The organism is Flavobacterium tegetincola DSM 22377 (assembly GCF_000425485.1).
Classification (GTDB): domain Bacteria; phylum Bacteroidota; class Bacteroidia; order Flavobacteriales; family Flavobacteriaceae; genus Flavobacterium; species Flavobacterium tegetincola.
This window is the reverse complement of sequence record NZ_KE384387.1, coordinates 157,075-206,853: the sequence shown is the minus strand read 5'-3', so window position 1 is coordinate 206,853 and position 49,779 is coordinate 157,075. Positions and strand designations below refer to the sequence as shown.

The window sequence follows — 49,779 nt, the reverse complement described above, 5'->3', positions numbered from 1 at the left end:
AGAATTATCGGATAATTCTAAAACAATCCGATTAGTAGAAATACAAGCAATTAATAAGGAGCGATTTAAGTTTCCAAATCATGATAATTGTACGAAAGTTTTTACATCGGAATTAGCTTTAGAGCAATTTATAGCGAATGAAAGGAATAATTAACTTTTTAGACCTTTCAGAATAATAGTATGCCAAGATCGCTCTTACTTATCCTCTTGCTTTCCTGCTCTGCTTTTTCCCAGTAAACAATATCTGGAGTGTATTCTGCTTACTCATAGCAACCCCTAAAATCTGCAAATAGTATTACAAAACCATTATTATTAGAAAAAGCTAAAAACACCAAGATTATAATGAAATTAATGAACCATTTAAAATACTTTTCTACCTTTAAAAACGTTCAAAATAAAAACAGTATCTTGCGGTTGCAGAATTACTTTTAAGTTAATATTATGTTAATCACTATTAAAATCTTGCAATTAGATTTTTTTTTTTTTCTACTTTTGGTTTGTTAGTCAATAAAGACTAACGTAACTTTAAATTTTAAGACGATGAAAAAATTTATTTTTAGTGCTGTCGCAATGATAGCGTTTGTGGGAAGTAGTGTGGCGAATAACATTGCTGAAGTTCGATCGAGTGTGGAGTATTCAAAAGGTGAAACTTCAAGTGAAAATCAAAATACTCAGATGCTTTTGAGGATGACAAAGTGCGATATTATATGGTTTACAACTTATGTAAATGCTATGGAGCAATTTAATAACAATAAGGACATCGCAACAAGTATTGCACTTGGAGCCTTTCAAGCATGTGTAGAAGTAACAGAAGGTGATGGAGGTAATCAACCTGCGCAACCACCTGTTCAAAGTGAAATAAAGCCGTAAATTCTGCAAAATTAAAGGCGGTTTATATATTTTAGACCGCCAATTTTTAAATAAATTTGTCCACAAATGAAATTATTGAGCACCCTTTTCATGATTTTTTCTCTTTGTAATAGTTTTGCACAAGCAGATAGAAAAGTAGCAATAACGTATACAGTATTCTTCGCTGAAGATGATTTACCACCAAATGTTTATTCCCATAGCATTAATCAGAAAAATGGCGAAATCAAATTTAAATTATTTATCAACGATTCAATTTCATTTTTTTTAGAAGATAATGGGTTGTCTAGTTCAGACTTAATCACAAAAATTGTTTTGGCGAAAGCTAAATACAGTAATCCAATTTACTGTTCAAACAATGAATTTTTATTTAATAATAATGAGAACTTTATATTCTTTAAGAAAAATGAGTATTTAATCTCAAAGAAGAGTATTGATAACTGGAAAATCACTGATGAAAGTAAAATAATAGATGGCCAATTATGCTATAAAGCTACTGCTACAGACCATCAATATACCGTAGAAGGAAAGGCCGCCTTTCCGATAGAAGCATGGTTTTGTCCAAGTTTGCCGTATAATTTTGGACCACTATATTACAATAACTTACCTGGTTTGATAATGGAAATTAGTTATTTAAGTAATAAGTTACTTGCGACCAAAATTGAATATGGGTTTGATGAAAAAAAAATTGTTATACCTAAAGGCGAAAAATCAATACTATTTGACGACTATAATCTTAAAGAAGAGCAAGTATTGAGTGAGGTGGAAAAAGAGTATAATAGAAGATAATAAGTTTGAACAAAAACAAATGTTGTATATTGTTTTAAGTTTAACTTTTTTAGTGGTAACTTTAATTTATTATGAAAATTATTTTTCTTCTTCTGACCGTTTTTACGTTACTTTCATCAAATGCTCAAAATATTGTTTCTGGCAAGGTCACATATGAGATTGAGGAAGTTCACCTTGAACATAATGGAAAAAACACCGAAATAATTACAATGCTAGAAATGGCAAAAAGACAACAATATCAATTAGTTTTCAATAAAAATTATACTAGCTTTTTAATGTTAGGAGTAATGGATAGTGAAGTTTACAATGATTTTTATAACAATTTGGCTAAAAATTTTGTTTCTTATTCAGACTTATATTACGATTATAAAAATAATAAAATAATAGAAAAAGTTTTTGATGGTACGCTTTTACAGCAGAAGATTCCTGATCTTTTATGGCAAATATCATCTGAAAGTAAAATGATTGATAAATATAAATGTTATAAAGCTACATATAGCTTTGATTATCAAGATAGATCAAAAAAAACAAAAAGTAGAACTGTTACAGCATGGTTCGCACCAAGTCTACCTTACTCGTTTGGACCAAAACAATTTCAGGGATTACCGGGGCTAATTTTACAGTTAAGTGATCATACGGTTACATTTTTAGCCACAAAAATAGAACTGCTTGAAAGTGATACAAAGATTAATATTCCTGTTGGGAAATTAATTGAAAAGACAGAATTTGAAAGAGCGGTATTAGGAAAATAAATCTATCAATGTACAAGTTTTTAATCTTTTTATTGCTTTCCCTCTCCGCCTTTTCCCAAAAAACAATCACGGGCGTCGTTTCTGATTCCTTAAACCAACCTTTAGAATCTGCAAATTTAATTGCAAAACCATTGCAAGAAAAAGCAAAAGCAAAAAAGACAGAACAAAAAATGAATCATGATAAAAAATACTTTTCTACCTTTAAAAACGTTCAAAATAAAAACAGTATCTTGCCATTGCAGAATTTTTTTAAGTTAATATTATGTTAATCACTATTAAAATTTTGCAATAAGCATTTTTTTTTTTTTTCTATTTTTGAGTTGTTAGTCAATAACGACTGGCGTAACTTAAAATTTTGAGACGATGAAAAAATTTATTTTTAGTGCTGTTGCAATGATGGCTTTTGTAGGAAGTAGTATGGCGAATACGTCAGATATTAAAAAAATTTTAACCGATGATCCTAAATTTTTTGAATGTTTTGATAAAGCAATCGCCTATGCGGATCAAAATGACCCAGAAGGACTTTGGTCAGATGCAGTAGCAAATGCTGTTCATCAACAATTCATGTCTGACTGCTTAAAAGAAGTAGAAAAACCAAAAACGAAACAGTTGATGCAAGTTAGTCAGTAATCAGAAAATTATAATTAATGTCATTAAGTGCTGCGATTTAAAGTTTTTTAAATCGCAGTTTTAATTTATAAATAAGATAATGAATAAATATTTTACTTTACTTTTGTTACTGAGTTTCCTTAATATATTCGGTCAAAAAGCGAGCGGTGAAATTACCTATAAAGTGACGCGTACCTTCGTAGACATGGGCTTAAATGCAGATGTTACCGCAACAAATCAAAAGATTAATCAACAATTATTTAAAATATTTTTTAATAAAAGTTATTCAAATTTTACAATTGTTGAACAAATGGCTGATGAAAATGTAGATGGATTTTATAATATTTTAGCGAAAATTATTGTTTCAAATTACGATTATTATTATGATTATAGCAATAATAAATTACTTGAATTAGATAGAGATGGAACTTTGCTAGAGCAAGAGCTTCAAATATTGCCATGGCTTATTACAACAGACACTAAAATAATTGATAAATATCAATGTTATAAAGCAACATATACTTTTGAATATCTTGCGCGAGACCAAAAAATAAAAGAACGAACAGCTACAGCTTGGTTTGCGCCAAGTTTACCTTATCCTTATGGTCCAAAAAATTACTTTGGTCTGCCTGGTCTAATTTTAGAATTAAATGAAAATGATATCACATTTTTAGTTTCAAAAATTGAATTTTCTGATGTAGAAATTGAAATTAAACTTCCAAAACAAAAACGTATTGAAAAAGCTTCTTTTGAAAAAAAATTAAAAAATCGATAATTTCATAAACCTTAAATCCCTTTATCTTCTTTCAGTATTATGGTTTTCAAACTCTTCCCTCTTTCCCTCTTTCTATCTTTAAGTCTAATTCTCCTGTCCCTCTCCGCTTTTTCCCAAAAAACAATAACCGGAGTAGTTTCTGATTCTTTAAATCAACCACTTGAATCGGCTAATTTAATTGCAAAACCACTCCAAGAAAAAGCAGGAATCAAGTTTGCTATGGCAGATAACAAAGGTCGTTTTCGGCTGGAATTGGATGCAGCTGTAAAATACGAAATTGTGGTTTCCTACATTGGCTATAGCCAAGAAGTATTAATCATTGAACCCAATTCAACCATTACCACGCACAATTTTCGGCTCAAAGCCACAGGCGAGAATTTAAAAGAAATCATCATCAAGCACGAGTTCAAACCCATTGTGATTAAAAAAGACACAATGACGTATGATGTAGGTAGCTTTGCCAACGGAAACGAACGCAAAATGAAAGAAGTGTTGGAAAAACTTCCCGGTGTGGAAGTGGATAAAAATGGAGGCGTTACCGTTCAAGGAAAAAAAGTAACCCAACTGTTAGTGGAAGGCAAACCCTTTTTTGGCGGCGGTACAAAACTTGCCGTGGAAAACATTCCTGCCGATGCGTTGGATAAAATTGAAGTGATTGATAATTTTAACCAAGTTGGTTTTATGAAAGAAGTGTCGGATTCCGAGGATCTGGCAATGAACGTAAAACTCAAAGCCGATAAAAAGCAATTTATATTTGGCGATGTAGAAGCCGGAGCCGAAGTAGGTGATGGCGATAACGGCTTCTACCTCGGTCATGCCGCCTTGTTTTATTACAGTCCCAAAGGCAATGTGAGTTTCATTGGCGACAGTAATAATATTGGCAAAAGTACTTTTACCTATCAAGATTTAATGCGTTTTGACTCTGGCGCCAGTAGTTTTTTAACCGGCAGAAAATCATTATCCAACCTATATTCGTTTACCAACGATAATACCGATGTGGTGGAAAACAAGTCGCATTTTGGGGCATTGAATTTCAGTTACACAGCTTCGCCAAAATTAGAAGTATCCGGTTTTGCGCTTTTTAGCAAAGTGATTATGGATCAAAAATTAGAGTCCAATATTGAATATTTGCAAAACGAAGCATTGACGTTTGAAAACAAAACGCAAGACGTAGAAAACAAAACATTTTTAGGTATTGGAAATGTAAAACTGGATTACTCGCCTTCCAAAAAAGAGAAATTGTATTACAATGCACAATATCAATCCAGTAACAACGACGGTATTAATCTGCTTCAATCCACAACCAATCTCAATACAAGCACGTTTGAAACCCTACAAACTGCCGATAATACTTCGGTAAAACAATACATTGAATGGCACAAAAGTATCAACCCAAAACATACCGCCACGTTTGTAATCAACCAAGCTTTTGAGCAAGAAACACCCGAGAATACATGGTTTACAGATCAGCCATTTTTGGCGGGATTAATTCCGTTACAAGACGATTCCAGTTACACCATCAATCAGATCATCCAAACTAAAAATAACAGTATTGATGCAATGTTTAAGCATTATTGGATCATCAACAACTTCAATCATCTCTACACCAATGTGGGAACCAATTACGGAAAATCAAATTTTAGCACGGCAGAAAAACAACTTTTAACCAACGGAACAGTTAATGATTTTGCAACAGCAGGATTTGGGAATGACGTGGATTACCAACTCAACGACGCTTATATTGGCATGGAATACAAGTTTAAAATCGGAATTTGGACCAATAAACCGGGACTGTATTTCCATTGGTACGATTTAAAAACACAACAATTGGATGCCAATTATTCATTGTCCAAAACCTTGTTTCAACCGCAATTTACCAGCGAGCTGGAGTTTAACAAGTCGGAAACATTGGAATTTAATTACAAATTAGAAAATGATTTTCCAGATGCTAATTTGTTGGCCAATCGCTTTCGTTTGCAAAGTTACAATTCCGTTTACCGTGGAAATGCGTTGCTTAGAAACGAACGCTTTCATACCGCACGTTTGAGCTATAGAAAAAACAACATGTACCGCGGCATCAATTGGTACGCCAATGCCAATTATAATAAAAAAGTGAGAACCATCCGAAACGATGTGGTTTTGAGCGGCATCAATCAGTTCAGTACTCCAGTAATTACAGATAATCCAGAAACCAATTATTATTTTTACGGTTCTTTTGAAAAAAAAATTTACCGTTTTCGAGTAGGAATCAATACCAATTTCAGTTGGTTTAATTATACCCAAACCTTAAACGATGTGACGACCAAAAATGATAGAAACAGTCAAAATATCGGCTTAACTTTACGAACAGCAAAACGCGATTGGCCCACGATTGAAGTGGGTTATAAAAAAGGATTCAGTCAGTTTAATGGTTTGACGCAAGTCAATTATAAAACGGACGCATTCAACACGAGCGGTTCTATCGAATTTTTGAAGTATTTTGTGTACAAATTCAGTTACGAAAACCTCAAAAACACCAACGACGCCAATCAAAGTAATTTCTTTGAAGTGGCCAATACTTCGCTTCGGTACCAGAAGAAAGACAGTCCGTTCGGGTTTGAGCTTTCGGCAAATAATCTTTTTGACAACCGCGTTAAAAACGACTTCTCTTTCTCTGATTATTCAATTTCAAGTTATTCAAGGTACATTATGCCAAGAGCACTTTTATTTTCTGTTAGCTATAAGTTGTAACTAATTGGTGCGTTTGAATTTTAAATTGAGATTACTAATGAACTTGTATTGAAGAAGAGAAAGCAGGTATTTTAATTAAGAAAAAGGCTTTATTGCTGTTTAAAATACTATTGCATTCACTTTGAAAGTAGTACTTTTACGTTTTCAAAATGTGAATTTATGCAAAACCTACTTCATAATTTTAAGATTACCATTACAGATAAACTTTACCTGAAAGACCCTGAAACTTCGGCTTTAGGGAAAAAGATTATTAAAAATAGCATTATCTTAATTGACGAAATTGGATTTGAAGCTTTTACTTTTAAAAAGCTAGGTGCCTTAATTAATTCTAACGAAAGTTCCCTATACAGGTATTTTGAAAACAAGCATAAATTACTGGTCTATCTTTCCAATTATTACTGGTCTTGGACGGAATATAACTTAGTTATTGCTACAACAAATGTGGAAGATCCGATGGAAAAATTAACGCGAGGAATCAATAGGGTGACGCAAGTTATTCAAGACGATCCACAAACGCCACACATTGATGAATCAATTTTGAGTCGCATTATTATTTCAGAATTCAACAAGACGCTTTTTACCAAAGAAGTTGATCAGGAAAATAAAGAAGGCTATTTTGTGGTGTACAAACGAATCATTCATCGCGTCATTGCAATGATTGAAGCGGTAAATCCCACTTATCCGTATGCTAAAACATTAGCGTCCTCTATCATCGACGGAAATTTGCATCAAAATTATTTAAAAGACCATTTTAAAACCATTACCAACCTGTCCAACAGCGAATCAATTAATGATTTTTATACGGATATTATTAAAAAGGTATTGGCTTAAAATATCTTATCTTTTCAATTTATTCTCATTAACCTTTCCTTTAAATAGATAAAAAAAGCCTCAATTTCTTGAGACTTTCATTTTGCTATTTTTTATTCTTGATCCACAAATCAATCTTTTCTTCCAAAATCTTCAGCGGGACACAACCGGTTTCCAATACTTGGTTGTGAAATTCTTTAATGTCAAATTTCTGTGCCATTTGTTTTTCGGCTTTACTTCGCAGCTCCCGAATTTTCAGTTGACCAATTTTATAGGAAACCGCTTGGCCCGGAATAGCCATGTAACGTTCAATTTCGGCAATAATACTTTGCAACGGTTCGGCTTCATTGTCCAAAGAATATTGAATGGCTTGTTCTCGCGTCCAACCTTTGGTGTGCATTCCTGTATCCACCACAAGGCGAACGGCACGAAGCATTTCGGAACTCAACATCCCAAAATATTGATATGGATCTTGGTACAATCCCAGCTCTTTTCCCAGCGATTCAGTGTACAAAGCCCAGCCTTCGCCATAAGCGGTAAACCAAATTGTCTTTCTAAATGATGGCAAACTCGTGTCTTCTTGTTGCAACGAAATTTGGTAATGATGCCCCGGAATGGCTTCGTGCAAAAATAAATCTTCATCCGCATACACATTATATTTGGTTACATCAGGAATCGGAACATAAAAAACACCTGGTCGCGTCCCGTCAATTGATCCTTGATTGTATTCAGCACTTGCCGAAGCTTCTCTAAACTTTTCAGTTTGTTTAACTTCAAAAGCAGTTTTGGGTTTCAGGTCAAAAAGTTGGTCCAAATGGCGTTGCATCTTAATATAAATCGCATTAAAATTATCTATTACTTGTTGTGGATCAGTAAACGGCATCAATTCTTTTCGGTCGCGAACGTGGTTGAAAAATGCTTTAATGTCGCCTTCAAAACCAACCTGGGTTTTTACTTTTTCCATTTCAGCTAAAATTCGAGCCACTTCTTTCAATCCAATCTGATGAATTTCATCTGCCGTTAAATCTGTGGTGGTGTACTTCCGAATTAAATAATTATAGTATTTATCGCCGTCCGTGATGCCATTGATTCCTGTAGATTTTCGGCTTGCCGTCAAATAATCGCTGCTGATGTAATGGTGCAAACTGGTCAAAGACGGAAGTAGTTTTTCAACAATCATTTTAGAATAATCATCCGTTAGTTTTTTCTTGTCTGCATCAGAAAATGTGGCTGGAAATTGCCTCAATGGACTGTAAAATAAATTACTTTTTAAGTCGGCATTCGCCAAATCTTTAATTTGTGGAATCACACGAAGGGTTAATGCTTCGGGCAAAACATAGCCCAACGCTACACCTTCTTTCATTCTGGCTTCGGCAGAAATAATCCAATCATTAAAACCATTCAGTCGTTGCAACCAATTATTGTAATCTTTGACCGTTTTAAAAGGTTGAGCACTTGATCCACTCGCCAATTGTCCCATCATTAAAGGCACGGATTGAAATTGATTGATCGGCATCAACTCTTCCCGAAATTGAAAACCTTCTAATGTAATGTTGCATTCCCACTCCAATATTGATTTGCTCAATTGGTCGCTTCCAGATAATTTTGCAGTATCAAATTGGGTCATCGCTTTCTTGTATTTTTCAAAAAACGCTTTGTTTTTTGCCAAATAGTCGTCGCTTAATGTATTTGGAAATAAATTATTGAATTTAGTTTCTCCTGCAAATGTGGCTTCAATTGGATTTAGCGCTAATCGCTCTTGGTAGTATTGTTCAAAAACTTTATGGAGTGCTTCATTTTTATTATGAGTAACGCCTTTAGTATTGGTTTGCTTACAAGATTGTAACGTGAAGGTGAAAAGGCAAATGGCAAGAATTATTTTTTTCATGAAAACAGGATTACGTTTTTTTTGCAGTAAAGATACGATGGAAAACGAGATTTGAGTAACCTAGTATACGACATGAAATTTCAAATTGGTCGATTTAAGTAATCCGTCCCCAGAAAAATCCCTGGAAATGCTGCATAAAAGCCAAAAATAAATTGGGAACCTTTGCATAAGTAAATTTTGTCAGGAAACAAGTTGGTCAAATTTGTAACTAGATTAAACTAAAATCTTAACAAAAACTAATTCCTTAAAAATTTCTTATTTTCAAGTAGTCTTTTACCTTTGTAAGTCGGAATAAAAATAAAAGATCCATTTGGATTAAAATTTAAAGTCCGACAAATAATTTAGCTATACATGAAAAGAAATATTAAGAGAAGAGAAGCTTTACTTTATCACGCAAAACCTACACCGGGAAAAATACAAGTAGTACCCACTAAAAAATATGCAACTCAACGGGATTTATCTCTGGCGTATTCGCCTGGAGTTGCAGAACCTTGTTTAGAAATTGCAAAAGATGTAAACAATGTTTATAAATATACGGCAAAGGGAAATTTAGTTGCCGTAATTACCAATGGAACCGCAGTTTTAGGATTGGGAGACATTGGTCCTGAAGCTTCAAAACCTGTAATGGAAGGAAAAGCATTATTGTTTAAAATTTTTGCTGATATCGATGTTTTTGACATTGAAATTGATTGTCGCGACATTGATAAATTTATTGAAACGGTAAAAAACATATCGCCAACTTTTGGTGGAATCAATTTAGAAGACATAAAAGCACCGGAATCATTTGAAATTGAACGCCGATTGGTGGAAGAATTGAACATTCCTGTGATGCACGATGACCAACATGGAACTGCAATTATCTCGTCTGCAGCTTTGCTAAACGCGTTGGAACTAGCAGAAAAAACAATCGAAAACGTAAAAGTGGTTATTTCAGGAGCAGGTTCAGCAGCGTTGGCGTGTGCCAATTTGTATGTGCTTTTGGGTGTTCAGATTGAAAATATTGTTATGTTTGATAAAGACGGTCTTTTACACAAAGAGCGAACAGATTTATCACTTCTGCAACAACGCTACACATCAGAAATTAAATATGAAAACCTGCACGAGGCCTTGAAAAATGCCGATGTATTTTTGGGACTTTCGGCCGGAAATATTCTAACGCCAGCCATGTTAATAGAAATGGCAAGTGATCCGATAGTTTTTGCTATGGCAAATCCAGTTCCAGAAATTGATTATGATCTAGCAATTGCAACTCGTAAAGACATCATTATGGCTACGGGACGTTCCGATCATCCGAATCAAGTGAACAACGTACTTGGTTTTCCTTATATTTTTAGAGGTGCTTTGGACGTTCGGGCAACAAAAATTAACGAAGCAATGAAGATGGCTGCCGTTAGAGCTTTGGCTTTATTAGCTAAAGAATCGGTGCCGGAACAAGTAAATATCGCTTACGGCGAAACCAAATTGAACTTTGGACGGGATTATATTATTCCAAAACCATTTGATCCAAGATTAATTACTGTGGTTGCTCCAGCTGTGGCAAAAGCAGCTATGGATTCAGGTGTAGCAACGCATCCCATAACGGATTGGATCAAATATGAAAATGAATTATTGGACCGTTTGGGTTCTGATAATAAAATGGTTCGAATGTTAACCAACCGCGCCAAAAGTGATCCAAAAAGAATCGTTTTTGCAGAAGCCGATCATTTGGATGTTTTAAAAGCAGCTCAAATTGTGATGGAGGAAGGCATCGGTCATCCAATTTTATTGGGTGATAAAGAAGTGATTTTGGAACTGATGGAAGAGCTTGGTTTTGATGCAGATGTGCCTATTTTTGATCCTAAAAAACCTGAAGAAGACGCCCGAAGATTAGAATATGCTGATATCTATTGGAAAACTAGAAAACGCCGCGGCACCTCATTATTGGATGCGCAAAAATGGATGCGGGAACGTAATTATTTTGCAGCAATGATGGTCAATCACGGGGATGCAGACGGTTTGGTTACCGGATATTCCAGAAGTTATCCTTCTGTTATAAAACCAATGATGCAATTGATCGAAAAAGCACCTGGAATTTCACTTATTGCTACGGCAAATATGATGATGACCAACAGAGGACCTATGTTTTTATCGGATACGGCGATCAATCCAAATCCGTCAGCAGATGATTTGGCGAAAATTGCATTAATGACAGCAAAAACAGTCCGAATGTTCGGAATGGAGCCCGTTATGGCAATGGTTTCCTATTCTAATTTCGGTTCATCCGACAGTCCGAATGTGCATAAAGTGCGCGATGCAGTAGCTTATTTGCACAAATATTATCCGGATTTAATTGTAGATGGAGAAATTCAAGCCGATTTTGCATTAAATCCCGAATTGATTCAAAATAAATTTCCGTTCTCTAAAATTGCAGGTAAGAAGGTAAATACTTTAATTTTCCCAAATTTAGAATCGGCAAATATTACGTATAAATTGTTGAAAGAGTTGTACCAAACGGATTCCATCGGACCGATTATTTTGGGTATGGATAAGCCAGTACATATTTTTCAACTTGGAGCAAGTGTCGAGGAAATGGTCAACATGGCTGCCGTTGCAGTTGTGGATGCGCAAGAGAAACAAAAGCGTACAAATGCATTGCGAAGTTTGAGCTAATATTTAATTGTTTAAATTTCAAGTTCTTTAGTTCAGGATTTTTGTTACATTTGGCAATAACTTAACACTTATGATTGCACACATTCAGGGAAAATTAGTGGAAAAAACACCTACCGAAGTCGTTATTGATTGTGGTGGCGTGGGATATCACATAAATATTTCATTGCATACGTATTCCTTACTTCCAACAACTGATTTTATAAAACTGTTTACACATGTGCAAATCAAGGAAGATGCACATACTTTATTCGGTTTTGTAGAGAAAACAGAAAGGGAGATTTTCAAAATGATGATCACCGTTTCCGGAATTGGAGCAAGTATAGCACGCACGATGCTTTCCTCTTTGGAACCAAAGCAAATTATCCAAGCTATTGCCGTGGGTGATTTTGCAACCATTCAATCCATCAAGGGAATTGGAGCTAAAACGGCCCAACGTGTAATTATCGAATTGAAAGATAAGGTGTTAAAGTTGTATGATTTGGACGAAGTTTCATTAGTACAAAACAATACAAATAAAGATGAAGCGTTATCTGCACTAGAAGTCTTAGGTTTTATGCGTAAAGCAGCGGAGAAAGTGGTAGAGAAAATAGCGAGAGAAAATCCGGACGCCACGGTTGAATTTATTATCAAACAAGCTTTAAAAAATTTATAGTTTTTGAAAACATTTTTTATTAAAAGAAACAAAGCGGTGCTAAAAATTAGTGGATTTCTACTGATTTTCTTGTTCGCTTTTGACGTTAATGCGCAAGTAGATCCAGAAGAAAGCGATCCGGTAACCGATACAATCAAAGGATACAATAGAGGAAAGATTGAAATTCAAAATCCGCCTTCCATTGTTTCGGCATACACCTATGATCCAATAACCGATCGCTATATTTACAACTCCAAAGTAGGTGAATTCAATATCACTTATCCCGCTATTTTGACTCCAAAAGAGTACGAAGCTTTGGTGCTTAAAGAGTCCATGCGGAAATATTTTCAGGAAAAGGCAAATGCCATTGATGGCAAAAGAGCCGGTTCAGAAGATGCTAAAAAAGATTTATTACCTCGATACTACGTCAACAACAGTTTTTTTGAAACGGTTTTTGGAAGCAATACCATCGATGTAAAACCAACCGGTTCGGCAGAATTGGATTTGGGATTACGCTATACCAAACAAGATAATCCGTCATTTTCTCCGCGAAATCGTGCGGTAACTACATTTGATTTTGACCAAAGAATCAGTTTAAGTTTACTCGGAAAAGTGGGTACTCGATTAAATGTAAACGTTAATTACGACACCGAATCTACCTTTGCCTTCCAGAATTTAATTAAACTGGAATATACGCCTACGGAAGATGATATCTTGCAAAAAATTGAAGTAGGTAATGTGAGTTTACCATTAAATAGTTCGCTCATTCGAGGTGCTCAAAGTTTATTTGGGGTCAAAACTCAACTGCAATTTGGAAAAACCACGGTAACAGCTATATTCTCAGAACAGAAATCACAAACTAAATCTGTAACAGCACAAGGAGGTGGAACGGTTCAAGAATTTGATTTATTTGCATTGGATTATGATGCAGACCGACACTTTTTCTTGTCGCAATACTTCAGAAATTTGTACGATCGATCGCTGAAAAATTATCCAGTTATTGACAGTCGTGTTCAAATTACTCGGATGGAGGTTTGGGTAACCAACCGTCAAAATAGAGTTAGCACTACTGATAACAACTTGCGAAACATTGTAGCCTTACAAGATTTAGGTGAAGCGCGAATTACAGGTTTAGAAGATTTTCAAGTAGTAAATTTAGGTCCAACGCTTCCGGGAAACTTTTTTGTCAATCCAACCAATTCGCCTGTAGATAATAAAAATAACAGATTTGATCCTGCATTAATTGCTACTGGAGGAGGATTTTTAAATCAATCCATCAGACAAATAGAAACTACCAGTAAAGCATCCTTTAATGTAGGTGCTGCAGTTGTTTTTGAAGGTCAAGATTTTGCAAAATTAGAAAACGCACGAAAATTGTCGTCAAACGAGTACAGCTTTCATCCGCAATTGGGTTACATCTCTTTGCAGCAACGATTGGCCAATGATGAAGTTTTGGCGGTTGCTTACCAATACACCATTGGAAGTGAAGTGTATCAAGTTGGTGAATTTGCTAACGGAGGTCCAGAGTCCACAACTGTAGTTGGGAATGAACCGGAAACGCAAGTGATTCAAACCAACAGTTTGATTTTAAAAATGCTTAAAAGTAGTTTAACTACGGTGCAAAGTACAGTGGGTGGCGTAACAATAACACGCCCAATTTGGAATTTGATGATGAAAAATATTTATCAAATTTCACCAGGAGGACAATTGGAGCAAGAAGATTTTCAATTCAATATTTTATACAGCGATCCTTCGCCGTTAAATTACATCACACAAGCAACGGGTTCTATAATTCAACCTCCGTTACCGCTTCCTGCCGATGTAGCTGAAACGCCGCTTTTAAAAGTATTTAATCTGGATGCATTAAACTATACAAACGATCCTGAAAATAACCGAAAAGGAGATGGATTCTTTGATTTTATTCCCGGCTTAACTGTAGATACGCAAAACGGCCGGATCATTTTTACAACGGTAGAGCCTTTTGGTTCGCACTTGTTTAAGAAATTAGCAAAAGAAAATGCTCCTTTTGAAGATTACGATGATCCTCTAACGTATAATGCTAATCAGGCAAAATACGTATTTAGAACATTGTACACCAACTCCCAAGCAAAGGCATTGCAAGACAGTGAAAAAAACAAATTTCAATTGCGTGGAAAATATAAGTCTACCGGAGCTGATGGTATTTCGCTGAATGCTTTTAACGTACCGCAAGGTTCGGTTACGGTAACTGCTGGAGGTCGAATTTTAGTAGAAGGAATTGACTACATCGTAAATTACCAACGTGGAACGGTTCAGATATTAGATCCAGCTTTACAAGCGTCTAATACTCCGATTGAAGTTTCATTAGAAAACAATTCGGTTTTTGGTCAGCAAACACGTCGCTTTTTTGGTGTAAACGTGGAGCACAAATTCTCAGAGAAATTTTTCTTAGGAGGAACAATTTTGAGAATGTCGGAACAACCTTTTACACAGAAATCAAGTTTTGGTCAAGAATCAGTGAACAACACTATTTTTGGATTGAATACCAATTATTCTACTGAAGTGCCATTCTTAACACGAATGGTGAATAAATTACCGAACTTAGATACAGATGTTCCGTCCAATTTATCGGTTCGTGGTGAAGTTGCTTTTTTGAAGCCAGATGCGCCAAAAGCGGACCAGTTTAATGGAGAATCTACAATTTACGTAGATGATTTTGAAGGTTCACAAACCTCAATAGACATGCGAGCGGCTTCGGCTTGGAGTTTGTCTTCTGTGCCATCACGAAAAGGAAATTCAAATCCTGAATTTTTTGGTGATTATTTAGGTACAATTGGCGGGGCAGAACCTTTAAAATATGGATATAGAAGAGCAAAAATGTCGTGGTACACGGTAGATCCTATTTTCTATACTGGTCAGCGTCCTGATGGAATTACTGATGCCGACATGTCATTTAATAAAACGCGTCGTATTTATTTAGACGAATTGTTTCCCGTTACCGATGTACCAGACGGACAATCTACGGTAATAAATACATTGGATTTGTCCTATTATCCAACCGAACGTGGACCTTATAATTTTAACCCAACGGCAAACGGAAATACGTTGGCCAATCCAGAAGAAAATTTTGGAGGAATTATGCGTTCCATTTCTTCAACTAACTTTGAACAAGGAAACGTAGAATACATTCAATTTTGGATGTTAAATCCGTATGAAAATAATGAAACTCCCATTTCAAATGGCGGAAAATTATTCTTCAATTTGGGTGAGATTTCAGAAGATATTTTGAAAGACGGTAAAAAGCAATATGAAAATGGATTGCCAGAAGCCGGATCACTTCAAAATACGTCTCCTTCCATTTGGGGTAGAATACCTTCTTCTCAGTCGTTGATTTATGCCTTTGATACCAATAACGCGAACCGTGCTGTGCAAGATGTAGGATTGGACGGAATTGATGATGCTGCCGAAGCACTTTTGCCTGGAGCAGAAAACTTTGCGGGACTATCAGATCCTGCCGCGGATAATTACGAATTTTATTTGGATGCTACCGGTAACCTTTTGGATCGCTATAAAAACTACAATGGGTTGGAAAAAAACTCCCCTGTTGAGGTGACTAATAATACCCGTGGAAATTCAAGTTTGCCCGATGTCGAAGATTTAAACCGCGATAATACCATGAATACGATTGATGCGTATTACCAATACAGTATTGATGTATCGCCGGGAGCTTTATTAACGGTGGGACAAAATTACATTACAGACATTAGAGATACAGATGGTCGAGTTCCTGGTGGAGCAGGTGCTTCTATCGATGCAAAATGGATTCAGTTTAAAATTCCAATTCAGGATGTAAATGATTCAAATACCATCGGACCTTTGGAAGATTTTAAATCCATTCGTTTCATGCGAATGTTTATGACAGGCTTCTCAAGCGAGATTACGTTACGTTTTGCAACGCTAGATCTTGTGCGAGGTGAATGGCGTCGTTATACCAATTCGCCTGAAACTGGAATTCCGTTGCCGTCTCCAGACCCTACTTCTTTGGACGTGCTAGCGGTTAATATTCAAGAGAATTCAGATCGAGTGCCCATTCAGTATGTTACACCTCCTGGCGTAAATCGGGAACAGTTGTACAATAACAATACAGTAATCAATCAAAATGAACAATCTTTAGCGCTTCGAGTGGCTGGAGCACAAGGTTTGGGTCCAGATGAATCACGTGCAATTTTTAAAAATATTAGCATTGACATGCGTCAATATAAAAGTTTGAAAATGTTTATGCATGCGGAATCATTTGTCAATGAATTAGTAAATCCAGAGGAAGCATTGAACGATGATGAAATGGCTGCTTTTTTCCGATTTGGAAATGACTTTACACAGAACTATTACGAAGTAGAATTGCCTTTAAAAGTAACCAAACAAAATGATGCTTCGACTGCAGAGAAAATTTGGCCTGCCGAAAACAACCTTGATTTACCTTTGGATTTATTGACCGAGATGAAAATTCTTGCTATGAATGCAGGTGCTGAAGAATTTAATAACGAAGGTGTTTTTACAAAATTTGATTATCAAATTGACCCCAATATTGATGCAGCAAACAGTAGATTAAAAATCAGTATTAAAGGAAATCCCAATTTTGGTCAGGTAAGAACGTTAATGGTTGGAGTTCGAAATAATACTGGAAAAGTACCTCAAGAATTGCCAAGAAAATCTTTAAAAGGAGAAGTGTGGTTCAATGAACTTCGCTTGGCGGGAATGGATAATGAAGGTGGAATGGCTGCGATTTTAAGTCTGGATACTAATTTCGCTGATTTTGCTACAATTTCGGCCACTGGTAGAATGAGTACTATTGGTTTTGGAGCTTTGGAAGACGGTCCAAACGAACGAAGTAGGGAAGACATGCAGCAATATAATATTGTAACCAATTTGAATTTAGGAAAATTACTTCCTAAGAAATGGGGTATTAATGTGCCATTTAACTTTTCTACGGGTGAGGAAATTATCACGCCAGAATACGATCCGTTCAATCAAGACATTAAATTGCAACAACTTATTGATGTAACAAACGATCAAGCAAAAAAAGACAATATTAAAGACCGTGCAATCGAATATACAAAAACCAAAAGTATCAACTTTATTGGTGTTCGTAAAGACAGAGGTGCTGAGCAAAAACCGCACGTTTACGATCCTGAAAATTTCACGTTCAATTACTCGTTTAACGAAATCAAAAGACACGATTACGAAATTGAAGATTACGTGGATCAACAAGTTCGGTCAGGTGTAGATTACAATTATACGTTCCAATCCAAATTGGTGGAGCCGTTAAAAGAGACGGCTTTCATGAAAAAAAGTAATTATTGGAAGCTGTTGAGCGATTTTAATTTTAATTATTTGCCTTCCAATATTAACTTTAGTACTAACATTTTGCGACAATATAACCGTCAGCAATTTAGACAAGTGGAAGTGGAAGGAATTCCTTTAGACGCATTGTACAGAAGAAATTATTTGTTCAATTACCAATACGGCTTTAACTATAATTTGACCAAGTCATTAAAGTTGAATTATACGGCTGCTACAAGTAACATTGTCCGAAATTATTTAGACGATGATGGCAATACGCTAGACAATTTTAACATTTGGCAAGATTACTGGAATTTTGGTGAAGCAAATACCCACAACCAGCAATTAGTGGTTAATTACGAATTGCCTTTGAGTAAGGTCCCTTTCTTAAGTTTTGTAAAAGCAACGTATACGTATACTGGCGATTTCAATTGGCAACGTGCTTCCCTAGCCGAATCTAGATTTGAATTTGAAAATCCAGACGGTTCATTTCAGTTTTACAACCTTGGAAATACCATTCAGAATAACGGAGCACACCGATTGAATACGGCTCTAAATATGGATTTACTTTACAAGTATGTAGGTTTAACCAAAAGCAGTGCTAGAAAACCAGCAGTGCGTTCTGGTGCTCAAGCGCCTCCAAAACCGGGAGAGCGAATCAATAACAGACGAGAAGCAGCTACTGGCGGAGGCAATGTGTTTTTAGACGGATTGATTGGAGTAGTAACAAGTATCAAGAACATTCAAATCAATTATGCCGAAACAGGCGGAACAGTTTTACCAGGTTATATACCAGGAATAGGAGTTTTTGGAACTACGAAACCAGGATTAGGCTTTGTTTTTGGAGATCAAAGTGACATTCGTTATGATATGGCACAAAGCGGTTATTTAACCAATTTTCCAAATTTCAATCAGAATTATACTGAAGTTGTAACTCGTAATTTAGACCTTACGGCAAATGTAGATTTGTTTCCTGATTTCAAAATTGACTTGGTAGCCAACAGAAGTTACATTGATAATTTCTCAGAACAATTTGATGTGATGGACGGACAATACATGTCTCGTTCGCCTTACAACTCTGGAAATTTTGCAATATCAACATTGATGATTGGAACTGCATTTGGGAAAAGCGACGAAAATGGGTCGGCAGCATTTAATGATTTTAGAGGAAACCGACTTATTGTAGCAGACCGATTGGCGGCTAATTATTATGGTGGTGCTACTTTTACTAGAGATGCAGAAGGTTATCCTACCGGTTTTGGAAAGAACAGTCAGGCAGTTTTATTGCCATCATTTTTGGCAGCATACACAGGAACAGATGCTGGTGGAGTTTCATTAAGCGCTTTTAGAAATATTCCTATTCCAAACTGGACCATTCAATATACAGGATTAATGCGTTACGCATTTTTCAAGGAAAATTTCAAGCGTTTCTCGGTGCGTCATGCTTATAAAGCATCGTACACGGTTAACTCATTCCGATCAAACTTTGACTATGATATTGATCCAAATCTACCCGATCAGGCTGGTAATTTGCCGAACAAATTATTGATTTCCAATGTCAATTTAGTAGAGCAATTTAATCCATTAATTAAATTTGAAATGGAAATGAAGAACTCTGTAAAAGTGGTTGCAGAGTTGAAAAAAGACCGTGCATTATCAATGAGTTTTGACAATAACTTATTGACAGAAGTACAAGGTTTGGATTATGTTTTAGGGTTAGGATATCGTATTAAAGACGTGGTGTTCAATTCTGCTTTGGCGGATAATCCAACAGGTGTTATAAAAAGTGACATCAATATAAAAGCAGATTTCTCGTTCCGTCAAAGTCAAACTATCGTGAGGTATTTGGATTATGACAACAATCAATTGGCCGGTGGACAGAACCTATGGTCGGTAAAATTGACAGCAGATTATTCGTTCAGCAAAAACTTAACGGCAATTTTCTTCTACGATCATGCATTTTCAAAAGCGGTAATTTCAACTGCTTTTCCGATTACAACCATTAGAACAGGATTTACAATGCGTTACAATTTTGGAAATTAATCGGAAATAGGCATCAAAACATTTTATAAATATAATAGGATATAATACATTTGCTAAAGCAATTTAAAACAAACAACATTATGAATATTCCAGCTGAATTAAAATACACAAAAGACCACGAATGGATTAGCTTGGACGGTGATGTCGCTACTGTAGGTATCACTGATTTTGCGCAAAGCGAATTGGGAGACATCGTTTATGTAGAGGTTGAAACTTTAGACCAAACCTTAGAGCAAGACGAAGTTTTTGGAACAGTTGAAGCCGTTAAAACAGTATCGGATTTATTCTTACCACTTGCAGGAGAAATCATTGAATTTAACGATTCTCTAGAAAGCGATCCTGAAAAAGTGAACTCTGATCCGTACGGCGAAGGTTGGATGATCAAGATCAAAGTTTCCAATGTAGCTGATTTTAATGAATTACTTTCTAGTGAAGCTTATAAAGAACTTATTGGAGCATAAACGGCTCATTCAAGTGCTAACCGTTTTTTGGACGGGTTTAGTTACTTATTTGTGTCTGGCAAGTTCAAAAGGTTTACCGAGTGTTTCTATTTTTAAATACGATAAAATAGGACACCTGACTTTTCATTTTGGAATCACGGTCATGTGGTTTCTGTTCTGGAAAAGTACTTTTAAAAATGAAAACAAGAATGCACTTTTAAAAGCGTTCTTGTTTTCGTTTTTTTTTGGCATTACCATTGAAATTTGCCAAGGCTTATTTACCGAAACCAGAGCTGCTGAAGTAGCCGATGTTATTGCCAATTGTTGTGGGGCATTGATTGCTGTGGTTTTTATCTATTTCTGCACTAAAATAACTCCACGAATTTAACTGGATTGCTATTGCGTTTATCTGATTTTCTTTTGCTATTTTTATAGCATGGATATTAAAAATTATTTAGACTCAACCTATTTGAAAACTGCTGAGCAAGCAGGTTTGACAAATGATGCAAATACTAAAATTGTAACTTCCTTTATTCAAGAAGCGATTGATCAACGGTTCAAATTAATTATGATTCGTCCCGACCATGTGTGTCTTGCCAAAGAGATGATCCTCAAAGCTTCTTCAAAAGTAACCATTGGAACAGTGATCAGTTTTCCGGAAGGCTTAAATTCTTTAGAAGAAAAATTGGCCGAAGCCCAAAAAGCTATTGATGATGGAGCCGATGATTTGGATTTTGTTTGTAATTATCAAGCTTTTATTTCAGGTGATCTTGAAACAGTTCGAAACGAAATTTTAAGCGGAACCCAATTGGGATTGGAGCACAATAAAATTGTAAAATGGATTATAGAGGTGGCGGCTTTGACTGAAAAGCAAATCATCCAAATCAGTGCTTTTATCAAAAACATTGTAGTTTCAAATTTTAAAGAAGAGTTGTACCAAAATGTATTTGTAAAGTCTTCCACTGGTTTTTATGTTACAGAAAATAATTTGCCAAATGGCGCCACCGTTCCAGCAATCATCATGATGTTAGAAAATGCTTCGCCACTTTCCATAAAAGCTGCGGGAGGCGTGAGAACCTACGAGGAAGCCGCTGCCATGATAAAACTTGGTGTTCGAAGAATTGGCACTTCGGGAGCACTAGCAATCGCTTCAGGACAAGAAACAGATTCGAATTATTAATCCGTCTATGAAGAAAAAACTACTCATTTTATTATTTTTTACTGCATATTTTGTCCAAGGACAAGAGTCAAACGTAGTGTTGCCGCAATTTGAAAACTGTAAAAATTTAAATCCTGCAGCAACTAAAGAGTGTTTTTATCAGCAAATCCAGCAATTGGTTTTTGATAATTTTAAAGTGCCGGATTTGGTTGCAAGAAATAATTATAAAGGAATTGTGAATGTTCTTTTTGAAGTGGATACTGTAGGTGTTTTTAAAGTACAATATGTAGATGCCATTTATCCAGAACTTACTGTGGAGACAAAGCGTGTTTTTTCGATGTTGCCCAAAGTGAAACCCGCTTTGCAAAATGGGAAACCTGCCTTTGTAAAGTACAACCTTAAGATTGCAATTCCGCTTAAAAATCCGCAAGTTGAATTTCAAGCTAAGTACGAGTCGAAAGTAGATTCGATTAAAATAAATCGCGAAAAGGTGCTGACTGAATTTGACAGCATTGTTTCAAAGAAATTTGACAATCCAATCTATAAAAGTGCATTGAATATACCGTTTACGCATAGTTATTATGCACAATTTGATTCGGCCATCAACCAAGTCGGAAGTAACAACCATACCGGATCCAAGCCGTTAACGTACAATGAAGTTAATGCGTATTACGACTTCAAAGCAGTAAATGGAAAGTTAATGAAAAATGCCGATTCTTGGTTAGAAAAAAAATTGTGGAACGAGCATTTCTTTCAATTTCAAGGTGAAGATTATTGGATTATAATCAATCCGTTATTGGATGTACGAGTTGGAGCGGCTTCGGGAACGGTAAGTTCCACGTTTAATAATACGCGCGGACTTCAAGTACAAGCTGGTTTGGGCGATAATTTGGTTTTGACCACAACTGTTTTTGAAAGTCAAGGTCGATTTGCAGATTATTACAACCAATACTCCAATTCCATCAAACCTTCGGGTGGAAATCCGGCGATTATTCCTGGAATTGGAATTGCAAAAGAATTCAAAACAGACGCTTATGATTTTCCTTCAGCGGATGCCAATATCACTTATTCACCCAGTAAAAAAATTAATTTGCAATTGGGTTACGGTCGAAATTTTATTGGAGACGGCTATCGATCGTTACTTTTAGGAGATGCCGCAAGTCCGTATCCGTATTTTAAAATCAACACCACTTTTTGGAAAATTAAATACACCAATACATACATGTGGCTGAAAGATGTTCGGGAAGAAGTAACTCAAGAGCGCACGTATGCTACCAAATTCATGGCCAATCATTATCTAAGTTGGAATGTAACCAAGCGATGGAATTTAGGTTTTTTTGAATCGGTAGTTTGGGCCAATTCGAATGATCGTGGTTTTGATGCTAATTTTATCAATCCCATTATCTTTTACAGGACGGTTGAATTTACCTCTTCAGCTCGAAGCGGAAATGCCGTTTTGGGTTTGACTACAAAATACAAGTTCAACAACCAGGTTAATTTTTACGGTCAATTTATTTTAGATGAATTTTCGCTTGGCGACGTAAAAGCGCAAGATCAAAGTTGGAAAAATAAATACGGATATCAATTGGGCTTAAAATACTACAATGCGTTTAAAATTCCGAATTTATTGCTTCAATTGGAATACAATAACATTCGTCCGTATGTATATTCCCACAGCGATCCTTTGACCAATTACGGACACAATAATCAAAGTATAGGACATGCTTGGGGAGGAAATACCCGCGAATTAATTGCAGCAGCACGGTATCACAAAGGCCGCTACTTTGCAGATGCAAAAGTTACTTATGGGATTAGAGGTTTGGATTTTAATACAGCAACGGATTCGCTCAATTATGGTGGGAACATTTACCGTGATTATGACGAAAATCGCGCATTGGATACCGGTGTAAAAATTGGTCAAGGAAATAAAACAAGCATCGTTATTGCTGATTTGCAAGCCGGTTATTTGGTCAATCCATCCACAAATTTAAAATTGTTTGCCAATTATATGTACAGAAGATTTGATCCAAAAACCGAAACTGATTTAGTGAAACAAAGTACTACGAGTTGGTTTACCGTGGGAATCCGATCGGATATTTTCAATTGGTATTTTGATTATTAAAAACCTTGACGCGTCTTTTAGTTTTAAAAATCAGCAAAGATTGGGTGATGGCTTCTCTAATTTTATGATAGTTTAAACAAGTTCCCATTTTGAACTTCTTATATTTATATTCTGACTCCGATAAATATGAAGATTAATTTTAAAAAAATAGCACTTTTTGCACTTGGAACACTTGCAGTTCTAGCAATAATTTCCCTTGGAATCAATTGGTGGATCAATGCAAAGCTTCCACAATTGATTTCTGAAAAGAACGAAACGCCTTACGAAATCAAGTATAAGGATTTAGATATTTCGTTACTTTCAAGAACAATTGACGCTACTGAAATTACGATTGTTCCAAAGGAGCGTTCCAAAGACAGCTTGTCTAAAAATGGACTTTTCGGTTCTGTTGAACGTGTAAAAGTGACACATTTTTCTATACTTTCATTATTATTTAGTAATAAAATTGCCGCCAATACCATTACGGTTTCAGGAGCCAAAATCACTTTATTTAAAGACAATGACAAAACGGTGAATTCGACTAAAAATATCGGTTCGCAGGTGGTGGCTCCTTTTCAGAACATCATTAAAGTAGATGATATTAATTTGGAAAACGGAAATTTTTCTATTGTCAATCTCAAGAACAATAAGACCCTTTTTTCTGCAAAAAATGTCACCATTCAATTGGACGGTATTGTGATTTCTGAAAATACATTAGCGCAGAAAATTCCGTTTACTTTTGAAAAATATGCGTTTAGTTGCGACAGTTTGTTGTACCAAACAGACGACGGTTATACTATAAAAACAAATAAAATAAATACGACAAATAGCGGTTTGGAAGTAGATCAATTTTCTATGGTTTCCAAATTCAACCGAGTGCAGTTTGTCAATCAATTGCCAAAGGAAAAAGATTTGTACACACTAAAAGCCGAAAAAATTGCGGTTAAGAATATGGACTGGGGTTTTAAAGAAGAAGTATTGTTTTTTAGAAGCAGTGCAATTGCAATTGACCAAATGAAGGCCAATATTTACCGTAGTAAAATGCCTGAAGACGATTTGTCCGTCAAGCCGCTTTACAATAAGTTGCTGCGTGAAATGCCTTTTGAACTAAAAGTGGATACACTGGCAATAGCCAATTCAAATTTGGTCTATGAGGAAGAAAAAACATTTGAAAAAGGAGCTGGGAAATTGGAATTTGATGCATTTAATTTGACTGCAACACAGATAAATAGTGGTTATCAAAAAACGAAATTACCCGATGTGGTCATTGCCATTGATTGTAAGTTCATGAAGCGTTCTCCGATGAAAGTAGATTGGAGTTTTAATGTCATGGATAAAACGGATGCGTTTAAAATTAAAGGACGGATTCTAGATTTTGAAACTGGAAAATTAGCAGTTTTCACTAAGCCGTATTTGAATGCCACAACTAAGGGAACTTTTGAGCAGGTCTACTTTAATTTTGCGGGAAATGATGATGTGGCAGGTGGTGATTTTGCTTTAAAGTACAGCGGATTGGAAGTGACTTTATACAAGAATAAAAATCCCGAGGAGAAAAGTAAGTTGAAAAGTTGGATCGGTAATTTACTGATCAGCGATGATTCTGACGGCGAATTGCTGCAGCAAAAAGTTGATGTAGAACGAATCAAAGAGAAATCTTTTTTCAATTATTTCTGGAGGTGTATCGCGGAAGGCATGAAGAAAAGTTTAATTTGAAAGGTTTATAATTCTAATCTCATAACAAACGAATTTTTTATAGCATCATAAATAATTTTTGGTAATCAAACTTATCATAGAATTAACTATCTTAGTTGTATTGCAAGGCAGTATAAAATGTTTTGCAATAATAAAAAAAACACCAACCAAAGACCCAAAATGATGCAGTCCTCAAAACTACATGAAATTGGAAAATACGACTATTTGGAGTGCTAAAAAATGAATACATTTCATTAAAGAATCAAATTATAGGAGACCCAAAGCTAACTGAATTGGAACTAAAAAAAGAGTTGGAAAACGCATCACATACTTTTAAAAAGCAGCAGAAAAATTCGGTTAAAAATTTATATTAAGCTTGAAAATGTTGCGGCTTGAAAGGAATAGTTCAAAGTAAAAAGAGATGGAATTATAGATGATTTGATAGTAATATTAAAATCAACTAAGAAATAGTGTTTAATTGATGAACGCATTCCAAACGGCATTTTGCGAAAGTTATGGCTTAATGTATCAGGTAAAAAAAGTATCATAGTAACAAAAAAACAACAGTATGAAACAGCTAGTAATTGCAGCATTCGTCCTTTGCACCATTTCTTGTTCGTCTACCAAAAGCAACAGCCCAATTTTGCTAGACGACAATACATTTGAACTAAAAGAAATTTCCACAAACTCATCCTACGGACTTTCTGAAAAAAATCCAGTGGAAGTTGGCGGAGTGGCAAGTACCAATGGTCCAAAAAATGAGCGAAGGTATTTGAATGCATTAACCGGACCTAACGGCGAAAAAGTGTCTTATTTCCGATCGGGAAGTTGCTGTCCAATAAAAAGTAAAAACGGCATGATGGGCATGGCAATTCTTGACAATTACCGCGTTACTTGGGAAGGTTCTAAAGATACTGTTTCAATATATATCAATATGTACGATTCTGGAGCTTTAAAAGCGCCACTTGGATTTGGTATAAAAGAATTTTAGAGGCGTCACGGCGAATAAAAGAAACGTTATGTTAGCAGTCGATTCGTTTTATGAAAGTCCGAAACTAATTTTTTAATTCGGATTTCTTTGTGGCAACCGCATTAAAAGTAATTGAATGAAAATATACAATGTAATTATTATTGGAGGCGGTCAAGCAGGATTGTCTGTAGGTTATTTTTTAAGAAGAAGCCAGTTGGACTATTTAATTTTGGACAATCAAAGAGTTGCAGGCGGTTCTTGGTTGCACACTTGGGACAGCCTGAAACTATTTTCGCCTTCAGACTATAGTTCATTATCCGGTTGGGCAATGCCAAAAAGTGAGGAAGAATATCCTACCAAAATGGAATTTATTGATTATTTAGCAGCATATGAAAAGCGCTATGCTTTTCCCATTCAAAGAGATACAGAAGTTTTTAAAGTGGAGCAAGATAATGGTCTTTTCAATATCATAACCAATAAGGGTGTTTTTTATTCCAAAACGCTAGTAAGTGCCACTGGAACTGCCAGAAAACCTTTTATTCCAAAGGTTCCAGATCCAAATGAATTTTCGGGTGTGCAAATGCACTCTGTCAATTATAAAAATGCCACCGATTTGGTACATAAAAAAGTGCTCATTATTGGCGGAGGAAATTCGGGAGCACAAATTTTAGCTGAAGTTTCAAAAGTAGCTGCGACAAAATGGGTAACGATAAGCGAACCTTCCTTTCTCCCGGACGCTATTGACGGCCGTTACCTTTTTAATGAAGCAACACAAAAATTTTTAGGAAAATCAAACGAAGAAAACAAAGGCAATTTTAGTGTTTCGCTCGCCAATATTGTCATGATTGAAACTGTAAAAGAAGCACGAAATAGAAATGTCTTAAACGCCAATCGTCCCTTTAAGGAATTTTATAAAGACGGAGTGATTTGGGAAGATGGAACTAAAGAGGCTTTTGACGCTGTTATTTGGTGCACTGGTTTTAGAGCCAACTTAAATCACCTAGAATCATTGAATATTATGGAAAACGATACAATTGCAACTATAAATACGCGGTCCATACAAGAACCCAATTTGTGGCTTGTGGGTTATGGCAACTGGACCGGATTTGCATCAGCAACCATTTACGGTGTGGGAAAAACTGCTCGTGAAACGGTTAAGGAAATTGTAGCAACCTTGCAAGTGGTAAACAATTCAAAGCAATGACATTCTTGTAATCTCAGTATTTCTATTTCAAGTGGTTAAAAACAATTATTGGAAGTTTAGAGCAATTAATGACTGAAGAACTGGTTGAAGTGCTTTGAGGATTTTTAGGGTTCATGAAAGTGTTGTATAAAGTTTAGAATATTTAGTAGTTGGCAGTAATTAACCCGCAGAATCGCGAAAATTAAACTCTTTTTTATTCTTTTATTCAGTTCTTTATTAATTAGTTGTGATGGAACTTTAGGAGGTTTTGATAATAGAACTTTTGAAACGCCAAAACAGAATATTGAAAAAGCAATTGAAACTTAGTTTGTGAAAAATCCAGAACTTAAAATTCCTGCAAAATGGAAAGACAATGATGATTGGAAAAAAAGAGGTTTTGGATTTTTAGATACAAGAATTTTTTATTTTCAATCAGAGCCTGAAGAAATGTATTATGTATCATTTGTGGGAAATGGAAATGAAAATGGACCAACTATTCTATCAATTCGTTCCGTATTCACTAAAAGACATAATCAGTGGCTAAAAGAAGAAGACTTTAGCAATGATGAAAAAGAAAGAATTGAAAAAAGATTTGATACTGAAATTATTAATAAAATAGAAATATATTCGGGAATTAAAGCGATTAAACATTTTTAACTACTGCCAATAACGGTTTTGCAAGATTGCGAAATAGGTGGGAAATTCACTTCTATTTTTCGCAAGAAAATTTATCTTAGCGGAAAGTAATCGGTTACGAAGTTCGCAACCCAGCAAAGCCGAGAACCGTTGTAACCAACTTAGGAAATGAGACGTAAAATATTTGGAATTGGACTTTTATTCTTCATAGGATTATTAATTTTACGAGGCAATCTACCTATGACTGAATCAAAAGTAATCGGAACTTATGTAAATACAAATTACGAAAACGAACACTGTTGTTTGGAATCGCCTCACGTAGCAGACACACTGATTTTAAAATCTGACGGAACATTTTCGAGCGGATATTACGGAAATGGAACTTATAAGGTTAGTTACGGAATTTTGACAACTGATATTGACTTGACTTATGAATATGAAATGGGAAAAGCTGGATACAGTACCTATTTCAGCAATAAGATTTTTGAAAAACCGAAAATTATATTGAATTATGACTTGAATCATAACTATGAAAAAACTGAATTACAAACTTATGTCCTATAAAAATAATTGCGATTTAGTGCTTACTCAAAGGTCGTTGCGTGTTTGTAACGTCTGATTTTTCTTCGGAAAATCCTCGCATAAAAAGCCGCAATTATTCTGATACATAAACGTTACATAATTACAATTACGAAATGGGAATATTTGACATATTTAAAAAAAAGAAAACGGACTCCACATTTCCAGAAAATGAACTGGAAAAGAGCTTGATGCGTGCTTCATCTGAAATAGCTGCTCAAAAAGAATTTTATCAAAAATTGTTATGGAATCAATTGTTTGTATTGACGGACGGGAATTCAAATTCCGATGAAGGAATTCAAACATTGGAGGAGAACACAGTTGTTGGATTTGTAACTTTTGAACAAGGGCAAATTCCAATTTTCACTTCTTCAAACAGGATTTTCGATAAAGGGATTATAAAAGATGAAGTTTCTTTCATGAGTTTGAAAGGTCAGGATCTATTTGCAGTTGCAAAAGGAGCAACATTTATCCTTAACCCTTATTCAAAGTATGGAAAGGAGTTAGTTCCAGAAGAAATAACAAATCTTATGAACGGAACAATCTATGACAAGATTAATGAAGAGGTAGAAGAGGATAAAAAATATCAAGAATTTAATGACCTATTTGAGCGAGCAGGAAAGAAACAAGACGGATTGATTTTGCTAGATGGATACCAAAGAAAAAAACTGAATGAATCAGAGAAATCAAGACTTGAAGAATCTGTAAAAGAATTTCAAAAATGCCTTGAGATAGTCCCTGAGCATTGGCAAAGTATGGTGCTAATATCAAAATCGTTTCAAAGATTAGAACGGCACGATGAAGCTCTTGAATATTTAGAAAATGCTTGTAGAATTGAATTAGAAAATCATTCCATTCCTATGGAAGCCGCATTGGAAGCTATGCACTTGCAAGACTTTGATAAAGCATTATATTATTCTGAAGAATCTCTAAAAAGAAAACCCAATGATTTTGTTTTAATGGGCAATCATGCTATGAATTTACTTTTAGCCAGTAAAGATCAAGAAGCGAAAGATATTATAGATAATGCGATTAAATTAAAACGTAATGACTCCGTAAATAAAAATATCAGATCGACTATTAATGATGTTATTTCTGGAAAACGAAAAAGACCTACTTTTGAAGATGCAATTAAATAATACCTGATTTAATACGATCTATAATTAATGGTTTTTTAGTCTACTTATGGGAAACCTTACGAATTTTCTATTCGGCTTTTATTTGCTAAATTACGCCACAAATCTTAGAGAATCACGTACTGCAAGTCGTTAAACCAAAATTATTTTCATGAAAAATTCAATCGTACTATTTCTGATGTTAGCGTTTCAATTTCAATCTTGTGGAACTAAAAATGACTTAAAAAATAGTCTTTGGAAATACTGTGGTAGCAATGGTGAAGGATATGTTTCCGATATTTTAGATTTTAGAGAGAACAACTATTTAAGGCTTGAAAACGATACTTTAATTGACAAAAAAACAGATTCTGTTATTGCTACGATTGATCGAATTGAATATTATTATGGAGAAAGAAGATTATTTGTCAAAGATAAGAATGGATTACTGGCAAGGTATTGTGAACAATAGGTCGTGAATTATGAAAATAATAGAAAGTCATTTGTAAAAAATATTATTTCTCCCAGTCCTGTGAAAAAAATGGTAAATTATACTATTGCTTTCTCTTAAAACTGTAAGGGTTTTACGATTATTTATCAAAATGGTGATCACAAATTAAATGCATTATAATTCAGTTTATTTCAATACGTTTAAAATCATGATTAAAATTGTACTTCAAAATACCTTGTTCATTTTTGCAATTATGCTACTCGGATGTACCACCAAACAAGATTGTCCGGAAGGAATTAATTTGCTTCCCATGTATGGATCCGTTAAAAAATGTGAGCAACAAATTAAAAGCGACATTGCATTTCTTTTAGATTGCGATAAACTATTTAAAAGTAGAAAATTAGCTGCAGAACATTACGTTGGAAAGGCCTGGGGCAATTTTTATAACAACGATCCCGAAACAGCGATGAAAAGATTCAACCAAGCTTGGCTCTTGGATCCAGAAAATGCTGAGGTGTATTGGGGATTTGGCAATCTTATGGGAATGAAGCACGAGTTAAAACAATCCATTTCATTATTTAAAAAGTCACTTCAAATCAATCCAAACAATCCAAAAGTATATGAAAGTATGGCGACCAGTTATGGCCAATTATTTTTTGAAACTAAAGAAGTAGACTACCTTGAACTCACCATTAAAAATTTAAAAAACGCATTAAAATTAGATCCGAATAATGCTAAAATTTATGGTTCGCTAGCAAGGTCTTATGCTTATTTTACACAGAAAGACAGCCTTAAAAAATACATCAACCTTACGGATAAACTGGACCCGAACTTGATAAGTCCAGAAGTGAGGAAAATTGCAGCAGAAAAATAAAATAGTCTGCAACATTTGAGAGCGTAAACCATTTGAAAAACGAGCAATAAGTTCCTAACTACATTCGTTTTTTCATGTCTAAATCGCAATGAAACCCTTTTTGAACAATCAATTGCGTTTTTCAACTTCTGGTAAATCTTGTGTTATTTCGTAAAATTGTTTTATATTAGTGGATTATGTATCTAATAAACGCAAGTTTGCAAAGCCGAAATCCGATATTTTTAATCGGTCCTATCGAAAATTAGAAGAGTATTTAATTTCGGCAGAAATTTTACAGTAACGGGCAAAAACAGAAATTATTTATGAAGTGGACTTACAGTATCAAAAATAAACTAGTGGCGTCAATTGTACTCATAGCGCTTTGCCTACTGGTGCTTTTAAGTAATTATCTGGATCAATTGCATACCGAAAATGTAAAAAATTCCATTTCCACTATGTACGATGATCGATTGGTTGTAGAGAATTACATCCTTAAAATGGCACAAAATACATATGAAATAAGAGAAATTTTGCAAGACAATGAAAAACCAGACCTAACTAACGCAATGGTTAATTTGACCAAAGAGTTCAACACTACTTTTGCAATATTTAGCAAAACAAAACTTACAAAAATAGAGAAAGAAACAGCAGACGAATTGATTGGCAACTTTAAAAAGCTGGAAGATATAATTTCAAGAAGTCAGAATGTACCTTTTATTCAAACGGACAGCATTCTTGCTTCATTAACCAAACTTTCTGTGATTCAGCTTGACGAATCAAAGTTGATTATGCAACAAGTAGAATCGCAATATGCGGCAATTAAGGTAACCTCTCAATTTGCATTTGCACTCATTATTGTAATTTTAATTGTTTTACAAATACTCGTTTTTTCAGGAGAATCTTTAATTCCTTTATTCAAAACTAAGGATGCAAGTTTAAACTAAATAAGATTAATTTCAAGTAATGGAGGCTTTTAGTTCGTTTTACAAGACAAATGATTCAAAAAGGAATTATGCCAGAACAGGCCGTTTTCGCGTCAAGCGTAAAATGAGTTTTAATTACTAACCTACAATAATTCAAATTATTATGAATAAGCTCATTGCGTTACTTATTTTTACATTATTATCTCTGGGTGCCAATGCGCAAAATTTGCTTGGTGCTTGGGAACATATCTCTACATCAGAAAATGACGAAAAGCTAAAAACTGTTGCAATTTTCTCTGATGGATATCATGTTATTACAACCTATAATGAAATTTCGGGAAAATTTATCGAAACCAAAGGCGGTTCGTGGGAAACGAAAAACGGTGCAGTAATTGAAAAAATTGAATTTGATTCTAGTAAGCCGGAACGCGTCGGAACTGAGTCTACCTTTCAATTCAAAGTATCAAATAGTGAATTGAGATTTCTGGAAAGTGGTATTAAATTTACAAGAATAGATAACAATCAGCCGGGAAAACTGCATGGTGCTTGGCTCATGTCGGGTCGTGTAGTAGATGGTAAAAATCAATTGCGTGATATAAGTGGCCCTAGGAAAACAATGAAAATTCTTTCAGGAACCCGTTTTTAATGGATTGCTTATAATACGGATACCAAGCAGTTTTTAGGAACGGGAGGCGGAACGTATACCACAATTAATGGTGATTACAAAGAGAGTATTGCATTCTTTTCCAAAGATGAAACCAAAGTGGGATTAAAAATAAAATTTAATTTTGAATTGATTGACGGAAATTGGAATCATTCTGGCTTTTCAAGTAAAGGAGATCCGATCCATGAAATTTGGAGTAGTAGAAAATAAATATAACAGATTTAATAAGTTTTAAATGAAGGCAGAGGGAACTACAGTGGAAGAAATTTTAGCACAAATTCCACCCGATAGAAAAACACAATTTAATAAGTTGCATGAGGTAATTGTAGAACATCTTCCAGCAGGATTTGAACCGGCAATTAGTTATGGCGGACTTGGATATGTAGTGCCGCATGCTCTTTATCCAGCAGGTTACCATTGCAAGACCAGTGAGCCTTTGCCTTTTGCAGCAATCGCTAATCAAAAAAATTCCATTAATTTTTACCATATGGGTATTTATGCTGATCCAAAATTATTAGAATGGTTTGTAAATGAATATCCAAAACACAGCCCCCAGAAACTTGACATGGGCAAAAGTTGCATACGTTTTAAAAAATTAGATGCAATTCCTTTTGAATTGATTGGTCAGTTAATGAAAAAGATGGCAGTTAACGAATGGATCAATACATACGAATCCAATTATAAGAAGTAAGTTTCATTTTTTATGAAGCAGCTTTGTACTAAAATCTCATGTGTATTTAAAGTAAATACCGTACCGTAATTATGAATAAAGAAGTGACAGCATACATTGAAAATGCACCGTATGAATTTAGAGCAATCATGCAATTAGTACGCGAACTATTGCATCAAACTGTTCCAAATATAACGGAAGAGTTTAAGTGGAATCGGCCCGTTTTTAAGACCAAAAGCGATTTTTCTTACATGTTATTAAACTAAAAGGATGTAACTATTGGACTTACAAAAGGTATTGAATTATTAATCGATTCGAATCATAATACAGTAAATAGTGATAAAGTTAGCATAAAATGTTGTTTTTAGTACGCTGAAGTTCTATTTTGTGAGAAAAGCTAAAACCCTTACTTACTCCAATTTTTCATGATAGAAATTCTAACTACAATATTTTTTATTTTCGCAGTCATTGATCCAATCGGTACCATTCCAGTCTACCTTGAAGCCACAAAAGAATTTGATCTTCACCATAAAAGGAAAATCGCTATTCGTGCTTCTTTAATTGCGTTTTTCATACTGCTGTTTTTTATTGTTATTGGTCAATTTATTTTGGAAGGCATGTCGGTTTCACTTGATGCGTTTCAAATTTCTGGTGGCGTAATTTTATTCTTATTTGCCTTAACTATGATTTTTGGTGATGGAAAGCCCGACTTAGAAAAAAATAAAATTACAGATTATAAACATGTAACAGTATTTCCAATTGCAATTCCTTCTATCGCTTCGCCAGGTGCAATTTTAACGGTAGTTTTATTGACTAATAATCATATTTACACGTGGCAACAGCAAGCAATCACTACAGCCATCGTTTTACTTGTTATCGGAATAACGTGTCTGATTTTGCTAACGGCCAATAACCTGCAGAAGGTCATTGGGAATTACGGAATTACAGTATTAAGTAAGATTATGGGAATGATCTTGGCTTCTTATGCCGTGCAAAGTATTTTGACTGGAGTCAAAAATTATTTTTAATACAGAATTATCTTAGAAAATAGTGTGCCAATTATCCCTGTGAAGAAGTGGTAATCTTTAAAAATTGCGAGAGGTGTAATCGGACCATAAAAAAAAGTGGCTCTTTCTAAATTGAAAGAACCACTTTTACAAAATTAACTAAATCAACTGAACCTTATCTTTTAATCAACTTCATGGAAGATTGATTGTTGTTTGCATCTGTGATTCGTACTAAGTAAACACCGTCGGTCAACCCGTCGATCGAATAGGAGTGACTGCTGTCAAAACTTCCTTTAAATTCCTTTACCAATTGTCCGGTGAGGTTATAAATAACAACATTTTGGGTGTCGGTATTTATGAAAAACGTTCCAGTGGATGGATTGGGTTGTAAAACCACTTTAGTAGCATTGAAATCCGTTTGACTCAAAAACGCTTGTTTGTTTCCAAAAACTTTAAAACCATCAGCTTCAATAGCTACCGTTTGTGTGGTACTTGTAACCGTAAGTGGTGTTCCATCCATTAAGTTGTACCAAACACCTGTATAAGGAAAATTACCTGCTGTGTTAGAATCACTATTGGTTGCATTGGTCAATACAAATACATAACTTAAATTTGGTGTTGCGGTAGTACTAGTGTAAATGTCCAAACGCGGTTTTCCTGTAGTAGAAAAATTCCATGAATGTTGTCCGTTTTCAAAAACATTTTCGTTCTTTTTTAGGTCAATCATGCGCGACCAATCGTCATACACTTTCTTACGTGCCACGTTTGCTAACCAATTTCCAGTCCACTGATTTTGTGGTTTAGTATCCAGTTTACAATCTCCAGAAGCGCTATCCGTTGGAGAATTAACCGTTCCATTGTTACATGTAAAGATAGAATCATCGTATCCCAATTCGCCAAAGTGATAAATCATTTTAGGTCCAGGAACCAATAAATGTAGCGCTCCCATAGCCGAAAGACGTTTTAATACTTTTGGCAAATTATTTAGCGTTTGACCTGATTCTGTCAATGCTTTATACACGACGCGTTCTTCATCATGACTTTCTGCATAACCAATGAATCGATCGCTAGCATCAGCAACTCCAGAAAGATTCGTGCTGTTTCCTTTTAAGAAGTTTGCATATGCATCCGTCATTTTTCGCCATTGCATAATGCCTTTAGAAATCCCGTCTGGTTCTGCTGTTTTTCTATAATTTGCCCATTCTACTTCTTCATTGTATGAACCTCCAGTTCCTAAGTGTTCAAAAATTACGTAAAAATTCGGGTCTATGTTCCATTGTAAATCGGCATAGTATTTCAATTTTGCTACACGATCGGCTTGGTAACTATTGGTACATGCATCTTGAGCACTACCGCTTCCTGTATAGGGACAGTTTTGCGTAAAACCTTTAGTTAAATCCCATCGGAAACCATCAATTTTAAAATCATTCATCCAACGCTCAATGGTTTGCTTTACATAATTTCCAGTAAGGTTGTTGGGTTCATTGTAGTGATTCAAATCGGTTCCTACATTATAGGAATGCATTGCGTTTGCATTTGCATACGGATTTTCGGCAGTAGTACCATTATCCCAACCGTCATTGTCTGTATCCTTCATCCACATTCTAGCCAATGGCGAACGTCCAAAAACGTGATTTAACGCCACATCAAGAATAACTGCAATGCCGTTTTGGTGGCATAAATCAATAAATTCTTTCAACTTGGCTTCTGATCCATAGCGTTTGTCTAAGGCCATGTGGAAGGAAGTGTTGTAACCCCAACTTTCATTGCCTTCAAATTCCATCACAGGCATCAATTGAATGGCATTGATTTTTAAATTTTTAAAATAATCAATACGATCGATTAAATTTTGATACGTTCGATTGGCATCAAAATCACGCACTAAAACTTCATAAATAACCAAATCTTTTACGTTTGGTTTTACAAAATTAGTGGTAGCCGCGCTCCAATTGTATTGATAAAAAGCGGTTGGTCCTGTTTGCAATACACTCACTTCACGTTCTTGTCCCGCTGGATAAGCAGGTAAATTTGGATAAACACCAAGAGCGGCAATTTCAGGATCATCAAAAGGACTAAGCACTAAAATTGAAAAGGGATCTGCAGTTTTGACCATTGCGGGAGAAGTAGCAGGAAGATTGGTTTGATCACCTACCCAGTATTGGTAGGTATATACTGTTCCAGGAGTCAATCCCGTCAATTCCAGCCAAAACTTTCCCGAAGCAGGATCATTTTTCATTGCGTATGAAGCATTGGGCTCCCAGTTGTTAAAGCTTCCTGCAATGTAAATGAAATCTTTATTTGGTGCACTTAAAACCAATGTAGCTTTTGTTGCATCATTAGTATTGTAATTGACACCATCTTTTAAACCTGTAGGAATACCTTCTGTAACAGCACCTCCGTTTACAATAACTGAAAACTTTCTGGTAATAGTTGAAGAACCTTGAGTAGCTTCCAAAGTATAATTTTGATTGGCAGTAATGTTTGCTTGTGTAAAAGTATAGTTTGATGTACTTGGAATACTATTTACGGTAGTTCCATTAGCTTTCAAAACATAACTTGCAGTACCACCAGTATTATTTGCAGCTACGGTAAAGCTAGCGCCTGAAACTAAAATTGTAGCACTGTCTGCAACGGGTGCAGTCAAATTCAATTGAAATGCACCTACGGGAAGAAACGTATCCGCTGATTGTGGTGCACCCGAAGCAGCTCTAAAAACCACACAAATTTGTGTAATCGTACTTGTTGTTGGAATACCAAAAGAAGTATACAGATCAGGTCCTAGAGTAAGTTTGTATGTTGTTCCTGACACTAAAGTCAATGCGGGTTGAAGCGTATTATTTCCCCAAGTACCCTTTACGTTTTGCCATTGAACACCATTTACGGTAAGTCCGATGTGGGCATAAATGATGCCGGTATATGTGGCAAGCGGTGTTCCTGCCTTGTTAAAACGAACTTCTACGGAACCTTCTGCCAAAGCAGGTGCAGGAATAGTAGTTGTTTGTGCAAAAGCGCATACATTTAGAAATAAAAGGAGTAATGTAATTTTTCTCATAATCTTATATGTTTATAAGAAAGGCTGCCCGTTAAGGCAGCCTTTCTTATTATTAACTATTGTAAAGTGATCGTATAGGTATAAGCTCTAGGATTACTTAAATCTAATTCGATTTTATAAGTTCCCGCAACAGCAATTCCAATATTCTCTCCACCTTCTCTTAGAGTGCCGTCAGTTGAATTTAGAGTATTATCTCCTAAGTTGATATCCCATGCATTGTTTGCTCTAAATTTCCATCCGTCGTCTGGAGCAGACTTAGCTGTCATTATTGCAATAATGGACCATTTTTTGGTGTCCTTATCGTACGTCATTGGAGTACTGTTATCCCAACCACCTGGTGTTGCGTTCCCAATGATTCCCCATGTTGTTGCTGTTACACTGTAAGATAAAACTGTAGGATTTATATTTGCTTGAATTCTGTAGTAACCTGCTCCATTCACTTTTATATTTTCTTCTCCTTCTTGTAACAATGCTCCTGGAACCGCTGGATTTAAGCCGTAATCTCCTTCAAAACTTGAAAATTGTGGTAGCAATTTAAATTCGGAAATAGGCTCGTTCATGTATACATATCCCTCAAAGTTTGTTTGACCGTATCCTGGAGAAGCTATTGAGGGAAGTGTAGGTGCATTCGTCCAGTTTGCACCGTAACCACTGTTTTCTAAGAAATTTCCAACTACATATAATTGTGGAAGACTTGTAGAATATGGGCTTACAGTTACTCCTGCTACATTACTAAACATTGGTGCAAAAGTATCGTTCGCACTCGCTTTTACTCTAATCTCATAACTATTAGCTTCGAAAGGCTCACCACCAACGGCAAGTATTGCATTATTCATTGTTTCGACAGAGACAGATAATTGCGTTCCTCCAATTACAGCACCAAGTGATTGTGCATTGGCAAATTCGTTTCCAGATTTATCCAGTTGGATTTCATAATTCACGGCAATTTCTTGACCAAAATTTGCTTTTGACCATACAAAACGTTCTGCTTGATTTGAAGCGTTTTCTACGGATAAAATGTACGTATTTCCTTCTTCAGGTGCCATTAACATAGGAGCGTCAATACCCTTAATAATTGGTCTGTCCTGCACATCGTCCGAGTTACAAGAGAAAGCTAAAACTGCAAATAATGCAATTAATGATTTTGATATATTTTTCATTTGTCTATTTTTTGATAAATTAATAACCTGCGTTTTGAGTTAAATTCGGATTTCCGTTTAAAGCTGATGCTGGAATTGGAAACACATTTCTGAAGGAAGCAGTTGGAGCACCGTTTGGTACATTTCCTTTCCAAGGCCAGATGTAAGATCCACCTGTGAATTTTCCAAAACGAATTAAATCGGTTCTTCTATGTCCTTCCCAGTGTAGTTCTCTCGCTCTTTCATCCAAAATGAAGTTCAAATTTATGCTTGAAACGTTTCCACTATTGTTTCCGTATGCCCTTTGACGCAACATGTTTACATAACTAAGTGCTGTTGCATTATCGCCACCTCCGCCTCTTAAGTTACATTCAGCATACATTAAATAAGCATCTGCTAAACGAAAGAGAGGGAAATCAATATCAACAAAGTCGCCTGATGCGTCAGAACCTTGGTTACCATTGACATCAACATTTTTAAATTTTTTGATTGCATATCCGTCGGTAAAAGTACCCACATTTGCAATTTCCAATGTTTGTCCATCAGTGTGAAATTGACCTCTAGTATCATTTTCAGCATCATTAAATTTAGAAACAAAAGCAGATGTGGTTCTGATTCCACCCCAACCTCCGTTGATGCCAAATTCTGATGCTACCATTGTTCCACCAACTGGAGCGTGTGTTAAGAAAGTAGTTCCGCCGTAGGTTTTAGTTCTCAATCCATCAAAAGCTACTGCAAAAAGTACTTCGCGTCGTACTGCTGGACGGTCGTTATCTGCTAGAAATAATTCGTTGTAATTTGAAGCTAAAGAATAACCACTTTCGTCTGTTACCTTTTTGATGTACGTCATTGCATCAGTATAACGGTTGGTATTGATATAGACATCTGCATTCATGTACAATTTACTTAGTAACATCCATGCTGCTGCTTGGTCTGCTCTTGGATAATCTGGTGAAGCTGGATTTGGAACACGCATGTCTTCCATGGAAGCAAGCAAGTCCGATTCTATAAAATCAAAAATTTCCTGTTTAGACGCTTGTTGCGGCAAGAAAAACTGCGATGGAGAATCTTCCGTAACTAAACCTACATTTCCAAACAAGTCTAAAAAGTGCCAGTAACTCATCGCTCTTAAAAAGCGAGCTTCTGCACGAAATGTGTTAATCTCAGCTTTTAAAGCATCACTTACACCACGAGAGTTTAATTTTGCTTCATCCGTCTGGCGTAAAAATTCGTTACATAATTTAACTTGAAAGTCCAAGCGATTAAAAGTTGCATTGATGAATAAATCTTGAGACGTCCACGAGTGATTGTGAAAGTTCTTGATGGTTTTATCATTCCAAGCAATAATAGCTTCATCTGTAGTAAGTTCTTGCATTACCCATAAACCACGGATGTACTGGCTTTCACCTTCGTCAATTCCGCTGATGTCTGGACTTCCAGCCGGACCATTTTGTCCTGAAACTGCTAATCCAGCATATAATTTAGCTAAAAATTGCTTGTATGAAGTAGGATCTTTAAAGAACTCTTCGCTAGAAGTTTGATTGCCATCATTTGGCGCTTCTTGATCGAGTTCGCTAACACAAGAAACCATTGTCATCGCAAGAATTACGACGCCCAATTTGGTCAATGTTTTAAATATATTTTTCATTTTTTTATTTTTTAGAAATTTAAATTTAAACCTAGAGTATAGGTTCTCGGTCGTGGATATAAATTGTTATCAATTCCACCCGAAACTTCTGGGTCAATTCCTTTGTAATCTGTAATAATAAATACGTTTTGAACCGCACCTGTTAAGCGTAAATTTTTACCTTCACCCAATGCATTTGGAAAAGAATAACCTAAAGTTACGTTATCAAGACGAAGAAAAGAGGCATCTTGAACATAATAATCAGAAGCATATTGTGGAGATACAAAGTTAGTTTCTAATACATTAGTAGAGGCATTATTCAAGTAGTTACCATTTCCTGGCAATGAAGTGGAAACGTTTCCAAAGTTAGAATACACATTGTTATAGTTGTAATTACCATAACTTCCTCTCCAAGACATGTTGAAATCAAAGTTTTTATATTGGAAATCAGTGTTGAATCCATAATAGAAATCAGCAGCTGGCTTTTTATAACGGTACAAATCATTTTCGTTGATTTGACCATCTTGGTTTCTGTCCACATAAACACCTTCCACTGGAGCGCCATTTACATCATAAGTTTGCTCTAAAACATAGAATGAAAATGGAGCAAAACCTACTTGATGGTTTTGAACATAGTTTCCTGTTCCACCAGAAATACCACCTACGTCAGTTAATCCTTGACTGTCTGCCGATTGCACTAAATTTAATTTAGTAACTTCTGAATCTTGGAACGTAATATTTCCACCAATTCTCCATTTTACATTATCGGTTCTTACAGGATATACATCCATGCTCAACTCAATTCCTTTAAATTCCATATCTCCAATGTTATAAAAATCAGCATTTGAGAATCCAACTCCTTGTGGGTTAGAAGTAAATACAATTAAGTCGTTAGAATTTTTCTTGTATACTTCTGCAGTTCCTGTAATTCTATTGTCAAACAATCCGAAATCCAAACCAATATTTAATTGCTTGGTTTCTTCCCATTTTAAATTCAAGTTATACGGTTGTGGTCGGTAAGGCTGCAAGTAAACTGGAACTCCTGACGCATCATAACCAATTTGGTAACTTGCTGTTTCTGTGGAGTTCAAGTATAAAGGTGTAGTAGGATAACGTTTTCCAATTTCTTGCTGACCTGTAATACCCCAACTTGCTCTTAACTTCAAGTCGTTGATAATTTTACTGTCTTTTAGAATAGATTCTTCGTTAATTTTCCAAGCAATTGCTGCTGAAGGGAAATTTCCCCAACGGTTATCTTCAGAAAAACGAGAAGAACCATCTCTACGTATAGATCCTGTTAGTAAGTATTTATCATTAATAGAGAAAATAGCTCTTGCAAAAACCGACTGTAAGTTAACCGTTTCGTTTGAAGAATTTCCTGGAATTACCACATTGTTCACCACATCATTTACAAAACTGCTGTTGATGTAATTGAAATTTTGATAATTGTAACCTCCTGTAAAATCAAGATTGGTTTTAATTGCATCAAATGTTTTGTTATAGTTAAGGTACAAATCCATCACTCGGTTTTTCTTTTCTTCCAAGTTGTTGTAATTACTGCTTCGTTGTCCTGAAACTACATAATTTGCAGCCGTACTACCGTAACCTTTTCCTGAACTGTAGTCATAACCAAAGTTAGCAACTGCTTTTAATTCAGGTAAAAAATGCAATTTATAATCAAATTGTACATTTCCAATACTTCTGTATTGAGTTCCTTTATTGGTTTTTTGTTCAATCAATGAAAGTGGATTTCTACTTGCGTTTACTTCTTGATTTGGAATGGCTACATTAGGATCACTAAAATCCAACCATTGAAAGTAATCATAGCCGTAAGTTGTATCGTATACATTTTGAGTTGGGTCAAAACTTACCGCTGCACCAATTGCTTCACGGTTACTGTAATTATTTTTATTAGATGACGTTTTATTTGTAAACTCTACTTTCAAATGATTGTCAAAAAACTTTCCTAATAAATTAGTGTTTAAAGTCACACGTTGAAAATTATCTTCTTTTAAAATTCCACTTAAGTCACTGTATCCTACAGAAGCTCTATAGTTGATATTATCTACGCCACCACTAAAGGCAACATTATGATCAGTTCCTAAAGCTGTTCTGTAAATTTCTTTCTGCCAATCTGTATTTGCAGTTCCTAATAAAGCTTGTTGAGCAGGCGAACCTTGTAGCATTACAAAGTCAGAAAATTGCTTTGAGTTTAAAACTTCAACATAATCACTTACTTGACCAACAGAAAAATTAGCGTTGTAGTGTACCTTCATATCGCCACTTTTACCCTTTTTAGTGGTAATGATAATTACACCATTCGAGGCACGAGAACCATAAATAGCTGTTGCCGAAGCATCTTTTAAAACCGTTACAGATTCAATGTCATTCTGGTTAATAGCAGAAAGTGGATTTCTTCCTCCTTGAACACCTCCACCTCCGTTATCCAACGGCACGCCATCCACTACATACAATGGATTGTTTTCAGCACTTAAAGATGATCCACTTCTAATTCTAATCTGAGCACCTTCGCCTGGAGCTCCACCACCATTAATAATTTGAAGTCCAGAAACTTTTCCTTGAATCAATTGATCTGCAGAAACTAAAGGTCCACGATTAAAATCTTCTGTAGAAATTGTAGTCAAAGATCCCGTAGCATCTTTTTTCTTAACAGAACCGTAACCAATTACTACTACTTCGTCCAGTTGAGAAGCGTCTTCTTGCAAACGGATTGCAATGTCTTTTTGTGCAGTATACACAAGTGTGTAGTTTTTATATCCGATGTAGGAAAAAACGATGTTGTCGCCTTTTTTTACATTCAAACTAAATTTACCGTCAAAGTCCGTCGAAGTACCATTTTGTGTTCCTTCCACTACTACATTTACGCCAGGAATCGGTTGGTTGGAAACTTGGTCCAAAACCGTTCCTGTAAAAGTACTCTGTGCTAGAATACTAAGAGGGAAAAGTAGTACTAATAGTAACAACTTATTGTAAATTGTTTTCATACATTTTGTTTAGGTTAAAAAATTGTGTTTATTCTTCGTTCGTACACTTGTAATTTTACTTCGAATGTTAAATTTATACAAATTTTTCAGCTAAAAAAATTTCAATTTTGAAAACAGGTTGCGAAAACGTTTTCGTGTTGACAACTTTACGAATTTAACATGTTTTCCTGTCAATATTTCCGATAAATAAAAACATTTTCTATCTTTAGCTGCATATTAGAAATCGAATATATTAAGATGAAAAGGAAAGTAACGCTTAAACAAATAGCAAAGGAATTAGATGTCTCTATTTCAACGGTTTCTAAATCGCTGCGTGATAGCTCAGAAATTAGCGAAGACACGCGGCTTAAAGTGCAAGCTTTTGCCAAGTTATACAACTATAAACCCAACCTGATTGCGCTAAGTCTTAAGAATCGAAAGACCAAAACCATTGGGATCATCATACCTGAAATTGTACACCATTTTTTTGCCACTGTAATTAGCGGAATTGAACATGTTGCCAATGAAAAAGGTTATAACGTAATTGTTACCTTGTCTGATGAATCATTTGATAAAGAAGTAATTAATATGGACATGTTGGCCAATGGAAGCATCGATGGCTTTATCATGTCGCTGTCAAAAGAAACGCAGTTGAGAAAGGATTTTCACCACATTACGGAAGTCATAAATCAAGGAATGCCAGTGGTGATGTTTGATCGGGTAACCAATGATATTTTATGTGACAAAGTAATTATTGATGATAACCTTGCTGCTTTTGAAGCCGTTCAGAAATTAATTGATGCCAATTTCAAGCACATTGCATTAATTACCACTGTTGATTACGTGAGTGTTGGTAAATTAAGAACGGATGGTTATGTCAAAGCTTTGAAAGCGAATAACATGGAGGTAGATTCCAACTTGATTCTAAAAATTGAAGACATTGATAATTGTACGGAACAAATTGAGAATCTGATTAATAATAACAAGATAGATGCCGTTTTTGCTGTAAATGAACTTTTCGCCGTAACTGCCATTAAAGCAGCAAAAAAGCGGGGCATTATCGTTCCCGATGATATGGCAGTTATTGGTTTCACGGATGGAATTATTTCTAAATATTCATCTCCAAGCATTACAACAGTGGGTCAAAACGGTATAGAAATGGGTGGAAAAGCAGCACAAATGCTTATCGACCGATTGGAAACAGAACTCGAAGAAGAGGAACATTATAAGACGGAAGTTATAGAAACCCATTTAGTAATTAGAGAATCTACGCCAACGTTGTAGTTTTAGCTAATCTGTTTATTTTCAGTGTTATAAATTAATAAATTTCTATAAAATTCAGATACTTAATCTAAAAATTTATTTCATTTCAAAACTTTGAATTGAAAACTTTTATATATTTACAACTTCGTTATCAACGCTTTTAGTTTTACTTCGAAACAAAATTAAAGTTTGATAAGTCGAAATACTTATCGTAAATCAATTAATTACGATAATGGAAAAACGTAAATTAGGTTTTTGGGAAATTTGGAACATGAGTTTCGGTTTCTTAGGGATACAGTTTGGCTTTGCGTTGCAAGGCGGTTTTATGTCAAGGATTTTTCAAACCCTTGGTGCCGATGTAGACAGTATTCCAGGTTTATGGATTGCTGCACCACTTACGGGATTGTTAGTTCAGCCCATCATTGGATATTTATCGGATAATACGTGGAGTCCTCGATTTGGTAGGAGGAAGCCTTATTTTCTAATTGGAGCAATTTTAGCTTCAATTACACTTCTCTTTATGCCTTTTTCACCCGTTTTATGGGTTGCGGCAGGACTACTTTGGGTTTTAGATTCATCGATAAACATTAGTATGGAACCGTTCCGTGCTTTAGTTGCCGATAAATTGCCGGATTCTCAAAGGTCGTACGGATTTGTAGTACAAACCTTAATTATCGGAATTGGAACATGGATTGCCAGTAATTTACCTTGGTTAATTACACAATTAGGTGTTTCAAATGAAGCCGCTCCCGGAATTATTCCGCTTTCTGTCAAAATTGCGTTTGCAATTGGTGCCGGCGTTTTTCTTCTGGCAATTATTTATACTTTAATTACAACAAAAGAAGACCCTCCAAAAGACTTGGAAAAATTTCAAAGAGAAAAAAAAGAATCCCGCTTTTTCAAAGATTTGTGGCAAGGCTATTTAGAAATGCCTTCTACGATGAAAAAGTTAGGTGTCATTCAATTTTTTAGTTGGTTTGCCTTTTTTACAATGTGGAGTTTAGCAACACCTGCTTTAACCGAACACGTTTATAATGCGCCAAAACCGGATGCCAAATTGTATGCTCAAGTGGATGCAGAAAATAACGTGCTTTTCAACAAGGAAGGACAAGTTGATTTTCTAGACGTTCAACATAAAAATGAGTATCAAGAAAAAGACAAAGCCTACAATACCGCTGCCGATTCAACAGGTTCTGCAATGGGAATTTACGGGTTGTCATCGATGGCATTTGCGTTACTTTTGACTTTTTACACTTCAAAAAATAAAATCAACAGAAAGTTCATTCACATGTTCTCGTTGATAGCGGGAGGATTAGGTTTTATGTTCATGTTTTATGCAACACCGTCCAACTTATATATTTCATTTATTCTAATTGGAATTTCATGGGGAAGTATTTTATCCATGCCCTATGCTATGCTTTCAAGTTCTGTAAACCCTAATAAAATGGGATTGATGATGGGATTGTTCAATATGTTTATTGTAATTCCTCAAATTATTGCAGCACTTGGCGGTATTAATTTTCTATATAAATTGATTGGAACGGAACACATTTACGCAATGATTCTAGCAGGAATTTGTTTAATTCTCGCGGGACTTTGCAACTTTTTAATAACAGAAAAACAAGCTATTTCAGATTAAAAATGGTTATGACAAATAAAAAAGCATTCATATTCGACCTTGACGGAGTTATTGTAGATACGGCACGTTACCATTTTTTAGCGTGGCAAAAACTGGCTCAACAATTGGGAATCGAGTTTACTCCAGAACACAATGAACATTTAAAAGGAGTGAGTCGCGTTCGTTCACTAGAAATTATTCTTAATCTTGGAAATATTCAAGCTTCTCAAGAAGAAAAAGACAAATGGCTTTTTGATAAAAACGAACTCTATTTGTCCTATATAGTGGACATGGACCAAAGCGAACTTTTGCCAGGAGTTCTTGATGTGTTGAAGTTTCTAAAAGCCAATAATCAATATATCGCTTTAGGTTCGGCTAGTAAGAATGCCCGACCTATTTTAGAAAAAACCGATATCATGCAGTATTTCGATGCGGTTGTTGATGGTAATGATGTTACTAACGCAAAGCCTGACCCTGAAGTTTTCCTTAGAGCGTGTCAATTGGTTTTTGTCGCTCCTGACGATTCTATTGTATTTGAAGATTCGCTGGCGGGAATTCAAGCGGCTAATTCAGCTCGAATGAAAAGTATCGGGATTGGAGATAAAGAAATTTTGCATGAAGCCGAATTCAATTTCCCTAATTTCACAAGAATTAATGAACAGTTTCTCCGCTCGTTAATTGATGCATAAACGGGTAATATTGTCGAAAGTTTAAGAATCCTATAGCGGAACCTTAAACTTTCGAACTTTAAACTTTAAACAAATTTTACAATGAACCAAGATTATATCATACCAAATAATTGGTCAATTATAGAAGAAGGATTTGATGCAGAACGCGTAAAATCATCTGAAAGTTTATTCAGTATCGGAAACGGTGCTATGGGTCAACGCGCTAATTTTGAAGAAAATTATACTGCCGAAACCTTTCAAGGAAGTTACATCGCCGGAATTTATTATCCCGATAAAACAAAAGTAGGTTGGTGGAAAAACGGCTATCCTGAATATTTTGCAAAAGTATTAAATGCACCCAATTGGATTGGTATTGAAATCGAAATCAACGGGGAACATTTTGATATGAATTCGTGTGCAGAAATTAAAAATTTCAAGCGCGAATTGAACATGAAAGAAGGATGGTACCACCGCTCTTTTATCGCGAAATTGCAAAATGGTGTTGAAATTCAAGTAGAAGTTCGTCGTTTTCTTTCGTTAGAGGCAGATGAATTAGGGGTGATTAAGTATGAAATCACGCCGTTAAATCAAGATGCAAAAATTGTTTACAAACCTTATATTGATGCAGGTGTAAAGAATGAAGATGCCAACTGGGAAGAGAAATTCTGGGAACCATTAAACGTAAATCATGCTGAAAATGAGGCGTTCGTTGTAGCACGAACCTTCAAGACACACTTTAATGTGGCGACTTATATGTCAAATAGCATTTTGTTAAATGATACATGTTTAGGGCTTTCGCCAAATAACAGCAATGCTACTGAAGATAAAGTGCAGTTTTCTTATGGAGTTGAGGTAGCAAAGGGACAGAAATCAGCTATTCAGAAATTTGGAGGTTACACGGTTTCATTAAATCATGAAAATTCAGCATTAATTTCGGCTGCTAAAAGCGTCATTAATTTGGCTAAATCCAAAGGGTACGAGGCTTTATTACAGGAACAAATTGACGCTTGGGCTAAGATTTGGGAAATGTCTGATATTACGATTGATGGCGATGTAAAAGCACAGCAAGGTATTCGTTTCAATATTTTTCAATTAAATCAAACCTACTTAGGAAAAGATTCTCGATTGAATATCGGTCCAAAAGGTTTCACTGGCGAAAAATACGGCGGTTCAACCTATTGGGATACGGAAGCCTATTGCATTCCGTTTTATATGGCGACAAAAGACCAGCAAGTAGCCCGAAATTTATTGACGTACCGCTACAATCAGTTGGATAAAGCAATTGAAAACGCAGCGAAATTAGGTTTTAATAATGGAGCGGCGTTATATCCGATGGTGACCATGAACGGTGAAGAATGCCACAACGAATGGGAAATCACATTTGAAGAAATTCATAGAAATGGTGCAATTGCATTTGCCATTTTTAACTATTACCGATTTACGGGAGATTACAGCTACATTCCTGAAAAAGGATTGGAAGTTTTGATTGCTATTGCACGTTTTTGGCATCAAAGAGCCACGTATTCTACTAGTAAAAATCAGTTTGTGATTCTTGGAGTTACGGGTCCAAACGAATATGAGAACAACGTAAACAATAATTTTTACACGAATTACCTAGCCAAATGGTGTATTGATTATGCAGTAGAACAGTTGGAAAAAGTGGCTACAGAATACGATTCAGATTACGAAAGAATCATTTCAAAAGTCAATTTGCATCAAGCAGAATTAGAACAATGGAAAAAAGTTGCAGGTAAAATGTACCTTCCCTTTTCAGAAGAGCACGATGTATTTTTACAGCAAGACGGCTTTTTAGATAAAGAGCTGGTTAAAGTACATGACTTGGATAAAAGTCAGCGACCGATAAACCAGAAATGGTCTTGGGACCGCATATTACGTTCGCCTTACATCAAGCAAGCCGATGTGTTGCAAGGGTTTTATTTCTTTGAAGACCACTTTTCGAAGGCACAATTAGAGAAACATTTTGATTTCTACGAGCCATTTACTGTGCATGAATCGTCCCTTTCTCCTTGTGTACACTCCATTCAAGCGGCGACATTGGATAAAATGGATATGGCTTACACGTTCTACTTGCGAACTTCCCGTTTGGATTTAGACGATTACAATAAAGAAGTTGAGGAAGGTTGCCACATCACGAGTATGGCAGGAACTTGGATGAGTATCGTTGAAGGTTTTGGTGGAATGCGTGTCAAGAACGATGCGTTGCATTTTGAACCGAGAATACCAAACGAATGGACGGGTTACTCCTTTAAAATTAACTTTAGAAACCAGATTTTACAGGTTGCAGTAACCGCCTCAGAAACGAAATTCGCATTAGAAGGTTCGAAAGAATTGACTGTGTACTTGAATGGAAACGCAATTGTAGTTGCTCCAAACAATTTGATTTCAGTTTAAAAATTTGAACCATTAAGATGTTAAGATTCATTAAGAATTGATTTAAATATTTGTAAATTTTATGAATAAATTATAGGGTGACCGAATGTCTATTTATCTAAATCAATTTGAAAGCAAATATCATTTAAATTAAAAAATAAAGCCTTAATTTTCTTAGTATCTTAATGGTTTAAAAACACTTACTTTTTATCATCAAAGTTTAAGTATCTTAATGTTCAAATAGTAAAGTATGACACAAAAAGAAGTTACTCAATTATCGTATGAAATCACTGGATTAGCAATTGCTGTTCATAAAACATTAGGGCCTGGACTTTTAGAAAGTATATACGAACGTTGTTTGAAATACGAATTAGAATCTAACGGTTATGATGTAAAGCAGCAATTAACTATTAAAGTAGAATATAAGGATATTGAATTTGAAAGTGAATTAAAAATAGATTTGTTGGTAAATGATTGTGTAATTGTAGAGTTAAAAACTGTCGAAAGTATTTTACCTATTCATGAAGCACAATTACTAACCTATATGAAATTATTGAGGAAACCTCAAGGTTTACTTATAAATTTCAACACAACAAATATCACCAAGTCAATGAAGCCTTTCGTAAATGAATATTTTTCACATCTATGTCAAGGATTGTAAAAACAAACGATTACATAAAAAACAAACCATTAAATAATGTAACTTTATGAAAGTTCAGCTTAATTTTCTTAATA

The 49,779-nt window shown here is 35.3% G+C and carries 37 protein-coding genes; 32 read left to right on the top strand and 5 right to left on the bottom strand.

Annotated elements, in window-relative coordinates; genetic code table 11:
- Positions 1-540 precede the first annotated feature (540 nt).
- The 7 genes from H602_RS0115975 (at position 541) to H602_RS0115940 (ending at position 7,353) form a co-directional block, all read left to right on the top strand.
- Entirely contained in the window at positions 541-870 is a 330-nt protein-coding gene (locus H602_RS0115975) for a hypothetical protein (protein WP_026978921.1), read from the top strand.
- Positions 871-936: 66 nt separating this feature from the next.
- Complete coding sequence (locus tag H602_RS0115970) at positions 937-1,656, top strand: GLPGLI family protein (protein ID WP_084404278.1); 720 nt, start codon at positions 937-939, stop codon at positions 1,654-1,656.
- Between the two features lie 71 nt (positions 1,657-1,727).
- Positions 1,728-2,408, top strand: a complete 681-nt coding sequence (locus H602_RS0115965; protein WP_026978919.1) for a GLPGLI family protein — start codon at positions 1,728-1,730, stop codon at positions 2,406-2,408.
- A gap of 363 nt (positions 2,409-2,771) precedes the next feature.
- Positions 2,772-3,038, top strand: a complete 267-nt coding sequence (locus tag H602_RS0115955; RefSeq protein ID WP_026978917.1) for a hypothetical protein — start codon at positions 2,772-2,774, stop codon at positions 3,036-3,038.
- 79 nt (positions 3,039-3,117) lie between these two features.
- Entirely contained in the window at positions 3,118-3,792 is a 675-nt protein-coding gene (locus H602_RS19485) for a GLPGLI family protein (protein ID WP_026978916.1), read from the top strand.
- Positions 3,793-3,831: 39 nt separating this feature from the next.
- Positions 3,832-6,522, top strand: coding sequence for a carboxypeptidase-like regulatory domain-containing protein (locus H602_RS0115945; RefSeq protein WP_026978915.1), 2,691 nt, complete (start codon positions 3,832-3,834; stop codon positions 6,520-6,522).
- Between the two features lie 159 nt (positions 6,523-6,681).
- Positions 6,682-7,353 carry a TetR/AcrR family transcriptional regulator gene (locus tag H602_RS0115940; protein WP_026978914.1) on the top strand — a complete coding sequence of 224 codons (672 nt, stop codon included), beginning with the start codon at positions 6,682-6,684 and terminating at the stop codon, positions 7,351-7,353.
- Between the two features lie 85 nt (positions 7,354-7,438).
- On the opposite strand, the gene H602_RS0115935 is transcribed toward H602_RS0115940, so the two are convergent.
- Entirely contained in the window at positions 7,439-9,220 is a 1,782-nt protein-coding gene (locus H602_RS0115935; protein ID WP_026978913.1) for a DUF885 domain-containing protein, read from the bottom strand.
- Between the two features lie 351 nt (positions 9,221-9,571).
- Here H602_RS0115935 and H602_RS0115930 point away from each other — a divergent pair, with 351 nt between their 5' ends.
- The 20 genes from H602_RS0115930 to H602_RS0115830 all read left to right on the top strand — a co-directional run bounded on the left by H602_RS0115930 (position 9,572) and on the right by H602_RS0115830 (position 34,323).
- Positions 9,572-11,869: an NADP-dependent malic enzyme gene (locus tag H602_RS0115930; RefSeq protein ID WP_026978912.1), complete on the top strand. Its 2,298-nt coding sequence runs from the start codon at positions 9,572-9,574 to the stop codon at positions 11,867-11,869.
- Positions 11,870-11,939: 70 nt separating this feature from the next.
- Positions 11,940-12,521: a Holliday junction branch migration protein RuvA gene (gene ruvA / locus H602_RS0115925; RefSeq protein ID WP_026978911.1), complete on the top strand. Its 582-nt coding sequence runs from the start codon at positions 11,940-11,942 to the stop codon at positions 12,519-12,521.
- 36 nt (positions 12,522-12,557) lie between these two features.
- On the top strand, positions 12,558-19,862 hold the full coding sequence (sov, locus tag H602_RS0115920) for a T9SS outer membrane translocon Sov/SprA (protein WP_026978910.1): 7,305 nt from the start codon (positions 12,558-12,560) through the stop codon (positions 19,860-19,862).
- Positions 19,863-19,942: 80 nt separating this feature from the next.
- Complete coding sequence (gcvH, locus tag H602_RS0115915) at positions 19,943-20,323, top strand: glycine cleavage system protein GcvH (protein ID WP_026978909.1); 381 nt, start codon at positions 19,943-19,945, stop codon at positions 20,321-20,323.
- 13 nt (positions 20,324-20,336) lie between these two features.
- Positions 20,337-20,690 carry a VanZ family protein gene (locus tag H602_RS19040; RefSeq protein WP_169516041.1) on the top strand — a complete coding sequence of 118 codons (354 nt, stop codon included), beginning with the start codon at positions 20,337-20,339 and terminating at the stop codon, positions 20,688-20,690.
- Positions 20,691-20,738: 48 nt separating this feature from the next.
- Complete coding sequence (deoC, locus tag H602_RS0115905; protein ID WP_035759852.1) at positions 20,739-21,482, top strand: deoxyribose-phosphate aldolase; 744 nt, start codon at positions 20,739-20,741, stop codon at positions 21,480-21,482.
- A gap of 7 nt (positions 21,483-21,489) precedes the next feature.
- A complete protein-coding gene (locus H602_RS0115900) occupies positions 21,490-23,583 on the top strand; it encodes a capsule assembly Wzi family protein (RefSeq protein WP_026978907.1) in 2,094 nt (697 codons plus the stop codon).
- Between the two features lie 126 nt (positions 23,584-23,709).
- The gene (locus tag H602_RS0115895; protein ID WP_026978906.1) at positions 23,710-25,275 is read left to right on the top strand and encodes an AsmA family protein; all 1,566 of its coding nucleotides are present in this window, start codon (positions 23,710-23,712) and stop codon (positions 25,273-25,275) included.
- Positions 25,276-25,822: 547 nt separating this feature from the next.
- Positions 25,823-26,245 (top strand): hypothetical protein, encoded by a 423-nt coding sequence (locus tag H602_RS0115885; RefSeq protein WP_026978905.1) that lies wholly within the window; start codon positions 25,823-25,825, stop codon positions 26,243-26,245.
- 115 nt (positions 26,246-26,360) lie between these two features.
- The gene (locus H602_RS0115880) at positions 26,361-27,428 is read left to right on the top strand and encodes an ArsO family NAD(P)H-dependent flavin-containing monooxygenase (protein WP_026978904.1); all 1,068 of its coding nucleotides are present in this window, start codon (positions 26,361-26,363) and stop codon (positions 27,426-27,428) included.
- Positions 27,429-27,737: 309 nt separating this feature from the next.
- The gene (locus H602_RS19035) at positions 27,738-28,064 is read left to right on the top strand and encodes a hypothetical protein (protein ID WP_026978903.1); all 327 of its coding nucleotides are present in this window, start codon (positions 27,738-27,740) and stop codon (positions 28,062-28,064) included.
- A 147-nt stretch (positions 28,065-28,211) separates the two neighbouring features.
- Positions 28,212-28,607 (top strand): hypothetical protein, encoded by a 396-nt coding sequence (locus H602_RS0115870; protein ID WP_157505122.1) that lies wholly within the window; start codon positions 28,212-28,214, stop codon positions 28,605-28,607.
- Between the two features lie 131 nt (positions 28,608-28,738).
- Complete coding sequence (locus H602_RS0115865; protein ID WP_026978901.1) at positions 28,739-29,761, top strand: SseB family protein; 1,023 nt, start codon at positions 28,739-28,741, stop codon at positions 29,759-29,761.
- A 148-nt stretch (positions 29,762-29,909) separates the two neighbouring features.
- Positions 29,910-30,206: a hypothetical protein gene (locus tag H602_RS0115860; protein ID WP_157505120.1), complete on the top strand. Its 297-nt coding sequence runs from the start codon at positions 29,910-29,912 to the stop codon at positions 30,204-30,206.
- Positions 30,207-30,393: 187 nt separating this feature from the next.
- Complete coding sequence (locus H602_RS0115855; RefSeq protein WP_026978899.1) at positions 30,394-31,059, top strand: tetratricopeptide repeat protein; 666 nt, start codon at positions 30,394-30,396, stop codon at positions 31,057-31,059.
- A 302-nt stretch (positions 31,060-31,361) separates the two neighbouring features.
- Positions 31,362-31,982, top strand: coding sequence for an MCP four helix bundle domain-containing protein (locus tag H602_RS0115850; RefSeq protein WP_026978898.1), 621 nt, complete (start codon positions 31,362-31,364; stop codon positions 31,980-31,982).
- A gap of 142 nt (positions 31,983-32,124) precedes the next feature.
- Complete coding sequence (locus H602_RS19030; protein WP_245574955.1) at positions 32,125-32,607, top strand: hypothetical protein; 483 nt, start codon at positions 32,125-32,127, stop codon at positions 32,605-32,607.
- Positions 32,608-32,860: 253 nt separating this feature from the next.
- Complete coding sequence (locus H602_RS0115840) at positions 32,861-33,316, top strand: DUF1801 domain-containing protein (RefSeq protein ID WP_026978897.1); 456 nt, start codon at positions 32,861-32,863, stop codon at positions 33,314-33,316.
- Between the two features lie 71 nt (positions 33,317-33,387).
- Positions 33,388-33,561 (top strand): DUF1801 domain-containing protein, encoded by a 174-nt coding sequence (locus H602_RS20005; RefSeq protein ID WP_157505118.1) that lies wholly within the window; start codon positions 33,388-33,390, stop codon positions 33,559-33,561.
- A gap of 159 nt (positions 33,562-33,720) precedes the next feature.
- Entirely contained in the window at positions 33,721-34,323 is a 603-nt protein-coding gene (locus H602_RS0115830) for a MarC family protein (protein WP_026978896.1), read from the top strand.
- Positions 34,324-34,477: 154 nt separating this feature from the next.
- Here the strand turns inward: H602_RS0115830 and H602_RS0115825 are convergent, their stop codons facing one another.
- The 4 genes from H602_RS0115825 to H602_RS0115810 are packed head-to-tail and all read right to left on the bottom strand — an operon-like array spanning position 34,478 to position 43,125.
- Entirely contained in the window at positions 34,478-37,354 is a 2,877-nt protein-coding gene (locus H602_RS0115825) for an alpha-amylase family glycosyl hydrolase (RefSeq protein WP_035759849.1), read from the bottom strand.
- 56 nt (positions 37,355-37,410) lie between these two features.
- The gene (locus tag H602_RS0115820) at positions 37,411-38,514 is read right to left on the bottom strand and encodes a SusE domain-containing protein (RefSeq protein ID WP_026978894.1); all 1,104 of its coding nucleotides are present in this window, start codon (positions 38,512-38,514) and stop codon (positions 37,411-37,413) included.
- 19 nt (positions 38,515-38,533) lie between these two features.
- A complete protein-coding gene (locus tag H602_RS0115815; RefSeq protein ID WP_026978893.1) occupies positions 38,534-40,141 on the bottom strand; it encodes a RagB/SusD family nutrient uptake outer membrane protein in 1,608 nt (535 codons plus the stop codon).
- Positions 40,142-40,152: 11 nt separating this feature from the next.
- Positions 40,153-43,125, bottom strand: a complete 2,973-nt coding sequence (locus H602_RS0115810) for a SusC/RagA family TonB-linked outer membrane protein (RefSeq protein ID WP_026978892.1) — start codon at positions 43,123-43,125, stop codon at positions 40,153-40,155.
- Between the two features lie 237 nt (positions 43,126-43,362).
- Here H602_RS0115810 and H602_RS0115805 point away from each other — a divergent pair, with 237 nt between their 5' ends.
- The 5 genes from H602_RS0115805 to H602_RS0115785 all read left to right on the top strand — a co-directional run bounded on the left by H602_RS0115805 (position 43,363) and on the right by H602_RS0115785 (position 49,705).
- On the top strand, positions 43,363-44,388 hold the full coding sequence (locus H602_RS0115805; RefSeq protein ID WP_026978891.1) for a LacI family DNA-binding transcriptional regulator: 1,026 nt from the start codon (positions 43,363-43,365) through the stop codon (positions 44,386-44,388).
- 211 nt (positions 44,389-44,599) lie between these two features.
- Positions 44,600-46,006, top strand: a complete 1,407-nt coding sequence (locus tag H602_RS0115800; protein WP_026978890.1) for an MFS transporter — start codon at positions 44,600-44,602, stop codon at positions 46,004-46,006.
- 8 nt (positions 46,007-46,014) lie between these two features.
- Complete coding sequence (gene pgmB, locus H602_RS0115795) at positions 46,015-46,674, top strand: beta-phosphoglucomutase (protein ID WP_026978889.1); 660 nt, start codon at positions 46,015-46,017, stop codon at positions 46,672-46,674.
- A gap of 81 nt (positions 46,675-46,755) precedes the next feature.
- The gene (locus H602_RS0115790; RefSeq protein ID WP_026978888.1) at positions 46,756-49,065 is read left to right on the top strand and encodes a glycoside hydrolase family 65 protein; all 2,310 of its coding nucleotides are present in this window, start codon (positions 46,756-46,758) and stop codon (positions 49,063-49,065) included.
- Between the two features lie 229 nt (positions 49,066-49,294).
- Complete coding sequence (locus H602_RS0115785; protein ID WP_026978887.1) at positions 49,295-49,705, top strand: GxxExxY protein; 411 nt, start codon at positions 49,295-49,297, stop codon at positions 49,703-49,705.
- Positions 49,706-49,779: the final 74 nt, after the last annotated feature.

Bases quoted from the DNA above. Each gene is read 5' to 3' on its own strand.
- H602_RS0115975 (WP_026978921.1), top strand. From the start codon at position 541: ATGAAAAAATTTATTTTTAGTGCTGTCGCAATGATAGCGTTTGTGGGA.
- H602_RS0115870 (WP_157505122.1), top strand. From the start codon at position 28,212: ATGAGACGTAAAATATTTGGAATTGGACTTTTATTCTTCATAGGATTA.
- deoC (WP_035759852.1), top strand. From the start codon at position 20,739: ATGGATATTAAAAATTATTTAGACTCAACCTATTTGAAAACTGCTGAG.
- H602_RS0115840 (WP_026978897.1), top strand. From the start codon at position 32,861: ATGAAGGCAGAGGGAACTACAGTGGAAGAAATTTTAGCACAAATTCCA.
- H602_RS0115855 (WP_026978899.1), top strand. From the start codon at position 30,394: ATGATTAAAATTGTACTTCAAAATACCTTGTTCATTTTTGCAATTATG.
- gcvH (WP_026978909.1), top strand. From the start codon at position 19,943: ATGAATATTCCAGCTGAATTAAAATACACAAAAGACCACGAATGGATT.
- H602_RS0115810 (WP_026978892.1), bottom strand. From the start codon at position 43,125: ATGAAAACAATTTACAATAAGTTGTTACTATTAGTACTACTTTTCCCT.
- H602_RS0115785 (WP_026978887.1), top strand. From the start codon at position 49,295: ATGACACAAAAAGAAGTTACTCAATTATCGTATGAAATCACTGGATTA.
- H602_RS0115930 (WP_026978912.1), top strand. From the start codon at position 9,572: ATGAAAAGAAATATTAAGAGAAGAGAAGCTTTACTTTATCACGCAAAA.
- H602_RS0115800 (WP_026978890.1), top strand. From the start codon at position 44,600: ATGGAAAAACGTAAATTAGGTTTTTGGGAAATTTGGAACATGAGTTTC.
- H602_RS0115865 (WP_026978901.1), top strand. From the start codon at position 28,739: ATGGGAATATTTGACATATTTAAAAAAAAGAAAACGGACTCCACATTT.
- H602_RS19030 (WP_245574955.1), top strand. From the start codon at position 32,125: ATGAATAAGCTCATTGCGTTACTTATTTTTACATTATTATCTCTGGGT.
- H602_RS0115790 (WP_026978888.1), top strand. From the start codon at position 46,756: ATGAACCAAGATTATATCATACCAAATAATTGGTCAATTATAGAAGAA.
- H602_RS0115805 (WP_026978891.1), top strand. From the start codon at position 43,363: ATGAAAAGGAAAGTAACGCTTAAACAAATAGCAAAGGAATTAGATGTC.
- H602_RS0115895 (WP_026978906.1), top strand. From the start codon at position 23,710: ATGAAGATTAATTTTAAAAAAATAGCACTTTTTGCACTTGGAACACTT.
- pgmB (WP_026978889.1), top strand. From the start codon at position 46,015: ATGACAAATAAAAAAGCATTCATATTCGACCTTGACGGAGTTATTGTA.
- H602_RS19485 (WP_026978916.1), top strand. From the start codon at position 3,118: ATGAATAAATATTTTACTTTACTTTTGTTACTGAGTTTCCTTAATATA.
- H602_RS0115860 (WP_157505120.1), top strand. From the start codon at position 29,910: ATGAAAAATTCAATCGTACTATTTCTGATGTTAGCGTTTCAATTTCAA.
- H602_RS0115830 (WP_026978896.1), top strand. From the start codon at position 33,721: ATGATAGAAATTCTAACTACAATATTTTTTATTTTCGCAGTCATTGAT.
- H602_RS0115945 (WP_026978915.1), top strand. From the start codon at position 3,832: ATGGTTTTCAAACTCTTCCCTCTTTCCCTCTTTCTATCTTTAAGTCTA.
- H602_RS0115815 (WP_026978893.1), bottom strand. From the start codon at position 40,141: ATGAAAAATATATTTAAAACATTGACCAAATTGGGCGTCGTAATTCTT.
- H602_RS0115940 (WP_026978914.1), top strand. From the start codon at position 6,682: ATGCAAAACCTACTTCATAATTTTAAGATTACCATTACAGATAAACTT.
- H602_RS0115885 (WP_026978905.1), top strand. From the start codon at position 25,823: ATGAAACAGCTAGTAATTGCAGCATTCGTCCTTTGCACCATTTCTTGT.
- H602_RS0115825 (WP_035759849.1), bottom strand. From the start codon at position 37,354: ATGAGAAAAATTACATTACTCCTTTTATTTCTAAATGTATGCGCTTTT.
- H602_RS0115900 (WP_026978907.1), top strand. From the start codon at position 21,490: ATGAAGAAAAAACTACTCATTTTATTATTTTTTACTGCATATTTTGTC.
- ruvA (WP_026978911.1), top strand. From the start codon at position 11,940: ATGATTGCACACATTCAGGGAAAATTAGTGGAAAAAACACCTACCGAA.
- H602_RS0115820 (WP_026978894.1), bottom strand. From the start codon at position 38,514: ATGAAAAATATATCAAAATCATTAATTGCATTATTTGCAGTTTTAGCT.
- H602_RS0115880 (WP_026978904.1), top strand. From the start codon at position 26,361: ATGAAAATATACAATGTAATTATTATTGGAGGCGGTCAAGCAGGATTG.
- H602_RS0115850 (WP_026978898.1), top strand. From the start codon at position 31,362: ATGAAGTGGACTTACAGTATCAAAAATAAACTAGTGGCGTCAATTGTA.
- H602_RS0115970 (WP_084404278.1), top strand. From the start codon at position 937: ATGAAATTATTGAGCACCCTTTTCATGATTTTTTCTCTTTGTAATAGT.
- H602_RS0115955 (WP_026978917.1), top strand. From the start codon at position 2,772: ATGAAAAAATTTATTTTTAGTGCTGTTGCAATGATGGCTTTTGTAGGA.
- H602_RS0115965 (WP_026978919.1), top strand. From the start codon at position 1,728: ATGAAAATTATTTTTCTTCTTCTGACCGTTTTTACGTTACTTTCATCA.
- H602_RS0115935 (WP_026978913.1), bottom strand. From the start codon at position 9,220: ATGAAAAAAATAATTCTTGCCATTTGCCTTTTCACCTTCACGTTACAA.
- H602_RS20005 (WP_157505118.1), top strand. From the start codon at position 33,388: ATGAATAAAGAAGTGACAGCATACATTGAAAATGCACCGTATGAATTT.